The organism is Streptomyces sp. NPDC001714 (assembly GCF_042892755.1).
GTDB lineage: Bacteria > Actinomycetota > Actinomycetes > Streptomycetales > Streptomycetaceae > Streptomyces.
The window spans coordinates 57,672-103,670 of sequence record NZ_JBIAUL010000026.1 but is presented as its reverse complement, the minus strand read 5'-3'; the positions used below and the strand labels follow the sequence as shown (position 1 = coordinate 103,670).

Here is a 45,999-nt window from a genome sequence, read left to right as displayed (position 1 = left end):
TGACGCTGCCTACTCTCCCCACGAGGCAGCTTCTCCAACCTCCGATAACGCAGCGTCACTTCGAAGGTGAAGTTGCCCATTGCGTTGGAGGCGTGCTGTCCCCGCTGCTGGCCAATATCGCCCTGGGCCCGCTCGATGAGCACGCCCACGGCCCGTGGCGGCCGGGCGGGGTGATGGGCAACCCCGTGAGTCGCGCCTTCCGTCGCCGGAGGGGAATGCCGAACTGGCGGATCGTCCGCTACGCCGGCGATTTCGTCGTGCTCGTGTTCGGCAGCCGTGACGGTGCGAAAGCCCTGCGCGAGGAAATCGCTGGTGTGCTCGGGCCGCTGGGTCTTCGGTTCTCCGAAGCCAAGACGCGCGTCGTGCACATGAGTGAAGGGTTCGACTTCCTTGGGTTCCGCCTCCAGTGGAAACGCAAGCGAGGTACGGACAAGTGGTACGTCTACCCGTTCATCGCCGACCGGCCCATCCGGTCCTTGAAGGACAAGATTCGTGCCCAGACACACAGGTTGTCGCAACGGCCACCCAGGGACGTGCTGAGACGGCTCAACCGGATCATGCGAGGCTGGTCCAACTACTTCAGATACGCAGTGGCCAAAAGCACCACGCAAGGTCGCGGCCGCAGGGCGGCCGATGACGCCGGCCGGGCATGGCAGGGCGGTCGATGAGCCACTCCGTCACCTCGCGAACCGCTTTCGTCGCCAGCCCCGAGATCCCCCGGGTCCAGCCGGCCACGGGGCTAGCTTCGCGGGCGTTGCGGGACGCCGGCCCCTCGCAGCGGCGACCGCGGCCACCGACCTCCGACCCCGCCGGGTGGCGCAGTTGGGACATGTCGCAGTCGCGACATCATGGGCCCGTGACATGGCGATCCGCTCAGCAGATTCTTTCGAACAGCGCGTGATCACGCGTTGCTCGAAAGGTGTGTGACTGATGGCATGGATCCGTCTGACGGCGGCGATATCAACGGCACTGGTACTGACGACGGGAGGCCTGTCGTCCGCCTCCGCGCGGGCGTCCTCCCCCGGCACTCCCGAGACGAAGGGCGCCGGCAGGTCGCCGTCCACCGTACGGCTGGTGACCGGTGACCGGGTGACGGTGACACCCGGCAGCGACGGCCGGCGCACCGCCTCGGTGGTGCCCGGTCCGGGCCGCCGGGACATCGTGTTCCGCACGTACGAGCAGGACGACGGCACGATGACCGTACTCCCCTCCGACGCAGCGGAGTTGGTGGCCGCCGGAACCCTGGACCGGCGTCTCTTCGACGTCACCGCCCTCATCGCCCAGGGCTACGACGAGGCCGGCACCTCGGCGCTCCCGCTGATCATCTCCCCCGAGCCGGGCGGTGCGGTGGCCGGGACGGCGGCGAGCCGCAAGGCCTTGGCGACGACCGCGGACCGGCTCTCCGCGTTCAACACGGCGTCCGTGCCCCAGCGCCGGCTGCAGAGCATCGACGCAACGTCCCTCCGGGTGGACGACGACGACCTCGGCGCGTTCTGGAAGACTCTGCGCCCCGCGGGCACCGCCCGGATCGCGCAGACCCCCCGGGTGTGGCTCGACGGCAGAGTGGCACCGGCGCTGGACCGCAGCACGGCGCAGATCGGCGCGCCCGCCGCCTGGAAGGCCGGTTTCGAGGGGCAGGGTGTCAAGGTGGCCGTCCTGGACACCGGTGTGGACGCCGACCACCCGGACCTGGCGGGCCGGATCGCCGAGTCCAGGGACTTCTCGGACAGCGGCAGCGTGACCGACCACTTCGGGCACGGCACGCACGTCGCGTCGATCGTCGGCGGCAGTGGAGCGGCGTCCTCCGGTACCCGTCGCGGGGTCGCGCCGCGGGCGGACCTGTTGATCGGCAAGGTGCTGGGCGACGACGGGTACGGCTCCGAGTCGCAGGTCATCGACGGCATGGAGTGGGCGGCCGCAGAGCACGCCAAGGTCGTCAACATGAGCCTGGGTTCGGACGCGCCCTCGGACGGCACCGATCCCATGAGCCAGGCCGTCGACACCCTGTCCGCCTCCGGGCAGACGCTGTTCGTCGTCGCCGCGGGCAACGCCGGGGAAGAGGGCGCTTCGACCATCGGCGCGCCCGGTGCGGCCGACGCCGCGCTCACCGTCGGCGCCGTGGACCGGGACGATTCTCTGGCGCCCTTCTCCAGCCGCGGCCCGCGTCCGGGCGACAAGGCCGCGAAGCCCGACGTGACCGCGCCCGGCGTGGGGATCGTCGCGGCCCGCGCCTCGGGGACGGCCATGGGCACCCCGGTGGACACCTACTACACAGCCGCGTCCGGTACGTCGATGGCCACACCGCACGTCGCCGGGGCCGCCGCCCTCCTCGCTCAGCGGCACCCCGAGTGGAGCGGGCCGCAGCTCAAGGACGCGCTCATCAGCACCGCCCACCTCGTCTCCGGCACCAAGGTGACCGAACAGGGCGGCGGGCGCATCGACATCGGCGCGGCCATGGGGGCCCTGACGGCCACCGGCTCCGTCACCCTGCCCGCGCTCCAGACCGCCGACGCGGGCGGACCGCGGCAGGTAGCGACCCTGCACTACACCAACGAGAGCGACCACCCGCTCGACCTCAAGCTGTCGGCCTCACTCACCCGCGACAACGGTGTCGCCCTGGCCGACGGCGTGATCACCCTGGACTCCGGCACCGTCCGTCTCGCCCCCGGGGCCTCGGCGGACGTCCCGGTCCGCGCGGACGGCGCGCATGCCGCGCGCGGCACCTACTACGGCTACGCCACCGCGACCGGACCGGACGGCACCGCGCTCGCCCACACCACGCTGTCCCTCGTCGTGCACGCGCCTCTGCATCGGCTCACCGTGATCGCCAAGGACCGCGACGGAAAGGTGATACCGCAGGCCGCCCCGACGATCTGGGGAGCCGACGGCTTCGCCCAGTACTCCAGCCTGGACCCGGCGGTCGCCGACGTCGAAGAGGGCACCTACCAGGTCAGCTTCGGCACCCTGGACAACGCGGCCGACGGCCAGGAACTTCGCGAGGTGATCAACCCTCAGGTGCGGGTCACCAAGGACTCGACCGTCACCCTCGACGCCTCGAAGGTGACGGAAGTGAAGATCCGTACCCCGCGTCCGTCCGAACAGCACGGCGTCCTCAGTTATCAGACGTTCCGTAAGATCGACGGGAACGGCCTGATCCAGGGCGTCATGTACTTCGACATCGCCAAGCGGATCTACGTCAGCCCCACCGCGCAGGTCACGGACGGCACCTTCGAGTTCGCCTCCCGCTGGCAGCTGACGGCCCCTCAACTGACCGCCAGGCCCCAGGGGAGTTCGCGGTCCTTCACCCCTTACTACCTGCCGACGTCTCCGGTGTTCGACGACAAGGGCGTCCGACTGACCGCCGTGGACGCTGGGACGGGCACCGCCGCCGACCTCAAGGCCGCCCATGTACGCGGCAGACTGGCCGTGATCCGCTACGACTTCGGTGACGACACCGCCCTCGCACGGGCCGCCGCCGACGCCGGCGCCAAGGCTCTGATGCTCGTCGTGCCGGAGGGCTTCTACCCGTGGACCCGCTGGAGCCCGGACGGAACACGCCTCGCCCTGCCCGTCATGCGCGCGGGCAACGCGGACGGCACCGCGATCCTGAAGCGGAGCGAACGGACCGCTACCCAGGTCCGGTTCACCGGCACGGTGCGCAGCCCCTACCTCTATGACGTCATGCAGGTGTCCCGTCAGCGCGTCCCGCAGCACCTGGTGCACACCGTCTCCGGACACGAGAGTGCGGTCGTCCACGCCACCTACGCCCGCACCGGCGCCTCCCACTGGGCCAGTGAGCAGCGCTTCGCCTGGCGGCCCTACCAGGACACCGCATGGAACCAGTACACGCGCAACGTGCCCGCGGGCCGGGAGCGCGTGGAGTACGTGACGGCCGGCGACACCCTCTGGAACCACGTCGTCCACCACGACACCGTCCTGGACCAGGACTTCCCGCTCCAGGCCGGCATGCGGGACGCGACCCACACCTACCGGGCCGGACAGCAGGCCACGGAGCGATGGTTCACCGCCCCGGTCCGCCCGTCCGTGCCGCACGGCGTGGCCGGCTGGCCCGCCTCCACCAGGTACGGCAACACCCTCTCCCTGTACGTCCCGGACTTCACCGACGCCGCCGGCCACTGGTCCTTCGCGGAGAGCGACAGTCTCGGCGGCATCGGCACCCGTGCGTCCGGTACGGGCGACACGGCGGTCGCCGACCTGTACCGCGACGGACAGCGGGTCGCGCATTCCGACACCGGCGCGTGGGGCGCCTTCGAGGTTCCGGCGGGTCGGGCCGGCTACCGGCTGGACCTGACGACGGGACGCGACTCGGACGACTGGCGCTTCGGCACCCACACCGAGACCTCGTGGTCCTTCGGTTCGGACACCACCGGGAGCCCCACGCTGCTTCCCCTCCTCCAGGTGGACTACTCGGTTCCCGTGGACGCTGAGAACGCCGTGGGCCCGCAGCGCACGTACACGCTGGGGTTCGGCGTCCGCATGCCCGACGGCCTGCCCGTCCCGCACGGCACGAAGCTCAAGGTGGAGACGTCCTACGACGACGGCAAGACCTGGGTGACGGCACAGACCTCCGCATCCCGTGGGAAGGTCGGACATTTCACCGCGACCGTCGAACGGCCGTCTCGGGTACGCGGCAACTCCTGTGTCACACTGCGGGTCACAGCGGCGGACGACGCCGGGCACAGCGTCCGGCAGACGATCGACCGCGCCTTCCTCCACCGGGGCTCCGCCGCGCGGCAGTGACCTGGTGAGGCAGCAGAACGGGAAGCTGCGGCCGCCGGTGCGCATGGCACCGGCGGCCGCAGCCCTGCGAGGGGCAGAGAGGGATCGGCAATGCTGGAGGCGGCAGGGCTGACGACCGTCGAAGAGACCGTGTACCGCCTGCTGGTCGGAGCGGTCACGGCCTCGGCACGCCAGCTGGCGGAGCAGAGCGAACTGCCGCAGGACACTCTGGAGGCGGTGCTGACGGCCCTCACCGGCAAGGGACTCGCCAGCCCCACCGACCACGTGCCGCCCCAGTACTCCGCCGTGCCCCCGGACGTGGCGCTGCTGCCCCGGCTGCAACGGCGAACCGACGAACTCGACAAGGCCCGCAGCACGGTCACCGATCTGCTGGACCTGTACCGCGGCGCCCGGCGCCGCCAGGACGCCGGCCAGCTGATCGAGGTGATCACGGGCGCCGAGTCGCTGCGGCAGCACTTGCGGCAGATGCAGGACAACGCCAGGCACGAGATGCTCTGGTTCTGCAAGGCCCAGTACGTCGCGATGCCGTCGGGCAGCAACCGCGCGGAGTACGACGCCCTCGCCCGCGGGGTGCGCTACCGCGTCCTGTACGAGCAGGCGTTCTTCGACGACGATCACGCCGTGGACAACGTGATCGAGGGGGTGCAGGCCGGGGAGATCGCCCGCAGCGTGCCCCACCTGCCGCTGCGGCTGGCCGTCGCCGACCGGTCCATCGCCATCTGCCCCCTGGTGCCCGGCGGCCCCCAGGGCTCCCCCGGTGAACCCACCGCGGCCCTGGTCCGCGAGAGCAGTCTCCTGGAGGCGCTCACTTCGCTCTTCGAGCGCTACTGGGAGACCGCGGTCCCCCTCGACCTCAGCACCGCGGGCACCATCCCCGACATTGCCGCCGTGCAGGCGGCCGAACCGCTCTCCGGCACCGACCGCGGCATCCTCTCCCTGCTGGTGGCGGGCATCGCGGACAAGGCCATCGCCAGTCAGATGGGGCTCAGCCGGCGCACCATCCAGCGCCACATCCAGAAGATGATGACCCTCGCCGGGGCCACGACCCGTATGCAGCTCGCCTGGCAGGCGGCCCGCCGCGGCTGGCTCTGAACGGCCGCCGCCGGCGCCTCATCCGGCACCGACAGGGCCGCACATCAGGTTGCCGGGTTCGCAGGGGCCGTCGCTGGTCCGGAACCGGGACCGCGGCGCGGCGAACTCGGAGCCTTCGTCAGGCATCGTTCACCTTCGACTGCTTCTGGGCAGCTGCGAAGGACTACGGCCGGGGAGGCCGGACGGCCAGATTGCATCGTTTCACTCCGGGCTGCGGGAGAACTTAAAGCCACATCCGTTGAATGTCTACCAACTGGACGTCTTTCCCGTGAACGAGTTCGCGCAGAACATGGCGGGCCAAGCAGTCATGCCTGCGAGCATCGACGGCAGGACCACGCCCTCGCCTCGGCGCTCCGCCAGCGGCCACTGTCGGGCACGCCGGGCGATGCCGCCCGAGTTGAAACATTTCAATAATCACCGGCGGGCTCAGTCTCTCCGGCACCCACACCCCCTGCAGGGAAGCGGCTCGGCGTCCCTGGTGGGGCGCTCCTGTGCACCGGGATCACGCGGATGACGCCGAATGCCGAGGCGGACGGGCAGCGCTCCGATGATCGCGGGGGACTGCTCGGCGGCGATCTCGAGGTCGTCGACCGTCCCCTTCGCGGCATGGTCGCCGAGCAACTCCGTGATTGCTTGCATGCGGTGCGGCCAAGTCGACGTGTGCGCGCGAGCGGTGAGCTCGGGGCGGCGCGTCGAATCGGCCATGGCCGTTCGAGCCAGACGACGATGTCCGGGCCGGCCGCGCCGAGCACCGCCTCTCCGCCCAGCCTGGGCAGTCCGCCGCCACCTGCACTCGCCGGGTGTGCGGACGAAGAGGTCGACCGCCCGGCTACCGCCTCGGGCCACCGGAACCACGACGTGAAAGACGGCCTGCTGCTGCCCGACCTCACGCGAAGTCGCGTCCACCTCCGCCCTGCCGTACGCAGGGTGCCGGCACAGCTCGCGGCTGTTTCTGGGCAGCCGGCGGGCGCACGCTATATCTTGCGCTCGATGATCCGGCGTTGGATGCCGGCGAAGCCTTCCGCCAGGACGTCCAGCTGCTCATCGGTGAGGGCCTCGATCACCAGCTCGCGGACCAGGCTGACATGGCCGGGCGCCGCCCGGTCCACCAACTCCATGCCGAGCGGAGTGATGGTGGCGATCACTCCGCGGTCATCGGTGGCACAGGCCCTGCGACTGACCAGACCCTCCTTCTCCAACTGCGCGATCTGGTAGGTCAGGCCGCTCTTGGTGACCGCCAGTGTTTCGGCGAGCGCCAGCATCCGCATCGACCCGTCGGGTGCGCCGGCGAGGTGGGACAAGATGCCGTACTGCACGTGGGAGAGCCCCGCATCGGTGCGCAACTGCTGATCGAGTACCCGGCTGAGCAGCGCGCTGGCGGTGATGAACGTGAGCCACGCCTGCTGCTCACGCTGGTTGAGCCACTTGGAATCTTCCACGAATCAAAACTACCACTCTTGTTCGAGTTGGAACTTCCTGCTAGCGTCCCGTGTAGTTCAAGTTCGAACCTCCTCCCCGATATGGAGCGATTTGACGCCATTTGTGCTGCGCGAACGGCGGCGGGTTCGAGGTTTCGGTATTCAAGGAGAACGAGATGATCAATCGTCGTGCTGTGCTCCGGGGCGGGGGCGCTGCCGCCGTGGGCGCGCTCGCCATCACCGCGGTGGAAGGCGGGGGCGCGTCAGCGTTCGCGTCGGTCATGCCCGCACTGCTGGGCGACCCGGCCGAGACCGGCGGGTCCCTGGGCTACCCCAAGCACCTGACCCACCAGGAGCGGCGCAATCTGGAGACCTTCGACGAGCTGGACTTCGTCGTCTACTCCGGCCAGCAGTGGGACCGGGTCCGCGAAAGCCACGCGGAGAACGTCCGTGCGCACTGGCCCGACGGTCACTACACCGACGGCCTGGCCAGGCACATCGAGGACATGAAGTTCAACTTCGTCTTCGCCCCCGACGCCGCTACCAAGCTGCACCCCGTCCGCGTGGCCAAGGACAACTTCACCGCCGTCACGGGAGTCACCACCGGCACGTTCACCAGACCCATGCCCGACGGCAATGGCGGCTTCATCCCGCCCACGGGCAAGAAATACTCCCTCAACATGGTGACCGTCGGCATCTGGAACAAGCATGGCGTGATGGACGAGGAATTCATCATCTACGACCAGCTGACCCTCATGCGGCAAATCGGGCTCGCCTGACCGCGCAATCCGTCTCCAGCAGCCCCCAGCCCCTCACGCGTTCGACATTCGCTGGGCGGCAGCCACTCTGCGCCCCCCATGTACTGCATGGACACGCTGGTGCCCCGCCCGCAGTCAGGCGTGCTGTCCGCCGACCGGCTCCACTCGTTCACCAGGGGCTCCTGCGCGAGCCGGCTCATGAGACTGAGGTGAGCTCGGCCACGTCGAACCGCCGCATCAAGGGGGCCGCACCGTGGGACGCCTTGGTGATCCTCGCCAAGGCGTCCCACGGTGCTTCGTCATGGCCCGCGGCAGGCAGTCGCCTGGTGTCTACTGCGGGCGCAGTAGACACCAGTGTCTGCGGACGGCCAACGACACGGACCCCGGCGGCTGTGAGGGTGGAAAGAAGGCCGGGACCGCCGGCTCACCATCACCATGTGCCCTTTGAAAGGCCCGTCGATGTCCTCTCTTGCCAGCTGGTGCCACCGGCACCGGCTCGTCGTCGTCCTGGCGTGGACAGGGCTGTTGCTCGCCCTCGGCGCTGCGGCCGGCGCTGCCGGCGCCAACTTCGGCAACAGCCCGACCTCGCAGAACACCGACTCGGCCAAGGCGACCGCCCTGCTGCAGAAGGCCGCCAACAGCGCGGCGGGCAAGAGCGGCCGGATCGTCTGGCAGGTGAAGGGCGGCAAGGTCACCGATGCCGCCACCGCAGCCAAGATGACCGACGCCGTGAAGCGGATCCAGTCCGCTCCAGGCGTCGCAGCCGTGACCGACCCCTACACGGCCGCCGGTGCACGACAGATCAGCCGTGACGGAACGACCGCCTATGCAACCGTCACCTTCGACCAGGAGGTCAGCGACACACAGGTCGAGCACGTGGAGCAACTGGCCACCGGACCCGAGTCGCCGACGCTGCACATAGCGCTGAACGGGCAGGCGTTCACGGTCAACCCGAAGCCCAACGCGGCCGCCGACGCCATGGGCATTGCCCTCGCCTTCGTCGTCCTGCTGTTCGTCTTCCGGGCGGTATGGGTAGCGGCGCTGCCCATCATCACGGCCATCGCCGGCGTCGGCACCTCCGCAATCGCGGTGATGCTGCTCAGCCACGTCATCACGCTCTCCGACACCACGCTGACCCTGGGCTCGCTGATCGGTCTGGGCGTGGGCATCGACTACGCCCTGTTCATCGTCAACCGGCACCGCGCCAACCTGCTGGCAGGCATGAAGGTCGCCGAGTCGACGGCCAAGGCCCTCAACACCTCGGGGCGGGCGGTGGTGTTCGCCGGCCTGACCGTCGTCGTCGCGTTGCTCGGGATGCTCACCCTGAACGTCGGCATCATCAACGGCATGGCCGTCGGCGCGGCCATCACCGTGGTTCTGACCGTGCTGGCGGCCATCACCCTGCTGCCGGCACTCCTCGGTCTGATCGGACCACGGGTCCTCAGCCGTGGCGAGCGCCGCACACTGGCCGGCCAGGCGAGGCGCGTGCCGGACCGGCCCGGGATGGGTGTCTGGGGTCGCTGGGCCGAGCGGGTCCAGTCGCGCCCGAAGACGCTCGGTCTGGTCGCGCTCGTGGTGCTGACGGCACTCGCGCTGCCGACGCTCTCCCTGCGGCTGGGCGCGGCCGACGACGGCAACCTGCCCGCTTCCTCGACGAACCGTCAGGCGTACGACATGATCGCGGAAGGGTTCGGGTCCGGTTTCAACGGGCCGCTCGTCCTCGCCGTGGAAGCGCCCACCGCCGCCGACAAGGCGGCCGAGGCCGAACTGGCGACCGCCATCGAGCAGGTCGACGGCGTCGCCGGCGTGAGTGCCACCCCGATCCAGGACGGTCAGACCGTCGGCGTGATCTCCGTGGTGCCGAAGACATCACCGCAGTCGGCGAAGACATCCGACCTGATCGACCACCTGCGCTCGGACGTGATCCCGAAAGCCGAGCAAGGCACGTCGATGAAGGTCTACGTGGGCGGCACCACAGCGAGCAACGACGACTTCGCCTCGGTCCTGCTGGGCAAACTGCCGCTGTTCGTGCTGGTGATCGCAGTACTGGGCTTCCTGCTGCTGACCGTCGCCTTCCGCAGCCTGCTGGTGCCGGCCGTCGGCGCCCTGCTGAACATCCTGAGCATCGGCGTGGCCTTCGGAGCGATCGTGGTCGTCTTCCAGTTCGGCTTCGGCGCAGGACTCCTCGGGCTCGGTTCGGCCGGACCGATCGAGTCGTTCGTACCGATCCTCGTCGTGGGCATCATGTTCGGCCTGTCCATGGACTACCAGGTCTTCCTGGTCAGCCGGATGCGCGAGGAATGGGCCCGCACCGGGGACAACCGCCTCGCCGTGCGGGTAGGCCAGGCAGAGACCGGCAAGGTGATCGCTGTCGCCGCCACCATCATGGTCTGCGTCTTCGGCTCCTTCGTGTTCGGCGGTATGCGGGTGATCTCCGAGTTCGGTGTGAGCCTCGCCGTCGCCGTCGCACTCGACGCCCTGCTGATCCGCATGGTCGTCGTACCCGCGCTGATGCACCTGTGCGGGTCCATCAACTGGTGGCTCCCCCGCCGGCTGGACCGGGCCCTTCCCCATGTCTCGGTCGAAGGCCCCTCCGAGGAGCGGGCACCGCAGCCGCACGAAGCGTACGCGCCGGAAACGGTCTGATCCCCTCGCCGGCATAAGGCGGAGCACGGGCCAGGCGGGGGCGCACCACCCCGCCCTGCCCGTGCTGCATAGTGAAGGAATGCAGGTGACAGCCGTGTTTCGCCAGTGGTTGGCCCACCACGACCGGATCAGGGACGCGGTTCCAGCCGTACTGATCGTGCTGGTCGCCACGGCGGCGAGCGCCACCGGAACTGGTGGTTCCGGCTGGCACACCCCTCATCTGGGCAGGGTGATCTGGACAGCCCTGGCATGTGTCCCTCTCATCGTCCGCAGCCGCTGGCCACTGACCGTCGTGGTCGCCACGCTGGCCATCGACCTGACCCACATGATCCTGGTTCCGGATTTCACACTGAATCCCGCGGCCAGCCTCGTGGCCCTCTACACCCTGGCCACCCAGAAGGGCGGGCGGCGCCTCGCCTGGGTGACAGGCCTGGCCGCCGCCCTCGCGATCACCACGACGTACGCGATCAGTAACTCACAGTCGCCACTGACCGGCGACAGCATGCTCCGCTTCGACCTCGCCATCGCCGCCACCGCTCTGGGCGACGCGGTCCGAAGCCGCCGCGAACGTCTCGCCCAGATCGAGGCACGTGCGGAACGGGCCGAACACACCCGCGAGGAGGAGGCCCGCCGCCGCGTCACCCAGGAACGGATCCGCATCGCCCGCGAACTCCACGACGTGGTCGCCCACCACATCACCCTGGTCAACGCCCAGGCCGGCGTGGCGCACCATCTGATGCGCACCGACCCCGACCGGGCCTACCAGGCCCTCACACACATCAAGGACAACAGCCGCGCCGCGCTCGACGAGCTGCGCACGACCGTCGGCCTGCTCCGCCAGCCCGACGACGCGCCCGAATCCCGGGCCCCCCTACCGGGGCTCGCCGACCTCGACAGCATGGTCGGCAGTTTCCGCGCGAGCGGTCTGTCCGTGACGGTGGACCGCACGGGACTCCTGCGGTCCGTCGCCGCCACCACCGAGCTGACGGCCTACCGCATCATCCAGGAAGCCCTCACCAACACGCACAAACACGCCGGCGCCGCTCGGGCCGTGGTGGGCCTGGACTACGGTGCCAAGACCCTCCGGGTCACCGTCACGGACGACGGACGCCCCGGCGTGGCCCGGGGTCCGGGTACCGGGCACGGGCTGATCGGCATGCGGGAACGCGCCGCCGCCATCGGCGGGACCGTCACCACCGGTTACCGGCCGGAAGGCGGTTTCCAGGTCCTCGCCGATCTTCCCCTCAGCATCAGCTCGAAGACTGACTGACGACCGTTCGAAAGGCCCTCGATGACCATTCGCGTCCTCCTCGCTGACGACCAGGCCCTGCTGCGTGGCACCTTCCGGCTGCTCATCGACGCCCAGCCGGACATGGAGGTCGTCGCCGAGGCGTCCAACGGCCATGAGGCGGTGGAACTGACACGATCGGAGCGGGCGGACGTCGTGGTCATGGACATCCGGATGCCGCAGCTCGACGGCATCGAGGCCACCCGGCTCATCGGTGAGGACGAGGACCTGGCCGGAGTCAAGGTCCTCGTCCTCACCACCTTCGAAGTGGACGAGCTGGTCATCCAGGCCCTGCGGGCCGGCGCGAGCGGTTTCCTCGGCAAAGGGATCGAACCGGCCCAGCTCCTCGACGCGATCCGCCTCGTCGCCGCGGATGAGGCTCTGCTCTCCCCCGCGGCGACCAAGGGCCTCATCACCCGGTTCCTCGCTCAACCCTCTCCCGGCGGGTTCGCCGACCCGAAGCTGCTCGCCACCCTCACCCCTCGGGAGCGCGAGGTGATGACCCTGGTGGCCACCGGACTCTCGAACGGCCACATCGCCGAGCGCCTCTTCGTCGCTCCCGTCACCGTCAAGACCCATATCAACCGGGCCATGAGCAAACTCGGGGTCCGCGACCGTGCCCAGCTCGTCGTCATCGCCTACGAAAGCGGGCTCGTGCGCGCCGGGACATCGCAGCCCTGAGCGTCACCACCGTCACGGAGTCCCGTCAGGCTTGTCGATTCACCGCCCGGGAAGACTGCCGGGGCCGGCTCGCCACATCACGCCAGTGAGCCGTGTCCGTCAGGGCCCGGTGCTGACAGACCTGCCTTTCGTGCTCGGCTTGCACGGCCACCCCGAGTTCGCACAAACGGTGGCACCAGGCGCGAGCGGTCTGATCCCGACGGGCCCAGTGAGCACGGAGCTGGCCGTCGCGGTGCGGATCGGCGTGCTCACCATCCGAGTCAGGGTGGACGGTGCGGGCGCTCCGCTGCTGTACCTGCATCCGGCCTCCGGTCTGATCTGGGACCCCTTCTTCCTGCACCGCATCGCCGATACGTCCGTCCGCCGAGGGTCTTGGACGGCGGAGGCACTCGCCGCTGATCCCGCGGGCGGAGGATCCGTCCCGCGCGTTGCCGTTCGGGGAGGAACCGGAAGGGACTGTCCTGCCCGAACGGCACGGTGTCAGCTCTGACCACCTGGCCTCCGCCCCTGCAGGCCGCTCCAGCGGGCCCGCAGCGCGTCGCGGCGGATTGGGGACGCCGGTCCCTGGTGAAGACGCCCTTGCGGTTGCCGTCGACACGATGGGTGCCGTCGGAGGTCGCGAAGTAGGCGAAATTCCAGACGTGTTCGCCGATCACCGCCTCCGGCCGGTCGAACGCCCGGTGGTCGGCCGCGAGGTACCCGGTCTGGTACTCCTCCGTCCACGGCATGTCCCACACCGAGTGCAGTCCGGGCATCGCGTCGGCTCCGTACTCGCTCATCAGGAGCGGCTTGCCGTACTTCTCGGCCCAGCCCCGCAGGCCGCCCGCCATGTACGCCTCGGCCGTGGCCAGGTCGCCGGTCGCGACGTACCGGCCTTGCCCCGTACGGGGCTGTCCTCGTGCTTGCCGAAGCCGGTGAAGTAGAAGGGCTCGCCGTTGATCAGGAACTGGGTGCCCCGGATCTCGACGGTGTCGGCAAGCATGCTCCCGCTCGGCCCGCCAACTCCGGGACCGCAGACTTGACTTGCCTGGCCGGACGGGCCGTGCATCGGTGGTAACGCTCCAGCACTCCAGGCCTCTGCTCGCGGAAGGCGGGCCGGCAGCCGCGCGTGGGACACGGCAAGCACCGCACCCACACACGGACCAGCACCAACCGCCGCCCGTCGACCGGCGCGTCGGCCACCGTCCGCAAGCGAAATCCGTGCACCCGCCGCGACGGTGCCTCACACTCCGGACAGACCTCCGCGCCCTGCGGAGTCAGTCCGTCCCCGCCCGCAGCAGCGATCCGCTCACGCTGACCGTCCCGGAGATCCGCCAACTACTCCCGGTCGCGTTCAGTCCACCCGCCACCTCGGCCGCCAGATTGCTGAACTGGTCCAACGGACGCAGACGCCACCAGGCAACAGCCCGACGCAGCCGCTGCCCACGGCGGGCACGCAGGTGTGGTTCGTACGCCCCCACCACCGCACCTACCCCGACCAGGACAACCCCACCGGCTACCCCCGTAAGAGGGGCCGGCAGTAGGCCTCACTTGAGCCTCTTGGCGGTCGGGCGACCGTCTCAGCGATAGAGCGGGGTGGGGCGGCGGATCAGCATGCGGAGCGTGACGATCGTGGCGGCCAGGTAGAGGTAAAAATTGACCGCCTGGCAGCGCTTTTCGGTGCGGCGCCGCAGCTTGCCGAAGCCGTTCAGCCACGCATGACTGTGTTCGACCACCCACCGCTTTCCGGCCTGGACTGGAGCGGGCACGCCCTTGCGGGCGATCTCGCCGGAGAAGCCGCGCTCCGACAGCGACGTGCGGGGCTTGTCGCTGTCGTAGCGAGCAATGCTCAGGACTTGTGGATCGGCGCCCCGGGAGCGCACGAAGGGCGTACCTTCCCGGGTGATTGATCGACCAGTCACCGAGTAGGCTCGCGTTCGCAGCGCGGGGTGGGAAGGTACGCCCATGCTCAGCGTAGTGACCGCCGACGGCTCGACCGAGACCGGCTCCCTGATCGACGAGATCGTCCGCGAAGGCGCCCGGCGGATGCTCGCCGCCGCCCTGAAGGCCGAAGTCAACCAGTGCATATCCGAGTTGGCCGCGGAGACCGACGAGCGTGGCCGCCGTCTGGTGGTCCGCAATGGCCGCCACCGGTCCCGCACCGTGGCCACCGCGGCCGGGCCGATCGAGGTCACCGCGCCCCGGGTCAACGACCGGCGCGTGAACGAGGCCACCGGCGAGCGGATGCGGTTCTCCTCGAAGATCTTGGCGCCGTGGTGCCGCAAGTCGCCCAAGGTCAGCGAGGTGCTGCCGCTTCTCTACCTGCACGGGCTGTCCAGCGGCGACTTCGTGCCCGCACTCGAGCAGTTCCTCGGCTCCTCGGCCGGGCTGTCGCCGGCCACCGTGACCCGGCTGACCAAGCAGTAGAGCGACGACCACGCCGCCTTCCAGGAGCGCGACCGCGCGGACAGCGACTTCGTCTACGTGTGGGCCGACGGGGTGCACCCCAAGGTCCGCCTCGGCCAGGCCCACTCCTGCGTCCTGGTCCTGCTCGGAGTGCGCTTGGACGGCACCAAGGAGCTGATCGCCCTGGCCGAGGGGCTGCGCGAGTCCACCGAGTCGTGGGCCGACCTGCTGCGCGACTGCCGCCGCCGCGGCATGCGCGACCCCGAACTCGTCGTCGGCGACGGCGCGATGGGCCTGTGGAAGGCCCTGGCCGAGGTGTTCCCCGCCGCCCGGCATCAGCGCTGCTGGGTCCACAAAGCCCGAAATGTCACGAACGCCCTGCCGAAGTCCGCACAGCCGGGCGCGACGAAGGCGATGCAGGAGATCTACAACGCCGAGGACCGCGCCCACGCCGAGAAGGCGATCGATGCATTCGCGAAGACCTACGGCGCCAAGTTCCCCAAAGCCGTCGCGAAGATCGCCGACGACCAGGAGGAACTGCTGGCCTTCTATGACTTCCCGGCCGAGCACTGGATCCACTTGCGGACCACGAATCCATCGAGTCGACCTTCTCCACCGTCAAGCTCCGCACCAAGGTCACCCGCGGCGCCGGCAGCCCGGCCGCCGCGCTCGCCATGGTGTTCAAGCTCGTCGAGTCCGCCCAGGCCCGCTGGCGCGCGATCACCGGGGCCCAGCTCGTCGCCCTCGTCCGCGCGGGAGCGAGGTTAGAGAACGGCGTCCTGGTCGAACGTCAGGACGAAGCCGCATGAGACCCTACGACGCCCGTAGGAAGAGCCGGCCGAGCACCTGCGTTTCGTTGCCCACCTTCGCGAGTTCGTGCAGGTCACCGGCGGCTGAGGAGACGGCTCTGGTCAAGAAGGTCCTCACCGATCCAGATCAGCCCATGGCCCAGTCCGCTGTGCTGTGGCACCTGGACCACAGGGCCACCGCCCTCCGCCTCGGCCTCGCCTTTGAACCCGTGGGTCGAGCGCCCCTTGCCCGAAAATCGCGTGATGGTCACCGAGTAGGCCCGCGTTGCAGCGCCTCCAGCCCATCGAGGATGGCCTGAAGGCCGATTTGGAAAGTGTTGTCGGGCGCCGCGCCGTAGTCGACGCTGTGGGTGTCGAGGCGGGCGCGCAGCCGAGGGAATTGTGCGGCGATCTCGCGAGCCTCGGCCTGGGCTTCGCCGATGGCCTGTTCGGCGTCACCGCTGCCTTCGCGCCGCAGTTTGCGGGTGAGTGAGGCTGTCGCGGCTGGGCCGAGGGCGTTGCCGAGGACGAAGGTGAAAACGGCGGACGCGGCCTGGTCGGCTGCGGGACCGGCGAATCCCGCGGCTTCGTAGATGGCGAGGAGGTGGTCGTCGTGGCGGGCCTTGCCGGGGCCGAACATGAGGAGGGAGCCAAAGGCCTGCAGCAGCCACGGGTGGCGGGTGAGCATTGCGTACAGGTCACTGGCCATGATGGCGGCCGCCGTGCGCCAGCCGACCCCGTCGGGGTCGGGCAGCGCGATTTCGTGCCACAGCTGGTCGCCGGCGAGGGCGATGAGGTTGTCCTTGCTGCCCACGTGCCAGTAGACCGCGGTGGCCGCCGAGCCCAGCCGCTGGCCCAGTGCCCGCATGCTCAGGCCATCCAGCCCTTCGGCGTCCAGCAGGGTGATGGCGGCAGTGAGGATCTGTTCGCGGGTCAGTGTGTTGCGGGCCATGGATTCACGATAGCCCTCGACTTGCACGCCGTTCAAGAAACTTCTTGCACACTGTTCAAGTCGTTCGCTAGCCTCCACTTGAACACAGTGCAAGTCGCCGCGACGCCCGAGGCGCCGTGCGAGAACCACACCGATCGAGGGGGAATCGAGATGTCACACGATGCGCTGGCGAAGTTCGTCGAGGAGAAGGCCAAGGAGCTCGGCATCCCGGGTGCCGCGGTGGGAGTCCGGGTGGACGGACGGGAGCTGACCGTCTGCCACGGCGTGACGAACATCGACAACCCGCTGCCCGTCGACCGGGACACACTCTTCGTGCTGGGCTCGGTCACCAAGACCTACACGGCGACCGCGATCATGCGCCTGGTCGAGCAGGGCCGGGTCGAGCTGGAGGCGCCAGTGCGCCGCTACGTTCCCGAACTCCGGCTCCCCGATGAGGACGCGGCCGCGCAAATCACCATCCTGAACCTGCTCAACCACACCGCCGGGCTGGACACCCGGATGGTCTTCGACAGCGGAGACGGAGACGACGCGCTGGCCCGCGAGGTGACCAACATGGCCGAGGTGGCGCTGATCGGCCCAGTCGGCGGCCGCGCCTCCTACAGCCAACTCGGCTACAACCTGCTCGGCCGGGTCGTCGAGAACGTCACCGGCGAGACCTACGAGGCCGCTGTCGCCTCACTCGTCCTGGAACAGGCCGGCATGACCGACAGCGTCTTCACCGCCGGACAGGCCATCACCCGCCGGTTCGCCGTGGGCCACAACCTCAGCGAAGGGGCGCTCAAGGTCGCCCGGACTTGGAAGGACACGCGCGGCAACAACCCGGGCGGCGGCCTGGTGTCCTCGGTCTCCGACCAGTTGCGCTGGGCCCGGTTCCACCTCGGCGGCGGTGACCTGGCGAGGCGCATGCAGGAGCCGACGGTGGAGCTGCACGGCTCCACGCTCGGCGACGCCATCGGCCTCGGCTGGTTCCTGCGCGACGTGGACGGAGTGCGCACCGTCGGGCACGGCGGATCGACCAACGGACAGTTCGCCAACCTGCTGCTGGTCCCGGAGCGGGACTTCGCCGTCGTGGCGGCGTCCAACGCCGGGCCCGACAACGGCCTGGAATTCAACCAGGCCGTGCTCCGCTGGGCGCTCGAACACTACCTTGGCGTCGTCGAGCGCGACCCCGACCCGCTCCCGTACGACCCGCAGCGCGCCCAGGAGATCACCGGGCACTACGAGAATGAATTCATGACGCTGATCATCGACACCGACGGCAACACGATGACGGTTGAATGCCGGATCAAGCCGGAGATCCGCGCGGCGGCCGACAGGGAACTGCCGGCGGACCTGCCGCCGGCCAGCCTCGGCCTGCTGCCCGGGAGCGGCGACGAGTACATCGTCACCGGCGGCGGCCTGATCGGCCAGCGCGGTTTCCTCACCCGCGATGCCGACGGCGCCATCATCGGGGCCGACATGGCCGGACGGTTCTTCAACCGGGTCTCCTCGACACCCTCCGAGTGACACCTTGGGAACCCCCGGAGAGCACCGCGGGCGAGGCTGGCACAGCTTCGCCCAGGTCCACAACATTTGACAATTACTCTGTCGTAGCCCCGGTCGAGGTTGACGTTGACCTGCTCGGGCAGCGGTCCGACCTGCTCCTTCGCGTCCTTCAGAGTGGGCACGAGCAGTGGCGAGTCGTGCCGGTTGGCGCCGGCTGAAACGATGGCCACAGGGATACCGCGGGCCTCGGTGGCCACCGAGCGCTTCAACCCCTGCTTGCCTCGATCCACCGGGGAGCGGCCGGCGGCATCGCCGCCGCAGGGGGCCTTGGTGATACAGCCGTCCACGGACAACTCACCCAGCTCAAGGCCGATCATCTGGTCGTACGCCTCAAGCGCCAGGGCATGCAGCCGCTCGGCTATCCCCAGCTGAGACCAGTACATGACCCGGCGTCGGATCGTGCGATCCGAACACCCCGGACTCGCGACACGCTCGTAGCCGGAGCCGTGCACCAAGGCGTCGATCACGTGCTCGAACACCACACGATCAGCAATGCGCGGGTTGTGGCAGCCCAGAGGATGGGTGTCCACGTGCTCGGGCAGAAGCGCCGTGAACTGGTCCCACAGGGGTTCGAGCAGACATGATGGCAGGACAGGCAAGCCCTCCGGTGATCATTGAGCGTAGAGAACTCCACGATCCCCACGGCTCGTGCCTGCTCTTCATCCGAGGTGCCTTCCAACCGCCCATGCATGCCTACGGCCGGGCGCCGCGAAGCCTGTTGCGGAAGGTTCGGCGCCGGTAGCGCCCGCCACCGCCGTCGCCGCAGAGTGAGGGGTGATCAAGCAGACTGCCACAGCGCCAGAGTGGCGCCGGAGGGGTCGCTGATGACCGTGAGCGAACCCTGGGGGAGGTCGGTGCGCGGGCGGAGGAGGGTGGCCCCGAGCTCGGTCGCCTGCTGGGTGGCTGCGTCGAGGTCTATGACGGGCACGTAGGGGATCCACTGGGGGATGCGGTCGTCGCCCGGCGGGAGGGCGGTGACGCCGCCCCACGGGGTCCCGTCCTGGTCGGTGATGAGCGTGTCGGTGACCTTCCAGCCGAAGAGCTGCTCGTAGAAGGTGCGGGTGGTGGGGACGTCGGTGCTCCGAAGGTCGAAGAAGACAAAGGGGGCAGGCATCAGGTCCTCCGCGATGACATTGTTAGGACACTTGTCCCAAATCTTAGGTCACCTGTCCCAGTCGCGCAGTGAGTTGTCGAAAGAGGGGGCTAACCTGGGGCGATGGTGGGATCATCGGCGACGCCGAATCAGGCGGCGAAGCAACAGCAGATCATCGAGGCCGCGCGGGCGGTGCTGGCCCGGGACGGGCTGGCCGGGTGCACGGTGCGGGCCGTGGCCGAGGCCGGGCCGCTGACCAAGAGCGCGGTGCACTACTACTTCGCGGACATGGACGAGCTGGTGGAGCTGGCCATGGCCGAGCACATCCGTGCCTTCGTACGGGGGCTGCGGCAGGTCGCAGAGGGTGGTGACGGCTTTTGGGGTGCGGTGGAGGCGTATCTTCGCACCTTCCGCGAGCGGCAAGGGATAGCCCTGCTGTGGTTCGACTACTGGCTGGACGCCGTCCGCAAGGGGCGGGAAGAGGCGGTGGAGCGGATGCACGGCGAGGTGGTCGCCGTCTTCGCCGAACTGCTCGGCCGCCTCGACGCCGAGGACCGCGCCGAGGCGCTCTTCTCCTACCTTCTGGGCGAGGTGGTCCAACAGGCGGTTCGCGCCAAGCCGTTCACCGAGACAACCCAGGAGATTGCCCGGTTGTGCGGGGTGAAGCCCCCGTACGGGAACGCTGCCGGATGATCTTCCCTTCTCTTGCCTCAACACCCCACCCATGCAGGCATGGCACCGGCCCCGGCATTTTGTGAAACCTCGGCGCTTGATGGTGGGGCAAGCCGTCCCAGCCGAAGAGCGGGATTGCCCGGGGCTGAGCATGTGGAGCGCGACGATCGCGGCGGCCAGGTCGATCACTGAGCGTAGAAACTACGTGATCACCACGGTTCGCGCCGGCTCTTCATCCGGGGCACCTTCCAACTGCCCGTGCATGCCTACTGCCAGGCGTTCTAAGAGCTCGTTACGGAATGAGCCGTTCATGACCGGCCGGGTTTCCGGCTCCGTCCCTCTTTCCCGGGTGCGGCAACCTACCCATCGCCGGCTGTTAGCCGCTTGGATAGGCTCCGAGGGAACCCTTCAGGAGGTGTCATGGCGAAGGTCACCATCAGTCTGGACAGCGATTTGGCCATCGAGGTCATGCTGCTGGCCGGCACCAGGAGCCCGCAGGATGCTGTCGAGTTGATCGTCCGGGACTACCTGGCGCGCGGTCACCGCACCGAGGCTCATGCCGGTAACGCCACTGACCAGGAACGCCTCAGCGACCGGCGGTCAGCGCCGGAAGAGGGCCGATGAGCACTTCAGATGCGATCGGCGTGTCGGCTGGTCGTTGAATGTCCTTCTGGGCAGGGTCCGGCTGGTGTCTATCGATCTTGTCTCCGACGACCTGTGGGAACGCATAGCTCCACTGCTGCCAGAGCGGCCGCCCCGACGTCACCGTCATCCCGGACGGCTGCCGGTGCCGGACCGGGTTGCGCTGGCGCGCATCGTGTACGTCCTTCGCAAGGGAGTGGCCTCGTGCGACGTCCCAGTCCAGGTCGTCGGCTGCTCGGGGGTAACCGCTTGGCGTCGGCTTCGGGACCGGACCGAGGCTGGCGTCTGGCCTCGCCTTCATGAGGCACTCCTAGCCGAGCTGCGGGCAACCGGCCTGCAGGACATGGACGATGCGGCCATCGACGGCTCCCACATCAGGGCCGTCAAAGGGCGGGGCACGTCGGCCCTTCACCCGTCGACGGCGGCCGCCCTGGCTCCAAGCACCATGTGATCGTCGACCGCCACGGCACGCCTCTGGCCGTCTCCCCGACCGGCGGGAACCGGCACGACATCACACAGTTGATCCCCCTACTGGACGCGATACCCCGCATGCGAGGGGTGCGCGGACGTCCCCGCAACCGACCCAAACGGCTCTTCGCCGACCGGGGCTACGACTACGACAAGTACCGCCACCTGCTACGGAAACGCGGCATCAGCCCCCTGATCGCCCGACGCGGCGTTGCCCACGGCTCCAGCCTCGGCCGCACCCGCCGGGTCGTCGAGCGGACCCTCGCCCTGGCTCCATCACCCACTGAGCGTTTGGTCCGGTTTTTCATGTTTGGTCCCGGGTCAGGTTCCGCGCCAGTTCAGGGTGGCATCGCCGGTGAGCCTGCGGGCCATGAGGTCGATCATGGCGAGGCGGATCACGGCTTCGGGCGATGCGGGTGTGTCTCGTACTCGCGGGCGAGGCGTCGGTGGTGCATGGGCCAGCCGATGCTGCGCTCGATGGTCCACCATATCGAGATGATCGTGAACCCGTGGGCGCCGGGTGGGCGTTGGACGAGGTGGACGTCCTTGCCGAGGCGGGCTCGCGCTACGGCAGCGGACGCCGTGTTCGTGGTGGCCTTCGGCGGGGACGCGGCACCACGGGCGGCCTGAGCTCCGGCTCGTCGTCGCCGCGGCCGGCCAGCCCGTCCTCGCCCTCACCGGCGGCGTCCTGGCCCTCGCGATCCTGCCGGTGGTAGCCCTCACCGCGTACCGCCGGTGAGCCCATAGCACACCCAGGTGTGAGGTGGTTGTGTGTGCGTTCACTGACTCCTTAATTCTCTGAGAAATTTTCTACAACCATCCGGCTCAGATGTCCGTCTCGTTAACACAAGGGTATGTAGAGGTTGATGTAGAGGAGCTCAGAACGTGACCGTGCGTTCCTTTGCCCGGCGGATGCGACCGCGAGTCGAGCGGAAGGCCGCCGAGAAGGTCTGGCAGCTGCGCACCATGCGGCGGCGCCGCATGGCGGCGGTCACGGACCCGGTGCTCCGCCCGGTGGCGGTGCGCGGCCAGCAGCTCTACGGACGGGTCGTGACCCGGTTCAGCGCCGCCGAGGCGGCCGCCGCCAACCTCGGACTGGTCCTCGCCGCGCTGGAGCAGGACGGCATCCCCTACTTCCTGGTGCCGGCCTCGCGCACGCGCCACACGGTCGGTGTGAATGCCGTGGACCGGGAGCGTCTCCTCACCGCCCTGGAGGCGCAGAACGCGGGGAAGGCGGTGTTCATCGGCAGACCGCTGCCCGGCGGAAAGCTCAGGAACCCCGCCCTGTTCATGGACGGTGTCCTGCCGGCCGCGCTGCGTACGGCCCCGGTCCTGCGGATCGGGGAGAACCACCTGGGCCCCGCGGGCCAGCTGCTCGCCGGCCCGGAACTCGCCTGCGACGTCGAGTTCTGGGAGGACGGGGCACAGCTCCTCGCCTCCGCCGCAGGGCCCCGGCGCCTGGCCTCGGTCCAGCCGCAGGCCTCCGAGGACGTCTTCGCCGAGTCCCTCGTCGCACCCCGGAACAACGGCATCACGGACGTACTTCCGGCGTCCGAGCAGACACCGGCCGTGGTCCGGATCGGCGACCGGGAGCTGCCGAGCTTCGCCGCGCTCACCCGGCCGACCGTGAACGACGTGACCTTCCCCGTCGACGTCGTCTACACCTGGGTGGACGGCGAGGAGCCGGAAATGCGGGCCAAGCGCGCCCGCTACCAGGAGCGCGGCACCGCCGAGATCCTGGACAAGGAGACCAACGCCTCCCGCTACACCAGCCACGACGAGCTGAAGTACTCACTGCGCTCGCTCGCCATGTACGCCGACTTCGTCCGCCACATCTACCTCGTGACCGACGGCCAGAAGCCGCACTGGCTCGACGACACGGCCCCGGGGATCACGGTCGTCGACCACCGCGACATCTTCCCGGCGGACGTCCTGCCGGTGTTCAACTCGCACGCGATCGAGACCCGGCTGCACCACATCCCCGGCCTGTCGGACCACTACCTCTACTTCAACGACGACGTGTTCGTCGGCCGCCGGGTCACCGCGGAGCACTTCTTCCACGGCAGCGGCCTGATGAAGATCCCGGTGTCCCCGCTCAAGATCGGGGTCGGCAAGCCGCACGCCGAGGAGACCGCCACCAACTCCGCGAGCAAGAACGTCCGCCGGCTGCTGCTGGAGAAGTTCGGGCGGATGACCACGAACAACTTCATGCACACCCCGCTGCCGCAGCAGCGCGAGACCCTGCGGGACCTGGAGGGCCTCTTCCCGGAGGACATCCGCCGCACCACGGCGTCCCGCTTCCGCTCGCCGCAGGACATCGCGGTGACGGCCCCGCTCCTCTACCAGTACGCGCTGATGACCGGCCGCGGTGTGCCGGGCCGGTTCGGCTTCCGGTACGTCAACATCAGCCGTCCGGACGCCGAGGCCCGCCTGGCCGACCTGCGCCGCACCCGCCGCTTCGACTTCTTCTGCCTCAACGACGTCGACGTGCCGCCGGAGGAGCGGGAGCGGGTCGGCCTCCGGATGCACGAGTTCCTGGAGGACTACTTCCCTTTCGCGAGCCCCTTCGAGAAGCAGAACTGACGGGGGCTGGGGGGCATGTACATCCGTCACCGCTTCACGTTCACGGCGCCCGCGGGCCTGCGCGCCGCCCGGGACCTGCTGGCGCGCCTGTGCGCCTGGCTGTCGGCCAGACTCTGGGCGCTGCGCGCGACCCGGGCCCGACGACGCCTGCGCGCCGCCGTCCCCGGGCGCGGGATCACCTTCGGACCGACGCGGCTGTACGGCCGTACGGTCGACGCCTACACGGCCGCGGACGCCGCCGAAGCCGATCTCGAACGGGTCCACACCCTCCTGGAAGGGCTGCACGTCCCGTACTTCCTGGTCCCCTCCGACCACGGACACGGCGCGCCGCGGCAGGTCGTCGGCGTCGAGGAGGCGTACCGCGACGCGATCCTCGCCCAGGCCGCCCAGCGCTTCGCCGGCACCGCCGGGTACGTCGGCGCCGTCGGACCGGGCGGCGCCGTGACGACCGCGGTGCTGTGGGCCGACGGAAGGCTGCCCCGGGCGCTGCGGCGGGCCGCCGTACTCCGCACCGGCGTGGTGCGCCTCGGCCCGGTGGGGCAGGTGCTCAGCGGCCTGGAGACGGGGTGCGACATCGAGTTCTGGCGGCACGGCCGGGACCTCGGCGCCCCCTCGGATTCAGCCGGGGGCAGCGCCGGCGGCACCGATCCCGCCTGGCTCACCGTGCCCGGCAGTCGGCTGCCGGACGTCTTCGGACCGGCGCTCGTCGCCCCGCGCCGCAACCCCGTGGCGGAAGTGCTCCCGGTGACGGCGCGGCAACCGGCGGCGGTGGCGGTTCGCCGCCGCACCGTCCCGACGTTCGCCCCGTTCGCCGAGCCCGGCATCGACGAGGTGCTGTTCCCCGTCGACGCCGTGTACACCTGGGTGGACGGGGACGACCCGGCGATGGCCGCGAAGCGCCGGGCCCACCAGGAACTCTCCGACAACGCCATCGCTCCGCGCGAGACCGGCGCCTCCCGCTACACCAGCCATGACGAACTGAAGTACGCGCTGCGCTCGCTGGAGATGTACGCCGGGTTCGTCCGGCACGTCTATCTGGTCACCGACTCCCAGATCCCGTCCTGGCTGGACCCGGAGGCGGAAGGCCTGACGGTGATCGACCACCGGGAGATCCTCCCGCCCGACGCGCTCCCGGTCTTCAACTCGCACGCGATCGAGAGCCGCCTGCACCACATCCCGGGCCTGTCGGAGCACTACCTCTACTTCAACGACGACGTCTTCATCAACCGCCCGGTACACCCCGAGCACTTCTTCCACGGCAACGGCATCGCCCGCATCCCCCTGTCTCCCCTGAAACTCGGCGTAGGCGCCCCGCACCCACTCGAACCCGCCCCGAACTCCGCCGGCAAGAACGCCCGCGAGGTGATCAGGCGCTTCCACGGCAGACACACCACGCACAAGTCGCTGCACACCCCGCATCCCCAACTGCTGTCCGTGATGCGGGAGATGGAGAGCCTGGGAATCGAGGAACTCGAACGGACATCCTATTCCCGTTTCCGCTCCACCTCCGACGTCGCACCGGCATCCACGCTCCACCACCACTGGGCGATGGCAACGGGCCGGGCCGTCCCCGCCGACTACCGCTTCCGCTACATCCAGCTGGGCACACCGGACATGCACCGCCGTCTGGCCCGCCTCGCGGCCGGCGAGGACATCGACTTCTTCTGCCTCAACGACGTGGACACGCCCCCGGAGGCCAGACCGGCTGCCCAGGCCGCCATCCGCAGGTTCCTGGACCGCAAATACCCCTTCCCGAGCCGCTACGAAGGAGCCCCCCGCACCAGCACCCGCCCCATCGCACCGCTCACGACGAGAATCCCGTCCCAGCCCACACGGGAGGAAGCACAGCGCCGCGAGGCGTAGACGGCCCGGGCCGGACCGGGCAGCGAGGCGGCACCGGGGCGCCGTGCGCACGCAGGTGTGTTCCTGGTGCCCCTGCCCTCACACGGCGGGACTCTCCCGCCTCACCCCTTGGGCGGGCTCAGCTGCGAGAGGACAGCATCGAGATCACCGGCGAGATTTCCCACTGTCCGGCGTCGCGCGCGGCCCCACCGTCGCGCGCGAGGACCACCGGCGGGCGCCCGGGCGGGTGGTGCTCTTGGCGTGGTAGCCGAGTGCCTGGGCGATGACGCGGGCCGGGGCCTGGAGGACGAGTTCGCCGATCACGCCGTGTCCATCGCCCGCCGCGTGATCTTCCTGGTCACCGGCGAACTGACAGCGACACAACCATGACCACGCGCACGCCGGATCTGTGACCGCGCGTGGCAACCGTGCCCAGACCATCAAGCACCGGCTGAAATGGAACTCAGGGCTTCCCTCGGCCGGTGTCAGACCCGCTCCACCTCCACCGCCGGCGGGAAGCACCGCGCCTCCCCCATGGCCACCTGCAGCGCGGGACCGAAGGCGTCGAACCGTGCCATGTCTTCTGTACCGGCGGGTTGCACGATGAAATGGATGTGTCCCGGAAGCTCGACGGCTTCGTCATCGCGCTCGATCGCCCGCCGAGCTGGCTGCTGCCATGACCAGCCGTGCCGCTTCAACAACTGCCAGGTGCCTCCACGGTGTACGAGACATGGAAGAGGCGGCCGATCAGGGTCTTCACCCGAGGCAGCGTCCACCGCTGATCTGCCCAGCCGTGGCCAGCGGTCCACGCTCCACCTCACGTTCTAGCTCGTCGACCTGGGCCGCGCTGAGCTTGGGCCGTCCGGGCGAGCCTGCGGACAGCAGTCCCAACTCGCCCTGCTCCCGCCAAGCCCGGCGCCATCGCTCAACCGACCGCTCACTGTCCCGCAGCGCGGCCGCGATCTCCCGGTTCTTCTCCCCGCGTTTGAAGTGTTCCACGGCCTGCAGCCTGACCCGCTCCCGGGCGACCCTCCCCGCGGCGGTCAACCCGCCGCCCTGCGCGTGTCTCACGCCCAGATGGCTACCAGCGGCGATCAGTACACGTCAGGCAACCCGACCCGACATCACACGTTCAAGGTCAGTAGCAGTCGCTTGGCGCGCTGGGCACTCTGGTGATCCTGACGTGCGTCGTGCATACGGTCCGGCAGATCAAGCCACGGCGGTCTCCAGCCGGCCGACACCGCGCGCCTGCTGGGGCTCCCGCAGCGTGTGACCGGCCTTCTGTGGACTATGGCGGCTGCTGTTCCGCTCCCGGCGCACGGATCCTGATCGCCCCCCTTCGGCACAACCACGCCCCGAGATGTCACGTCCGCGAGGCAGCCGACGGCATGTTCGTCGCCCCGGTCGAGCTCCGCGCTTCAGCCTGAGTGTCGGTCACTCGGATCCAGCACCCGGTCCTCCAGGAAGAGGCTCGCCGGCGTCGCGCAGATCAGGCCGGCGATGGAGCGGACAGTGCCGCATCAGCGCCGCGAGCCCCGCCCCGCCCTGCCCGGTGGTGAGCCCTCCTGCGCAGGATCCTCTCCTTCCCACGGACTACGTGGACCTCGCCGGATAAGACCGGGTCTCCTCCTTTGGCAGTAGGCGCGATTGCGTGACGAGAGACGATGCCGATGAGAGACCACTCCACGAAAGATGACTGGCAGACATCCCGCCTCTACACAGGCGGCGCCTTAGCTGCCCCGGTGGCCTGCGGTGCCTTGCCGCCTGCATGTCGCCCATTGCCGAGATCCAGACTGGAGAGCCTCCACCGTGGCCACGATTCTCTATGGACTGGGCCGAGTGTCGTTCCGCAAACGACACTGGTTCCTGTTGCTCTGGGCGGCGATACTCGCCGTCGCCGTCTTCGGCGCGGCCAAGGCTCCGGCCGCGCCCACCGACTCCATGTCCCTCTCCGGGACGGAATCCCAGAAGGCGTTCGACCTCCTGGACGAGCGCTTCCCCGACAGCGGCAGCTCCAACGGCGCCACGGCCCGGCTCGTCTTCGTCGCCCCGGACGGGCAGAAGATCACCGCGGCCGGCAACAAGGCGGCCATCGAGCACGCGGTGAGCGAACTAGCCGACGGCAGCCAGGTGCAGAGTGCCCTCGACCCCTTCAAGACGCATGCCGTGAGCAAGGACGGCACCACCGCGTACGCCACCATCGACTACGCCGAAGCGAACAGCGAACTCACCGACGCCACGACGACCGCGCTCAAGGACGCGGCGCAGGACGCCCGCGACACCGGTCTGACCGTCGAGATCGGCGGCGACGCCCTGCAGTCGATGGAGATGTCCTCCAACACCGAACTGATCGGTGTCGCCGTCGCGGCGGTCGTCCTGCTGATCACCTTCGGGTCCGTCGCCGCGGCCGGCCTGTCGCTGCTCAGCGCACTGCTCGGCATCGGCACGGGCGTCGCCGTGATCACCGCGCTCGCCAGCACCATCGGCTTCTCCTCCACGACCACTACCCTCGCCCTGATGCTCGGGCTCGCCGTCGGCATCGACTACGCCCTGTTCATCCTTTCCCGGTACCGAGCCGAACGAGCGGAGGGCCGGAACCCGGAGGAAGCCGCTGGTCGAGCTGTCGGTACGGCGGGCTCCGCCGTGGTGTTCGCCGGCCTCACCGTGATCATCGCCCTCGTCGGCCTGTCCGTCGTCGGTATGAGCATGTTGACCAAGATGGGTCTGGCCGCGGCGTTCACGGTTCTGGTGGCGGTGCTGATCGCCCTGACGCTTCTGCCCGCACTGATCGGCTTCTTCCCGAAGGCTGTGATGCCCCGATCCGCACGCAAGCGGGCCAAGGGGAACAAGGCGGCCAAAGCCCCCGCCCACATGGCTCCCGCTGAGGAGAAGCAGCGTCTGAGCACGCGCTGGGCTCGCTTCGTGATCCGGCGGCCAGTGCTCGTCCTCCTGTTCGGCATGGTGGTTCTGGGCACCTGCGCGGTACCGGCGCTCGATCTCGAACTGGGCAACCCGGGCGACGAGTCGAAGCCCACATCGACCACTGAGCGCCGGGCCTACGACGACCTGTCCGACGCCTTCGGTCCCGGCTTCAACGGCCCCTTGACCGTCGTCGTGGACGCCAAGGGGACCGACAATCCCAAGGCCGCGGCCGCTACCGTCGCCGACGACCTCAAGGCGACGGACGGCGTCGTCAGCGTGACACAGCCCATGTTCAACAAGGCAGGCGACACGGCCGTGCTCACGGTCACCCCGACGACCTCTCCCACCAGCACCGATACCAAGGAACTCGTCCACACGATTCGAGACGAAGCCGACGGCGTCAAAGCCGACACCGGTGCGGACATGCTGGTCAGCGGCAACACGGCCGTGAACATCGACATGGCCGACAAGGTCACCAGCTCGATCCTGCCCTACCTCGCGCTCGTCGTCGGGCTGGCCTTCCTGCTCCTGATGCTGGTCTTCCGCTCGATCCTCGTTCCCCTGAAGGCGGCGCTCGGATTCCTGCTGTCGGTGTGCGCGTCGTTCGGCGTGATCGTGGCGGTCTTCCAGTGGGGCTGGTTCGCCGACCTGCTCGGTGTACAGACGGTGGGCCCGATCTCCAGCCTGATGCCGATCTTCCTGATCGGCGTGGTCTTCGGCCTTGCTATGGACTACGAGGTCTTCCTCGTCACCCGTATGCGCGAGGCGTACGTCCACGGCGAGCGGCCCGGGCAGGCGATCGTCACCGGTTTCCGGCACAGCGGCAAGGTCGTCGTGGCCGCGGCTGTGATCATGATTTCTGTCTTCGCCGGGTTCATCGGGATGAGCGAATCGACGATCAAGATGATGGGGCTCGGTCTCGCCTCGGCCGTCCTCTTCGACGCCTTCCTCGTCCGCATGACCATCGTTCCGGCCCTGCTGGCGCTCCTAGGGGACAAGGCCTGGTGGCTGCCGCGCCGGCTGCAGAAGATCCTGCCGAACGTGGACGTCGAGGGCGAGAAGCTGAACCGGACAGTCGAGTCCGCTCAGGCTTCCGGGCTCGATGAGACTCTGCACGAACCGAGCCGCGTCTGACCGCCGGCTCTCGCAGCAGAGCGGTGGGCCACCCTGTCCAAGGGGCGGCCCACCGCTCTGCTGCGGGTCACGAGCGGCATCGGGGATGCTGGTGGGACAGGGAACACTCAAGGGACACGGCCGAGAGATACTTCATGATCAGCGACTGGCGCAACACCTCGCGCCGACACCCACGTGCGACGGACGGTGCCTTGGCCCTGACCGCTTTCGCCCTGGGGGTTGTTACGAGTGCCCTGCCCCCCGCAAGCCCCACACACTTGCGCGTGCCCGACACGTTCGTGGTGGTGATCGTCGGCCTGGGGTCGGTTTCCTTGCTCCTGCACCGCGATCACCCGCGGCTGACGACGGCGTTCACCACTGTGTGCGCGCTGGCTCTGGCACTCGAGGGCATCCAGCTCAACCCCCTGCTTCAGGCGCCGTGTCTGATGTCGCTCTTTCTCCTCGCCCTCCGCACCGATCGTCGTACGGCCCGTATCGGAGCGTTCACGGCAACCACGACCCTGCTGGCGACCACGCTCATCCACGACCCCGAATCCCCCTGGGGACTCGTCATCATCGGAATGGCCTCGTGGACACTGCTCCCAGGAGCAGTCGGAGACGCGGTGCGCAGCAACACCGAATACTTGGCCGCCGCCGAGGCCCGGGCCGAACTCGCCGAGCACACGCGCGAGGAGGAGGCCCTTCGCCGCGTGAGCGAGGAACGCCTACGGATGGCCCGGGATCTCCACGACGTGGTCGCCCATCACATCGCGCTCGCCGCCACGCAGGCCCGCACCACCAAGTACCTCATGCTCCACCACCCGGAGCGCGCCCCGGAGATGATGGAGAACCTGTGCGACTCCACCGACGAAGCGTTGAGAGAACTCCGCGCGACCGTCGGCCTGCTGCGTCAGCGCGGTGACACCGACTCCCCGCGAGACCCGGCCCCTGGACTCGCCCAGCTACCGGACCTGCTGGGATCCTTCGAGCGGGCGGGACTGAGTGTGGACGTCACCACAGAGGGGGAAGCCCAGCCGTTGTCGCCCGGTATGGATCTGACGGCCTACCGGGTCATCCAGGAAGCGCTGACCAACGTCACCAAACACGCCGGCACCACCAGCGCCGGGGTACATCTCGCCTACACCCGAAGCTGGGTGACGATCACCGTCGTCAACGACGGGCGCCCCGGTGTGTCGGCATCCCGTCCGGCTCATGTGTCCGGCTACGGGCTGATCGGCATGCGGGAACGCGCGCAGTCCGTCGGCGGTCGTCTTCAGGCCGGGCCAGGGGCGGGGGGCGGGTTCACCGTCACGCTCGGACTCCCGACACACAAGACGGCACAGCATCCGAGTGCAGAGGAAGTACCTCACCAGTGACCATCCGCGTACTGCTCGCCGACGACCAGGCCCTCCTCGTCGGCACGTTCCGCCTGCTGATCGATCTGAGCGAGGACTTCGACGTCGTGGGGGTCGCCGCCAACGGCAGAGAGGCCGTCGACCTGGCCCGCGCCACCTGCCCTGATGTCGTCGTCATGGACATCCGCATGCCGGTCCTGGACGGGCTCGCGGCGACGGCCGAGATCGCCGCGGACGAGGCACTGAACTCCACGAAGGTGCTCGTGCTCACCACGTTCGAGACCGACGAATACGTCGCCGAGGCCATCCGCGCCGGGGCCTCGGGGTTCCTTGGCAAGGGCATCGGACCGGAGGAACTCCTCGCGGGCATCAGGACGGTGGCCGCCGGCGACGCACTCCTGTCGCCCGCCGCCACGCGGACGCTGATCTCCCGCTTCGTGGCTGCTCCCGAGGCCATTGGCCCCACTGGTCTCGGCGAGAACGCGCTCCCCGAACTCACCGCGCGAGAACGGGAGGTGGTCGCCGAGGTCGCGGGCGGCCTGTCCAACGACGAGATCGCGCAGAAGCTCTACGTGAGCCCGCTGACCGTCCGCAGCCATGTTCAGCGCGCCGTCACGAAGCTGAATGTGCGGGACCGGGCCCAACTCGTGGTGCGGGCCTACCAGTCCGGCCTGGTCCGGGTCTCGCGCGAGTAGCGGGCGGGAACAAGCCGAAGTCCCATGTCAGTCTGCGGGCGCAGTTCCACGGTCCAGGTGCGCCACACCGCGGGACATGTGGTGCGGAGTCTCGGTCACGTCCGCTTGCTCCTATGTCAATCAGCCGCTGCGAGGTGGGTTTGTGGCTCCTCGGCAGAGTGAGCGTCGCGGCGCAAGGCCCGGTAGACGACATCGCAAAGCCGGCGTTTGAGGACACGGATGGATTCGGTGCTGGTGTCCCCGGCCAGGCGGCGGCGCTGTAGGTAGTCCCGTGCTTCGGGGTGGTAGTGGGCCTGAGTGATCGCGATGCGGTGTAGTGCGACGCTGAGCTGGCGGTTTCCCATGCGGCTGAGACGGTGACCTTCTCGGTTGCCGGACCACACAGGCAGAGGCGCGGTCCCGTTGTGCCGGGCGTAGGCGCTCTTCGACTTGAAGCGTGCGATGCCGGCGGTTCGCTTGAGGATCTTTGACGCGCTGAGAGCGCCGCAGCCGGGAATCTCCAGGAGAGCTGGGGCCAGCCGGTTGATGAGGGCGGTGATCTCGGCTTCCAGGTCCCGTACGAGACGGCGTGAGAGCTGACGGCTGTCCAGGCTCCGAGTGGATGGCCGAGAACGATGGCACCGCCCATGTCGTGCAGGCGCACGAGTCTGCACCGCGCCGTAGCCGATCCGGGGAACGGCGCGGCCGGCGAACGAGGCGCATGGGGCCGTCGTTTCGGCGAAGAACGCACGTGGGCGGGACGACCTGGTGGTGCCGGTCGTGGTGGACGGCGAGGCCGTCCTCTCCCGTGACGAGGGGGAGCCGGCCCGGATCCACGCCGCAGAAGCTGGCCAGCCTCAAACCACCTTCCGGCCCGACGGCTGCATCACGGTAGGCAACGCCTCGCCGCTCAGCGACGGTGCGTCCGCCGTCCTGTAGAAGCCCGACTCCCAGCCGGCGCACGCGAGAGTGTGGGAGCGGGGGGCGAACTCGTCCTGGCGCTTCCCGTGGGTGGAGACACCGTCCTTGTGACAGACGATCTTCGGATGGGTGCCGTCGAAACGCACCGCCGTCCGCCTGGTAGCCGGAGTGCGGGGACACCGACACGTACTGCACCTGGTCGCCGAAGACCCACACCACCACGTGCTCCCAGTCGTGGGTGTGCCCGATGGCCGCGGGACCGAGCGTCGCCTGGTCCTTCTCGAAGTAGCTGCGTGCATCACGGCACACCAGCCGTTGATGTTGTGGCCGTCGCACTCCAGGGGGCCATTGACGGAACGGATCGTCTGGCCGGACCCGGCCTGGTTGACCAGGGCGTTGTGCGGGTCATGGTGCCGGGTCCGGAGCGGGTGTTCCGGTACCACAGGCCGGTCTTCCACGCCACGGCCGAGTCGTTCTGTACCAGCCAGGGGTTAGCCGCTCACGCAGACCTGGAGATCTTGCGAGGGCGTATGGTGTGGGTTCGTGCCGGCCAGGTGCAGCAGTAGGGCGACCTCACCCACGCTGAGGGCATCCTGATTCTGTTCCGCCAGGACTTCCTTGACCCGGCCACCACTACCGGCGCACACACCGAAGACCTTCACGCGCCGGTCCTGCGTCGGCCTCTGCCTCAGGACGCCCAGGCTCTGAGGGTGGCTGCCGACCTACCGGTCGGCGAGCTGCTCGTTGGCCTCGCCGAGCGAGACGGTCCACTCCTTCGGCATGCGTTCGTTGACCATGCGCCAGCCCAGAATTGTCAACAGAGCGGTCACATGGCCGGCGGGGAAGCACGAGACGGTTTGGGCAGCACCCATGGGGCCCAAGTCATTCCTTGGCGCCCAGGCCGGCTGCGGCGAGGGTGGCGCGTGCGAGGGTGCGGGCCGAGTAGCCGAGCGCTTCGGCGCAGTCCTCGACCCGGCGGTCGCGGTGGATTCGGCTTCGCGCCCGGCGGCGACGAGCCGCCGGAGAACGCCACGGCGGCCGGCTCTTCCCGGCTCGTCAGCTGGAAGGGCTGTCCGGCCAGCCACCGCGAAAAGCTCGTCGCGGCGGACTTCGGCGCGGCCACGCTGAAGATCGATGACGGTGACTTCCAGTACGCCCTCGACCGCTCCAAGCCGTCCGCGATCGACTTCACCCCATACGCCCGAGCCGGACATGGGCGAACTCGGTCTCCGGATCGGCTCGGTTGTCCGCTCACAGGGCCGTCGTCTCCTCCCCTTCGGGCGCCCGCTCGTCGCCCGGTTCACCGGCGAGCCGCTTTTCGGGGAGTACGACGGCCAGTGCGGCACCGACGAGGAACAGCGGGACCAAGTAGGCGAAGACGGGTGTCAGGGCGTGCTGGTAGGCGCTGACCACAGCGTCCTGGATCCGGGCCGGCAGGGCATGGACGAGCTCTGGGGTCAGGGAGTCCGTGTCGCCGACCGCCCTGAGGTCGCTCGATGACAGCCGGCTGCCGAGTTGGTCGGTCAGCCGGCCGGTGAAGAGCGCGCCGACGGCGGCGGTCCCGACCGTCGCGCCGATCTCGCGGAAGAAGTTGTTGGCGGAGGTCGCGGTCCCCACGTCGGCGGCGGGGAAAGCGTTCTGCACGGCCAGGACGAGGGTCTGGGACATGAGGCCGATGCCTACGCCCATCAGGAAAAGGTACCCGCAGAGCAGAGTGAGGGGGGTGTCCACCTCCAGGGTCGAGAGCATCAGGGTCGTGACGGCGATGACGAGCGAACCGGCGATCGGGTAGATCCGGTAGCGGCCGGTACGGCTCATATGCCGGCCGACCGGCAGGCTCGCCCCCATCAGGCCGACCACCATCGGCAGCAGCAGCCAGCCGGACTGGGCGGCGGTGACGCCGTAGACCATCTGCAGATACGTCGGCATATAGCTGACGACCGCGAACATCCCCACCCCGATCACGATCATGCCGATCAGGGTGGCGATGTCGAAGATGGGGCTGCGGAACAGCCGCAGCGGGATGATCGGTTCGGCCACGCGGCTCTGCGAGCAGAAGAACAGGATCCAGGATGCGACCCCCGCTCCGGCGAGGCCGAGGATGAGGGGGTCGCTCCAGGAGTACTCGGTGCCGCCCCAGTCCGCGACCAGGACCGTGCAGGCGACGGCCGCCGTCATGAGCGTGATGCCGAGGTAGTCGATCGTGGCCCTGCGTGCCTTGCGCGGCAGTCGCAGGGCCACGGCACACACGGCGAGGGCGAGCAGGCCGACCGGCAGGTTGATCCAGAAGCACCAGCGCCAGTCGACGCCGTCCGTGAACCAACCGCCGAGCAGCGGGCCGACGACCGATGACAGTCCGAAGATGACACCGATCGGAGCCATGTACTTCGCGCGCTCGCGAGGCGGCACCAGGTCGGCGACGATCGCCTGTGAGGTGATCATCAGACCGCCGCCACCCAGGCCCTGGACGGCCCGGCCGGTGATCAGCATCGTCATGTCCTGCGCGGATGCGGCGATCGCGGAACCCGCGAGGAAAATGATGATTCCGCCGATGTAGAGGTTCTTGCGGCCGAGCAGATCACCGAGGCGGCCGTAGACAGGCATCACCACGGTGGCGGCCAGTATGTAAGCCGTGGTCACCCACGCCATGTCTGACACACCGTGCAGCTCGCCGACGACGGTGGGCAGAGCGGTGCTGACGATGGTCTGGTCGAGCGAGGCGAGCAGCATCACGGCCATCAGGCCGGCGTATACGAGTCCCAACCGGCTCTGCCCGTCGGAGGAGTGCCGCTTTTCCTCCGGCCAGCGCGCCACGGAGAGGGAGTCACCCATCGGTTCTCCGGAATCGGGGGGCACATCGGGTTTGCAGGAGATCCGCGGTCACGACGACCCGTTGATCCGACCGGGAGCGATTTCGGTCTTCCACGGCGGCGGGAACTTCGGGAGTACCGCCGCCAGGACGACGGCGACCACAGTCAGCACGGTAAGCACGAGAACTGGCGCCGTGTAGCTTCCGGTCGCGGTCTGCGCCGCGCTGATCAGGAACGGCGACATACCGAGCGACAAAGTGGAGATGGCCAGCGTCAGGCCCTGCAACTGCGCGAACGCGGCGAGGCCGAAGTACCGCGCGATGAGGAAGGGACCCAGCGACGACTCGGCGCCGGTGGCGAAGCCGAGGAGGATCATCGCGACGAACAGCAGCGGCGTCGAGTGGTGGTTCACCAAGGCGATCAGGAGCCCCGCCGGCACAGCCGCCAGCATCGGGACCACCACCCGGGGCCGGTCGGTCCTGTCCAGGACCATTCCACCGACGAGAAGTCCGACGACAGACGCGGCGAACAGCGCGGACAGGGACAGCGAGACCGTCGCCTCGTCGAATCCGCGTTCGTCGAAGAAGTCGACCGCGTTCTGCCGCACGGTCATCGGACCGGCTGCGGCAAAGGCAAGGGAGACCGTGATCGACAGCCAGACCCGCGTCCGGACCGCCCTGCCGAGCGGGATACCCGGAAGACGAGGCAACTCGACTCCCGGTCCCGTCCTACGCGGCTCCATCTGCTCCATCGGCTCTGTCTGCCCCCCCGACTCCACCGGTTCTGTCGGCTCAGAGATGAGGAACACGGCCGTCGGGATCGCCACGAGTGCGATCACCGCACCCACGAGGAGGTAGGTGCCCTGCCATCCGAGGCCGGCGCTGCCGCTGATCAGCCACTGGAACACGGGGGAAAGCACGGCTGCCGCCACGCTGGAGGCGACACCGATGAGGGCGAATCCGACGCCCCTGTGCAGCGGCAGCCAGGTCGAGACAACCTTGAAGACGACAGCCAGGCTCGACATGAAGCCGAACACGGCCGCCAGGATCAACACGAGCGCCAGCAACGGCACGCTGGATCCGCATGCCGGTATGAGAGCCGTCAGGCCGGCGTAGAGAACGGCGGAGGGGATCGCGACCCTGCGTGCGCCCAGTCGATCCACCCAACGGCCCGCGAAGGGCAGGACGACCGGCCCGACCAGCAACGGAAGGGAGACGAACACGAGAATGCCGACGGATTTGGCGGCCCCCGTGTCCTTGGAGAACGACGGCGCGATGAACGTCGTCATTGCGGAGAGTCCGGAGGGACTCACCAGCACGAGGAGGAGACAGCCGGTCAGCGCGGCCCTGGCGCCCGGTGGTGCCTTCCAGAATCCGGCGAAGTAAGACTTCCAGCCTTCTTCGGACGAAGACGGGACGGTCTCGCCCGTCGGCACGGAAGTGGTCATGGGAAAGCCTCCGTTACGGATGCGCCGCGGCCCCATTGGCGCGGCGAGCTTGTTCAGAGGGCGGCTCGATCGGTGATGGTCTGGGGTGGTGACGCGGCGAGACGCTTCGGTCCGTGAAACCGCGCTGACCTGCCTGGACGCACAGTGGTCGCGGCGAGCCGGATCGTCCCCGGTGCACGATCGGCTCCGACGGCATGAGGGCTCTGGAGGGGGCCTGACGGCTCCGGAGCGGAGAGACCGGCTTCCACGGGCCGAGGGATCCGCTCCCGCCGCAGGCCCCGTCGGCATGCGTCGTGGTCGCCGGGGCCCTCATGCAGATTCGGTTCAGACGGGGCGCGGCACCGGCCCCGGGATCTTGCCATTGGCCACGTGCGGGGGCGTCTTCCCGGGAGGCGGCGAACTGAGGGCGGCCATCATCGGGAACGGCTCGAGACCGAAGATGTCCCGGCCGTTGATCTCGGCCATCGGGTCGATCCGGAACGCGCCGTGGGTCGCCAGCACATGCACGTCCCGGACGAACCGCTGGATCGGGTTGGACAGGCCGACGGTCGAGGAACCGAGCGCCAACTGGAGCCCGTCGATCACCTGGAGACAGGCGTGGATCTGATGGACGAGGTCCATCGTGATCTCCGGTTCGTCCCACGGAAGGAAGTCCTCGCCCGCCAGCGCACGCCGGTCGATCTCGTCGGCCTGCCGCTCGATGACCGCCGCGGCCGCATTGATGACGGCCCTCGCCTTGCCTGCGACGACCTGCGTCGAGGCCATGTCGGCCATGTTCGGATACGGCAGATTGAACGGCGGCCGCTTCTTGGCCTGCTCGACGAAGGCGTCGAGAGCGCCCTCGGTCATGCCCAGAGCGAGGGCGGCGAAGGCCGTCGTCGTGGCGACCATGGTTCCGGTCGCGGAGTGCATGAATCCGAGTCCCTGGTACTTGCCGCGCAGGGCGTCCATGCGCGCAGGCATGTCCATGGTGTGGATGACCCGGTACTCGGGGACGAACACCTCCTCGTCGACCTGCACGCTGTTGCTCGAGGTGGCGCTCATGCCCATGACGTGCCAGTCGTCGACGATCGTGTACTGGTCCTGGGAGAGGAGCCCCATCGCACGACGCCGTTCGCCGGTGTCGGGGTCGTCGTACTCGAACCCGACCGAGCCCCACTTCGCGATCTTGCAGCCGCTGCCGAACGCCCAGCGGCCCTTCACCATCCAGCCGCCTTCCACCTTGCGACCGTCGCCGACCTTCGGCGCGAAGACGGTGGCGCCGAACAGGAGCGGTCCCTGCCAGGTCTCGATGTCGGCGAAGACCTCGTTCTTCACACGCTCGTCGAGGGCGAGCGCGCTCCGGGACGCGCTGGAGACGATCACCGTCCAGCCGGCCGACCCGTCGACGCGTCCGAGCTCACGCACCACCTCCGTGGTGTCGCGTGCGCCGAGTGCGTATCCGCCCAGCTCCACCGGGATGGTGATGCGGAACACCCCGATCTCGTGCAGCACCGAGACCGTCTCGGGTGCGAGTGCGCCCCGCAATTCCCCCTCCCTGGCTCGTTCCGCAAGGCCCGGCGCCGCCGCGCGCACCGCGTCGCGCATGCGCCTTCCCTCCTCGCTGAGATAGGGAGAATCGGGAAACCTGCTCACTTTGGGCAACGTCGTTGTCATCTCAGTGTTCTTTCTTCATCCTTGGACCGCCGACGCGGTCATCCCTGCGCACGGCCGGCGGCGGCTTTCGATACGGGATCGGGAGCGCCTCGGTTCGGCGCCGTCGGCCACGGGTGTGGAGGCGGGTCCGAGATCGCCCAGGTCGACCTCGGATCCGCCGTGCGTCACCGGCCGGAGCGGGTGTTGGGGCATCGATCCGTGACCGGACCGGGATCGCATCTCAGTTCCCGGGCAGCGGCGCGGCCATCTTGCGGAAGGCGCTCCAGTGCTCCGCGAGCTTGCCGTCGCGCACGCGGAAGACCGTCACGATGTACCAGTCGTAGGTCTTGCCGGGGCTCTCCGGGTCCGGTGTCGGCTGCTTCATCATCACGCACGCCAGATCGCCGTCCAGGACCACGCTCACCACGGGCGGCGGAGTGCCGGCGCCGGTCGGAACGTTGCGGAAGTGCTCGATGATGTTGTCCCGGCCGTTGCCGGGCGCGTTCGGGTCGTGCTGCACGTAGTCCTCGACGATGTAGCGCTTCATGACGTCGACGACGTTCTCCTGCACGGTGTCATCGCGGACCATGCGCGCGAGGTCCGCCTCGAAGTCGACCAGCAGGCGCTTGACGGCGGTCCGCTCGGGTGTGTCGGCCTGCGCGACGGCGGCCTTGTAGTCCTCGCGGTCGAGCCAGGTCTCGTACAGCTTCGGATCGTTGATGTGCGCGATGCCGTCGATGATGCTGAAGTCACTCATGCGCGGATGGGCTCCTTGTCTCGAGAGGGATCTGTTGCGGCTCGGCGCTCGGGGACGGCGCCGCCGATCATGGCGAAGGGGGGCAGGCCCAGGAGCCGGCGCCCGTTCTGTTCGGCCAGCGGGTCGATGCGGATCGCTCCGTGCGAGGTGAGCACGCGGGCGTCGCGGACGAACCGCTGGATCGGGTTGGAAAGGCTCACGGTGGACGAGCCGATCGTCTTCTGCAGAAGGTTGATCGCGTCCTCGCACAGGTTCGCCGCGTAGGCGACGGAGAGGCTGATCTCGGACTCCTCCGGCGGGGTGAAGTCGAGTCCTTCCGCGGTCCGCGCGTCGATCTGGTCGGCCGCACCCTCGATCGTCGCGGCAGCGACGTTGATCATCGCGAGTGCCTTGCCCGCGGCGACCTGGGCGGACGCCATGTCGCCGATCGTGGCGTAGGGCAGGGTGAAGGGCTTGCGCTTGTTCGCCTGCTCGGTGAAACAGTGGAGCGCGCCCCGCGCCATGCCCAGAGTGATCGCGAGGTTCGCGAGCGTCGCGCAGAGCAGCAGCGCGAGCCCGCGCTGCCCGTAGCCGAAGCCCGTGTAGCGGTCGTGCAACTGCTGCAGCCGCAGCGGGAACTCACCGAGGTCGATGAAGCGGTGCGCCGGGACGAACACCTCCTCCTGCACGCGCAGGCTGTTGCTGGACGATCCCGACAGACCCATGACGTCCCAGTCGTCGAGAATCTCGTACTGCTCACGGCGGAGCGCGACCATGCCGCGTCCGCTGCCGCCGCCGGCCTCGGGGTCGTACTCGATGCCGACCAGCGCCCAGCTCGCGTGCTTGCAGCAACTGCCGAACGCCCACTTGCCGTGGACCATCCAGCCGCCGTCGACGGGTCGGGCCGTACCGACCTTGGTCGCGAACACGGAGGCCCCCACGATGGCCGGCCCGACCCAGTCCTCGGTCTCGGCCCGCACCTCGTCGACCACCTGCGCATCCATCGCGAGCACGTTCTTCACGCCCACGCCGACGAACCCGGCCCAGCCGGCGGAGCCGTCGCCCTCGCTGAGTGCGCTGATCACCTCTACCAGGTCCCGCGCGCCGAGCGCGTATCCACCCCATTCGAGGGGCATGGACATGCGAAAGACACCGGCGTCGTTGATCGCTTCGAGCACCTCGGGAGTGAGCGCCGCGATCTTCTCGCCCTCGCGGGCCTGCGAGCGGATCAGCGGGATCAGCTCGCGTACCCGGTCGCGGATCTTGCGGCCCTCGTCGGTGAGCCACGGGGAGGCCACGGCTGACGCGGGCACCGGGGGTGGCATAGGCGGCAGTTGGGCGTCCCGGGCGGGGGGCGGGGGGGTTGCAGTCATCGAAGCACCATCGTTTCTATCATTCGAACTGAACGGTTCAGTGCAGCTTGTTGGTATGGAGATGCACAAGGTCGGGAAACGGAGCGCGAGGTCGCCCAGCGGCCCGGGCGTCAACCCTGCGGGGAGTGCGGGACGTTCACGCCGCGCTGCGGCACAGCTGCGCCGACCATGGGGAAGGGCTTGAGTCCGAGGAGGCGTCGGCCGTTCTGCTCGGCGAGCGGGTCGACGCGGATCGCTCCGTGCGAGGTGACCACGCGTGCGTCACGGACGAAGCGCTGGATCGGGTTGGACAGCGATACGGTCGACGAACCGAGCGTCTTCTGCAGCAGGTTGATGGCGTCCTCGCACAGGTTCGCCGCGTACGCGAGCGCGAGACTGACTTCCGACTCCTCGTCGTCGCCGAATTCGAGTCCGGCGTCGGTCCGCGCGTCCACTTGGTCCGCGTAGCGTTCGATCGTCGAGCCGGCCAGGACGATCATCGCCTGCGCGCGCCCGGCGGCCACCTGTGCGGAGGCCATCTCGGCGACGCTCGGGTAGGGCAGGGTGAACGGCTTGCGCCTGATCGCCTGTTCGGCGAAACAGGACAGCGCTCCGCGTGCCATGCCCAGCGTGATCGCGGTGCTGCTGAGCGCCACGGTCATCAAGAGCGCCCGGCCGCTCTGCCGAAAGGCGGCACCACTGTAGCGGTACCGGATCTGGTCGAGCCTCGGCGGGAACTCGGCGAGGTCGAGAAAGCGGTGGTCGGGGACGAAGATGTCCTCGGTGACCCGCAGGCTGTTGCTGGACGTTCCGGAGAGCCCCATGACGTGCCAGTCGTCGAGGATCTCGAACTGCTCGCGCTCCAGCACCACTACGCCGCGGCCGCTGCCGCGGGCTTCCACGGGGTCGAAGGCGACTCCCACCATCGCCCAGCGGGCGTGCTTGCAGCCGCTGCCGAAGGCCCAGCGGCCGTTGACCATCCAGCCGCCGTCGGCCTTGCGGGCGTTGCCGACCGTGGTCGCGAACACGGAGGCGCCGACGAGAGCCGGCCCCACCCAGCCCTCGATGTCCTTGCGGATCTCCTCGACCACTCCCGGTGGCAGGGCGAGGAAGTTGCGCAATCCGACGCCGACGAAGGCACTCCAGGCCGCCGACCCGTCGGCCTCCCCCAGGGCTGCGACGACCTCGACGATGTCGCGGGCACCCAGCGCGCTGCCGCCCCACTCGACCGGCATCGTCATGCGGTAGACGCCTGCCTCGTCCAGTGCCTGAAGCACATCCGGGGTCAGCGTCCCGATCCGCTCTCCCTCGCGCGCCTGGGACCGGATGAGCGGGACGAGACCCCGGATCCGATCGCGCAGCTCACGTCCGGCGTCGGTCAGCCACGTCGATTCGACGGCCCTGACCTCCGGGGCGACGGGTTTGGACATCGGCTCTCCTCATTGAGATCCAGCGACAACAACGAACTGATGTGCAGGGGCGGGTGACCTGGTGTCAGCCCTCTCAAGCCGGGACAGTCGACCTGTCTCCGTCGAGCCGCCGGAAGCGGCTGCCGTGGAACACCAGGGGCTCGGCCGAGGGAAGCGTCCACAGGCGGTCGATCTCCAGCAGAGCGATGGTGTGGTCGCCCGCCGGGAGTTCGGCGCGCAGTGTGCAGGTGTACCAGGTGACCGCCCCGGGCAGGACAACCGCTCCTTCTCCGGTCGTCTCCCAGTGCACCTCGGCGAACCGGTGCTCCTCCGCACCTGCGAGCGCACGGCACACCGCACCCTGCTCCTCGCCCAGGACACTCAGGCCCAGCCGTGGCAGCTGCCTGAGCTTCGGCCAGGTGCGCGAGGAGGTCTGCATGCACACCGAGACGAGGGGCGGCGCCAGCGATACGGAGGTGAAGGAGCTCACCGCCATCCCGAGGGGGCGGTCGTCCACCATTCCGCACACCGCGATCACCCCGCTTGGGAAACGGCCGAACGCTTCCCGCAGGGCCTGCGCGTCCGACGTTGCCACCGGTGTGAGCTGCGGCTCGAAGCCGGAGCCCGAATTCCTGAGCCCATGGGGCCCGTACTCGTTGATCGACATGGTCATCACCTTCCTTCTTTCTGTGCGGCGGCCGGCTCAGCCCACCTGGGGCACACCACCGGCGAACATGGGAAACGGTGCGAGTCCGAGGAGTTGGCGGCCGCTGAGCTCGGCCAGGGGGTCGAAGCGGATCGCGCCGTGGGTGGCCAGTACGCGCACGTCCCGTGCGAAGCGCTGGATCGGGTTCTTGAGGCTCACCGTGGAGGAACCGAGGGCGAGTTGGAGCTTGTCGATGGCGTCCGCACACAGCCGCACCGCGTAGACGAGGTCCATCGTGATCTCGGACTCCTCTGCACCCGTGAACTCGATGCCGGCCAGTGCGCGGCGGTCCACCTCGTCGGCATGACCGAAGATGGTCGCTTCCGCGGCATTGATCATCGCTCGGGCCGTACCGGCGGCCACCTGCGTCGACGGCATGTCCGCGACGCTGGGGTAGGGCAGGTTGAACGGCTTGCGGGCCTTCGCCTGCTCGACGAAGCAATCCAGGGTGCCGCGAGCCATGCCGAGTGCCACGGCCACGTTGCTGAGGCAGGTGATCAGCATGAGCGCGCGTGTGTCGTTGCGGAACCCGATACCGGCGTAGCGGTCCCGCACGCTGTCCATGACCGCGGGGAAGTCGGCAAGGTCGACGAACCGGTGGTCGGGGACGAACGCCTCCTCCTCGGCGGTGATGCTGTTGCTGGAGGTGGCCTTCAGGCCCATGACCTTCCAGTCGTCCAGGATCGTGTACTGCTCGCGGCTCAGCAGTGCCATCCCGCGGCCCGGTCGGCCCTCCGAGTCCTCGTAGGTCACGCCCACGGCCGCCCAGGCCGCATGCTTGCAGCCGCTGCCGAACGCCCACTTGCCGGAGACCAGCCACCCACCGTCCGCCCGGCGGGCCGATCCCACGCTCGTGGAGAAGACGGAGGCGCCGACGACCAGAGGGCCGATCCAGGTGTCGATCTCCTTGAAGACCTCGTCGACGGTCTGCTGGGGGAAGCCGAGGACATTGCGGATGCCGCCGGCCACGAAGACCGTCCAGGCGGCGGACCCATCGCCTTCGCCGAGCGCCGCGATGATCTCCACGACGTCTCTCGCCCCGAGAGCGTAGCCACCCAGTTCGACGGGCAAGGCGGTCTTGAAGACACCCGCTTCGTGTATGGCCCTCAGTGTTTCAGGAGGCAGGGCGCCGAGCTCTTCTCCCTCCTGGGCTTCCTCCCTCAGCAGCGGGATGAGGACGCGGGTCTCGTCCCGGATCTGCCGACCGCGGTCACTGAGGTACGCAGAGGGTGGCTTGCTCATGAGGCTCCTTCATAGCTGTAATTGAACTGCACCGTCCAGTTCAGTTGAACCGTACGGTAGGGTTCAGTGGAAGGTCAAGCGATGAGGAGCGAGATGACTGAACAGGCTGAACAGAGGCGCTCCCGGCGCACGGGTGCGGGTGGGCGGAGCAAGCGGGAGTCCATTCTCGACGCGGCCGTCGAACTGTTCCTCGAACTCGGTTTCGATCAAACCTCGATGGATGCCGTGGCTGCGCAGGCCGGCGTCTCGAAGACCACCGTCTACGCCCATTTCGGCGACAAGTTGGAGCTGTTCCGTGCGGTGATCGCCCGCGGTGGGGCCTCCCTGGACTTCGACCTGGATCAGACGATGCTCGCCTCCGTCGACGACCCCCAGGAGAGACTCGCGCGCATCGTCCTGAAGCTCCTCCAGGCCACGACCGCCCCGACCTATCTGGCCTTCATCCGCGTCCTGACCGTCGAGGCGGGCCGCCGTCCCGAGCTGACCGAGGCGATCCGATCCCTCGGCGTACCTCATGTCGTCGACCTGGTCGCCGTGGCGCTCCGCGACGATGCACGCCAGCGCGGCTACGCCCTTCCCGACGCGGAGGCCTACGCCGGACTGTTCGTGCGCATGACGGCGGCCGGACCGCAGATGGACGCGTTGTTGGATCCGGAGACCAACCGCGACCCGGCCCACTTCGAGGCGTACGCCCGATGGACGACGGCCATCTTCCTGCGGGGCCTGCGCCTCGGCGACCTGCCGGATGTCCCCGAGTCCGCGATGAACCAGGTCTTCCCGAGACTCTCGCGGGCGAGCTCCTGACACGCACCGTGGCGCGGGAGCGGCGACCTCCCGCGCCACGGCCTTCATGAATTCCTGGGCGCTTCCGGCGGCGCGCTCGGCCCGGCCTCTGCGCTGTCACCGCGGTACGGCGATGACGATTCGCCCCTGCAGGCCCCTTGACCGATGGATTGCACTGCACCGTACAGTTCATCAATCGGAGGCCGCCGGCGCTCGGCGCCCACGGCAAGCCACTGGCAGCATGAGAGCGCCTCCCCCTCGGCCGGCGGCCCGCCATCTCCTTGCGCGAGGAAGGACGACGATGTCCGCGCCCCGATCCCACCCGGAATTCGCTCCGCCCGGCCAGCCGGGCGCCCCTGCCCCCGCCTCCCTGCGGGAGTCGTTGTCCGCGTTGCGCGGCTATCCCACACCGGCCTGGAAGGCGGCGATCGCCTGCGTGCTCGCCATGGTCCTCAGTCCCCCGGCTCTCGTCACGGCGGTCACGTTCCTCGTCGACCCGGTTGCCGAGGACTTCGGCTGGTCTCACTCTGAAACGCTGAGCATCTTCAACATCCCCACCGTGGCCGCCCCCTTCGTGCTGCCCCTGGCCGGCCGTCTGGTCGACCGCTGGGGTGCCCGGGCGGTCGCCGTTCCGGGCACCGCCCTCTACGCGCTCGCGACAGCCGCGGTGGCGCTCGCCGGCGCGGACGGCGTCGTGCTGACGGCGATCCTGCTGGTGAGCACGGCTCTGGGATACACCTCCATCCTCGGCGTGGTCTACAAGGTCGTCTCGGAGTGGTTCCCCCACCACCGCGGGCTGGGCTACTCCCTGCTCATCGGCGCCACCTCCAGCCTTGCCGGTGCCGCCCTCTCGCCCCTGAGTCAGTTGTCCATCGAGCATTTCGGCTGGCGAACGACCTACCTGCTGGTGGGCGCCTGTATCCTGCTGATCGTCTTCCCTGCCCAGTACTTCCTGATGTACGAGCCCGTGTCGGCAGCCCTCACCCGTGGGAACGCCGTTGCACTGAAGGCGAAGGCTCGGCCGGCGCACATGGAGCTGCCCGGCCTCCCACTGGGCCGGGCGCTCAGGACCCGGGCCTGGTGGTACATGGTGCTGGTGCTCACCGTGGCGGCAGGGGTGGCGATGAGCGTGCGCCTGAACGCCGTGACCCTTTTCGGCGAGCAGGGCTATACCCCCACGGATGTGTCACTGTCGGTGTCGGTCATGCTGGTGGCATCCGTCGCCGGGCAGATTCTCGCGGGTGTGGTCCTCGACCGGTCGCGTACCCCTCGGGCCTTCG

At 69.0% G+C, this 45,999-nt stretch carries 37 protein-coding genes and 10 pseudogenes (1 of these 47 cut by a window edge); 22 read left to right on the top strand and 25 right to left on the bottom strand.

Going from position 1 to position 45,999, the window contains the following annotated elements; genetic code table 11:
- The first annotated feature begins 92 nt into the window (after positions 1–92).
- From ACFY0P_RS44900 to ACFY0P_RS44890, 3 genes are all read left to right on the top strand, one after another.
- Positions 93–668 carry a group II intron maturase-specific domain-containing protein gene (locus tag ACFY0P_RS44900; protein WP_388927656.1) on the top strand — a complete coding sequence of 192 codons (576 nt, stop codon included), beginning with the start codon at positions 93–95 and terminating at the stop codon, positions 666–668.
- 262 nt (positions 669–930) lie between these two features.
- The gene (locus tag ACFY0P_RS44895; protein ID WP_388927654.1) at positions 931–4,761 is read left to right on the top strand and encodes a S8 family peptidase; all 3,831 of its coding nucleotides are present in this window, start codon (positions 931–933) and stop codon (positions 4,759–4,761) included.
- A 90-nt stretch (positions 4,762–4,851) separates the two neighbouring features.
- Complete coding sequence (locus ACFY0P_RS44890; protein ID WP_388927651.1) at positions 4,852–5,853, top strand: helix-turn-helix domain-containing protein; 1,002 nt, start codon at positions 4,852–4,854, stop codon at positions 5,851–5,853.
- Between the two features lie 426 nt (positions 5,854–6,279).
- Here the strand turns inward: ACFY0P_RS44890 and ACFY0P_RS44885 are convergent, their stop codons facing one another.
- Both ACFY0P_RS44885 and ACFY0P_RS44880 read right to left on the bottom strand, forming a co-directional pair.
- The gene (locus ACFY0P_RS44885) at positions 6,280–6,699 is read right to left on the bottom strand and encodes a TetR/AcrR family transcriptional regulator C-terminal domain-containing protein (protein WP_388927665.1); all 420 of its coding nucleotides are present in this window, start codon (positions 6,697–6,699) and stop codon (positions 6,280–6,282) included.
- 128 nt (positions 6,700–6,827) lie between these two features.
- On the bottom strand, positions 6,828–7,292 hold the full coding sequence (locus ACFY0P_RS44880; protein WP_388927649.1) for a MarR family winged helix-turn-helix transcriptional regulator: 465 nt from the start codon (positions 7,290–7,292) through the stop codon (positions 6,828–6,830).
- A gap of 155 nt (positions 7,293–7,447) precedes the next feature.
- Between ACFY0P_RS44880 and ACFY0P_RS44875 the strand changes: the two genes are divergently transcribed.
- The 4 genes from ACFY0P_RS44875 to ACFY0P_RS44860 all read left to right on the top strand — a co-directional run bounded on the left by ACFY0P_RS44875 (position 7,448) and on the right by ACFY0P_RS44860 (position 12,644).
- Positions 7,448–8,050, top strand: a complete 603-nt coding sequence (locus tag ACFY0P_RS44875) for an ester cyclase (RefSeq protein WP_388927646.1) — start codon at positions 7,448–7,450, stop codon at positions 8,048–8,050.
- A 438-nt stretch (positions 8,051–8,488) separates the two neighbouring features.
- Positions 8,489–10,675 carry an MMPL family transporter gene (locus ACFY0P_RS44870; protein ID WP_388927644.1) on the top strand — a complete coding sequence of 729 codons (2,187 nt, stop codon included), beginning with the start codon at positions 8,489–8,491 and terminating at the stop codon, positions 10,673–10,675.
- 79 nt (positions 10,676–10,754) lie between these two features.
- The gene (locus ACFY0P_RS44865; RefSeq protein WP_388927641.1) at positions 10,755–11,945 is read left to right on the top strand and encodes a sensor histidine kinase; all 1,191 of its coding nucleotides are present in this window, start codon (positions 10,755–10,757) and stop codon (positions 11,943–11,945) included.
- Between the two features lie 21 nt (positions 11,946–11,966).
- Positions 11,967–12,644 carry a response regulator gene (locus tag ACFY0P_RS44860; protein ID WP_388927639.1) on the top strand — a complete coding sequence of 226 codons (678 nt, stop codon included), beginning with the start codon at positions 11,967–11,969 and terminating at the stop codon, positions 12,642–12,644.
- A gap of 260 nt (positions 12,645–12,904) precedes the next feature.
- Here ACFY0P_RS44860 and ACFY0P_RS44855 read toward each other — a convergent pair whose 3' ends face one another.
- The 5 genes and pseudogenes from ACFY0P_RS44855 to ACFY0P_RS44835 all read right to left on the bottom strand — a co-directional run.
- Positions 12,905–13,423, bottom strand: coding sequence for a glycoside hydrolase family 2 TIM barrel-domain containing protein (locus ACFY0P_RS44855; RefSeq protein WP_388927662.1), 519 nt, complete (start codon positions 13,421–13,423; stop codon positions 12,905–12,907).
- A complete protein-coding gene (locus ACFY0P_RS44850; RefSeq protein WP_388927636.1) occupies positions 13,423–13,626 on the bottom strand; it encodes a glycoside hydrolase family 2 TIM barrel-domain containing protein in 204 nt (67 codons plus the stop codon). Before ACFY0P_RS44850 ends, ACFY0P_RS44855 begins: the two co-directional genes overlap by 1 nt.
- Positions 13,620–13,901: pseudogene (locus ACFY0P_RS44845) on the bottom strand (ISL3 family transposase); the annotation flags it as partial. The pseudogene ACFY0P_RS44845 and the gene ACFY0P_RS44850, both read right to left, overlap by 7 nt.
- Positions 13,901–14,023 (bottom strand): hypothetical protein, encoded by a 123-nt coding sequence (locus ACFY0P_RS44840; protein ID WP_388927667.1) that lies wholly within the window; start codon positions 14,021–14,023, stop codon positions 13,901–13,903. The gene ACFY0P_RS44840 and the pseudogene ACFY0P_RS44845, both read right to left, overlap by 1 nt.
- A gap of 180 nt (positions 14,024–14,203) precedes the next feature.
- Positions 14,204–14,461, bottom strand: a pseudogene (locus tag ACFY0P_RS44835) (IS5/IS1182 family transposase); the annotation flags it as partial.
- A gap of 127 nt (positions 14,462–14,588) precedes the next feature.
- Between ACFY0P_RS44835 and ACFY0P_RS44830 the strand changes: the two are divergent.
- Positions 14,589–15,838: pseudogene (locus ACFY0P_RS44830) on the top strand (IS256 family transposase).
- A gap of 247 nt (positions 15,839–16,085) precedes the next feature.
- Here ACFY0P_RS44830 and ACFY0P_RS44825 read toward each other — a convergent pair.
- Positions 16,086–16,769: a TetR/AcrR family transcriptional regulator gene (locus tag ACFY0P_RS44825; protein ID WP_388927633.1), complete on the bottom strand. Its 684-nt coding sequence runs from the start codon at positions 16,767–16,769 to the stop codon at positions 16,086–16,088.
- A 150-nt stretch (positions 16,770–16,919) separates the two neighbouring features.
- Here ACFY0P_RS44825 and ACFY0P_RS44820 point away from each other — a divergent pair, with 150 nt between their 5' ends.
- Complete coding sequence (locus tag ACFY0P_RS44820) at positions 16,920–18,275, top strand: serine hydrolase domain-containing protein (protein ID WP_388927630.1); 1,356 nt, start codon at positions 16,920–16,922, stop codon at positions 18,273–18,275.
- An 80-nt stretch (positions 18,276–18,355) separates the two neighbouring features.
- Here ACFY0P_RS44820 and ACFY0P_RS44815 read toward each other — a convergent pair.
- Together ACFY0P_RS44815 and ACFY0P_RS44810 are read right to left on the bottom strand one after the other, a co-directional pair.
- Positions 18,356–18,913, bottom strand: a pseudogene (locus tag ACFY0P_RS44815) (IS5/IS1182 family transposase); the annotation flags it as partial.
- A 179-nt stretch (positions 18,914–19,092) separates the two neighbouring features.
- The gene (locus ACFY0P_RS44810; RefSeq protein WP_388927627.1) at positions 19,093–19,428 is read right to left on the bottom strand and encodes a VOC family protein; all 336 of its coding nucleotides are present in this window, start codon (positions 19,426–19,428) and stop codon (positions 19,093–19,095) included.
- 102 nt (positions 19,429–19,530) lie between these two features.
- On the opposite strand from ACFY0P_RS44810, the gene ACFY0P_RS44805 reads away from it, so the two are divergent.
- From ACFY0P_RS44805 to ACFY0P_RS44780, 6 genes and pseudogenes are all read left to right on the top strand, one after another.
- Complete coding sequence (locus ACFY0P_RS44805; RefSeq protein ID WP_388927624.1) at positions 19,531–20,100, top strand: TetR/AcrR family transcriptional regulator; 570 nt, start codon at positions 19,531–19,533, stop codon at positions 20,098–20,100.
- A 399-nt stretch (positions 20,101–20,499) separates the two neighbouring features.
- Positions 20,500–20,703, top strand: coding sequence for a hypothetical protein (locus tag ACFY0P_RS44800; RefSeq protein ID WP_388927621.1), 204 nt, complete (start codon positions 20,500–20,502; stop codon positions 20,701–20,703).
- A 64-nt stretch (positions 20,704–20,767) separates the two neighbouring features.
- Positions 20,768–21,456, top strand: a pseudogene (locus ACFY0P_RS44795) (IS5 family transposase); the annotation flags it as partial.
- Positions 21,457–22,074: 618 nt separating this feature from the next.
- Positions 22,075–23,772 (top strand): stealth family protein, encoded by a 1,698-nt coding sequence (locus ACFY0P_RS44790; protein ID WP_388927618.1) that lies wholly within the window; start codon positions 22,075–22,077, stop codon positions 23,770–23,772.
- Between the two features lie 15 nt (positions 23,773–23,787).
- The gene (locus ACFY0P_RS44785; RefSeq protein WP_388927615.1) at positions 23,788–25,635 is read left to right on the top strand and encodes a stealth family protein; all 1,848 of its coding nucleotides are present in this window, start codon (positions 23,788–23,790) and stop codon (positions 25,633–25,635) included.
- Positions 25,636–25,875: 240 nt separating this feature from the next.
- Positions 25,876–26,004, top strand: coding sequence for a hypothetical protein (locus ACFY0P_RS44780; protein WP_388927612.1), 129 nt, complete (start codon positions 25,876–25,878; stop codon positions 26,002–26,004).
- A 95-nt stretch (positions 26,005–26,099) separates the two neighbouring features.
- Here ACFY0P_RS44780 and ACFY0P_RS44775 read toward each other — a convergent pair whose 3' ends face one another.
- Together ACFY0P_RS44775 and ACFY0P_RS44770 are read right to left on the bottom strand one after the other, a co-directional pair.
- Positions 26,100–26,315: a winged helix-turn-helix domain-containing protein gene (locus ACFY0P_RS44775; RefSeq protein WP_388927609.1), complete on the bottom strand. Its 216-nt coding sequence runs from the start codon at positions 26,313–26,315 to the stop codon at positions 26,100–26,102.
- A gap of 55 nt (positions 26,316–26,370) precedes the next feature.
- Positions 26,371–26,685, bottom strand: coding sequence for a helix-turn-helix domain-containing protein (locus tag ACFY0P_RS44770; protein WP_388927608.1), 315 nt, complete (start codon positions 26,683–26,685; stop codon positions 26,371–26,373).
- A gap of 738 nt (positions 26,686–27,423) precedes the next feature.
- Between ACFY0P_RS44770 and ACFY0P_RS44765 the strand changes: the two genes are divergently transcribed.
- From ACFY0P_RS44765 to ACFY0P_RS44755, 3 genes are all read left to right on the top strand, one after another.
- A complete protein-coding gene (locus ACFY0P_RS44765; RefSeq protein WP_388927606.1) occupies positions 27,424–29,670 on the top strand; it encodes an MMPL family transporter in 2,247 nt (748 codons plus the stop codon).
- A gap of 263 nt (positions 29,671–29,933) precedes the next feature.
- Positions 29,934–31,025, top strand: a complete 1,092-nt coding sequence (locus ACFY0P_RS44760) for a sensor histidine kinase (protein ID WP_388927604.1) — start codon at positions 29,934–29,936, stop codon at positions 31,023–31,025.
- Entirely contained in the window at positions 31,022–31,699 is a 678-nt protein-coding gene (locus ACFY0P_RS44755) for a response regulator (RefSeq protein WP_388927602.1), read from the top strand. The genes ACFY0P_RS44760 and ACFY0P_RS44755 overlap by 4 nt, the downstream gene beginning before the upstream one ends.
- A gap of 116 nt (positions 31,700–31,815) precedes the next feature.
- Here the strand turns inward: ACFY0P_RS44755 and ACFY0P_RS44750 are convergent, their stop codons facing one another.
- The gene (locus tag ACFY0P_RS44750) at positions 31,816–32,352 is read right to left on the bottom strand and encodes a transposase (RefSeq protein WP_388927600.1); all 537 of its coding nucleotides are present in this window, start codon (positions 32,350–32,352) and stop codon (positions 31,816–31,818) included.
- A 94-nt stretch (positions 32,353–32,446) separates the two neighbouring features.
- Between ACFY0P_RS44750 and ACFY0P_RS44745 the strand changes: the two genes are divergently transcribed.
- Positions 32,447–32,617, top strand: coding sequence for a hypothetical protein (locus tag ACFY0P_RS44745; protein WP_388927598.1), 171 nt, complete (start codon positions 32,447–32,449; stop codon positions 32,615–32,617).
- 68 nt (positions 32,618–32,685) lie between these two features.
- Here ACFY0P_RS44745 and ACFY0P_RS44740 read toward each other — a convergent pair.
- The 4 pseudogenes from ACFY0P_RS44740 to ACFY0P_RS44725 form a co-directional block, all read right to left on the bottom strand.
- A pseudogene (locus ACFY0P_RS44740) lies at positions 32,686–32,916 on the bottom strand (NPP1 family protein); the annotation flags it as partial.
- A gap of 3 nt (positions 32,917–32,919) precedes the next feature.
- Positions 32,920–33,092: pseudogene (locus tag ACFY0P_RS44735) on the bottom strand (chitinase); the annotation flags it as partial.
- A gap of 232 nt (positions 33,093–33,324) precedes the next feature.
- Positions 33,325–33,497: pseudogene (locus tag ACFY0P_RS44730) on the bottom strand (3-oxoadipyl-CoA thiolase); the annotation flags it as partial.
- Positions 33,485–33,595: pseudogene (locus ACFY0P_RS44725) on the bottom strand (AraC family transcriptional regulator); the annotation flags it as partial. The pseudogenes ACFY0P_RS44725 and ACFY0P_RS44730, both read right to left, overlap by 13 nt.
- A gap of 53 nt (positions 33,596–33,648) precedes the next feature.
- Between ACFY0P_RS44725 and ACFY0P_RS44720 the strand changes: the two are divergent.
- Positions 33,649–33,753: pseudogene (locus tag ACFY0P_RS44720) on the top strand (NPP1 family protein); the annotation flags it as partial.
- A gap of 97 nt (positions 33,754–33,850) precedes the next feature.
- Here the strand turns inward: ACFY0P_RS44720 and ACFY0P_RS44715 are convergent.
- The 8 genes from ACFY0P_RS44715 to ACFY0P_RS44680 all read right to left on the bottom strand — a co-directional run bounded on the left by ACFY0P_RS44715 (position 33,851) and on the right by ACFY0P_RS44680 (position 43,936).
- Entirely contained in the window at positions 33,851–35,431 is a 1,581-nt protein-coding gene (locus tag ACFY0P_RS44715) for an MDR family MFS transporter (protein WP_388927595.1), read from the bottom strand.
- A 48-nt stretch (positions 35,432–35,479) separates the two neighbouring features.
- A complete protein-coding gene (locus tag ACFY0P_RS44710) occupies positions 35,480–36,856 on the bottom strand; it encodes an MFS transporter (RefSeq protein ID WP_388927592.1) in 1,377 nt (458 codons plus the stop codon).
- A gap of 324 nt (positions 36,857–37,180) precedes the next feature.
- Positions 37,181–38,512, bottom strand: a complete 1,332-nt coding sequence (locus ACFY0P_RS44705) for an acyl-CoA dehydrogenase family protein (protein ID WP_388927589.1) — start codon at positions 38,510–38,512, stop codon at positions 37,181–37,183.
- A 220-nt stretch (positions 38,513–38,732) separates the two neighbouring features.
- On the bottom strand, positions 38,733–39,248 hold the full coding sequence (locus tag ACFY0P_RS44700; RefSeq protein WP_388927586.1) for a nuclear transport factor 2 family protein: 516 nt from the start codon (positions 39,246–39,248) through the stop codon (positions 38,733–38,735).
- Entirely contained in the window at positions 39,245–40,540 is a 1,296-nt protein-coding gene (locus ACFY0P_RS44695; RefSeq protein ID WP_388927583.1) for an acyl-CoA dehydrogenase family protein, read from the bottom strand. Before ACFY0P_RS44695 ends, ACFY0P_RS44700 begins: the two co-directional genes overlap by 4 nt.
- Positions 40,541–40,710: 170 nt before the next feature.
- Positions 40,711–42,009 (bottom strand): acyl-CoA dehydrogenase family protein, encoded by a 1,299-nt coding sequence (locus ACFY0P_RS44690; protein WP_388927580.1) that lies wholly within the window; start codon positions 42,007–42,009, stop codon positions 40,711–40,713.
- A 73-nt stretch (positions 42,010–42,082) separates the two neighbouring features.
- On the bottom strand, positions 42,083–42,655 hold the full coding sequence (locus ACFY0P_RS44685; RefSeq protein ID WP_388927577.1) for a flavin reductase family protein: 573 nt from the start codon (positions 42,653–42,655) through the stop codon (positions 42,083–42,085).
- Between the two features lie 36 nt (positions 42,656–42,691).
- Positions 42,692–43,936 carry an acyl-CoA dehydrogenase family protein gene (locus ACFY0P_RS44680; RefSeq protein ID WP_388927574.1) on the bottom strand — a complete coding sequence of 415 codons (1,245 nt, stop codon included), beginning with the start codon at positions 43,934–43,936 and terminating at the stop codon, positions 42,692–42,694.
- Positions 43,937–44,029: 93 nt separating this feature from the next.
- Here ACFY0P_RS44680 and ACFY0P_RS44675 point away from each other — a divergent pair, with 93 nt between their 5' ends.
- Positions 44,030–44,740 carry a TetR/AcrR family transcriptional regulator gene (locus ACFY0P_RS44675; protein WP_388927571.1) on the top strand — a complete coding sequence of 237 codons (711 nt, stop codon included), beginning with the start codon at positions 44,030–44,032 and terminating at the stop codon, positions 44,738–44,740.
- Between the two features lie 280 nt (positions 44,741–45,020).
- Positions 45,021–45,999 carry the 5' portion of an MFS transporter gene (locus ACFY0P_RS44670; protein WP_388927568.1) on the top strand. The gene runs 407 nt beyond the window's last position, so only the first 979 of its 1,386 coding nucleotides appear in the window; the start codon lies at positions 45,021–45,023; its stop codon lies off the right edge, out of view.

Bases quoted from the DNA above. Each gene is read 5' to 3' on its own strand.
- ACFY0P_RS44700 (WP_388927586.1), bottom strand. From the start codon at position 39,248: ATGAGTGACTTCAGCATCATCGACGGCATCGCGCACATCAACGATCCG.
- ACFY0P_RS44800 (WP_388927621.1), top strand. From the start codon at position 20,500: ATGGCGAAGGTCACCATCAGTCTGGACAGCGATTTGGCCATCGAGGTC.
- ACFY0P_RS44855 (WP_388927662.1), bottom strand. From the start codon at position 13,423: ATGAGCGAGTACGGAGCCGACGCGATGCCCGGACTGCACTCGGTGTGG.
- ACFY0P_RS44865 (WP_388927641.1), top strand. From the start codon at position 10,755: ATGCAGGTGACAGCCGTGTTTCGCCAGTGGTTGGCCCACCACGACCGG.
- ACFY0P_RS44895 (WP_388927654.1), top strand. From the start codon at position 931: ATGGCATGGATCCGTCTGACGGCGGCGATATCAACGGCACTGGTACTG.
- ACFY0P_RS44850 (WP_388927636.1), bottom strand. From the start codon at position 13,626: ATGCTTGCCGACACCGTCGAGATCCGGGGCACCCAGTTCCTGATCAAC.
- ACFY0P_RS44715 (WP_388927595.1), bottom strand. From the start codon at position 35,431: ATGGGTGACTCCCTCTCCGTGGCGCGCTGGCCGGAGGAAAAGCGGCAC.
- ACFY0P_RS44860 (WP_388927639.1), top strand. From the start codon at position 11,967: ATGACCATTCGCGTCCTCCTCGCTGACGACCAGGCCCTGCTGCGTGGC.
- ACFY0P_RS44820 (WP_388927630.1), top strand. From the start codon at position 16,920: ATGTCACACGATGCGCTGGCGAAGTTCGTCGAGGAGAAGGCCAAGGAG.
- ACFY0P_RS44785 (WP_388927615.1), top strand. From the start codon at position 23,788: ATGTACATCCGTCACCGCTTCACGTTCACGGCGCCCGCGGGCCTGCGC.
- ACFY0P_RS44875 (WP_388927646.1), top strand. From the start codon at position 7,448: ATGATCAATCGTCGTGCTGTGCTCCGGGGCGGGGGCGCTGCCGCCGTG.
- ACFY0P_RS44810 (WP_388927627.1), bottom strand. From the start codon at position 19,428: ATGCCTGCCCCCTTTGTCTTCTTCGACCTTCGGAGCACCGACGTCCCC.
- ACFY0P_RS44680 (WP_388927574.1), bottom strand. From the start codon at position 43,936: ATGAGCAAGCCACCCTCTGCGTACCTCAGTGACCGCGGTCGGCAGATC.
- ACFY0P_RS44710 (WP_388927592.1), bottom strand. From the start codon at position 36,856: ATGACCACTTCCGTGCCGACGGGCGAGACCGTCCCGTCTTCGTCCGAA.
- ACFY0P_RS44890 (WP_388927651.1), top strand. From the start codon at position 4,852: ATGCTGGAGGCGGCAGGGCTGACGACCGTCGAAGAGACCGTGTACCGC.
- ACFY0P_RS44705 (WP_388927589.1), bottom strand. From the start codon at position 38,512: ATGACAACGACGTTGCCCAAAGTGAGCAGGTTTCCCGATTCTCCCTAT.
- ACFY0P_RS44870 (WP_388927644.1), top strand. From the start codon at position 8,489: ATGTCCTCTCTTGCCAGCTGGTGCCACCGGCACCGGCTCGTCGTCGTC.
- ACFY0P_RS44685 (WP_388927577.1), bottom strand. From the start codon at position 42,655: ATGTCGATCAACGAGTACGGGCCCCATGGGCTCAGGAATTCGGGCTCC.
- ACFY0P_RS44805 (WP_388927624.1), top strand. From the start codon at position 19,531: ATGGTGGGATCATCGGCGACGCCGAATCAGGCGGCGAAGCAACAGCAG.
- ACFY0P_RS44690 (WP_388927580.1), bottom strand. From the start codon at position 42,009: ATGTCCAAACCCGTCGCCCCGGAGGTCAGGGCCGTCGAATCGACGTGG.
- ACFY0P_RS44825 (WP_388927633.1), bottom strand. From the start codon at position 16,769: ATGGCCCGCAACACACTGACCCGCGAACAGATCCTCACTGCCGCCATC.
- ACFY0P_RS44675 (WP_388927571.1), top strand. From the start codon at position 44,030: ATGACTGAACAGGCTGAACAGAGGCGCTCCCGGCGCACGGGTGCGGGT.